The 57,334-nt window shown below is 42.0% G+C and carries 52 protein-coding genes and 1 tRNA gene (1 of these 53 running past the window's edge); 22 read left to right on the top strand and 31 right to left on the bottom strand.

Translation table 11 applies throughout. The annotated features are described in order from the left end of the window. The first annotated feature begins 780 nt into the window (after nucleotides 1-780). The gene (locus LEP1GSC050_RS17435) at nucleotides 781-2,244 is read left to right on the top strand and encodes an APC family permease (protein ID WP_040911906.1); all 1,464 of its coding nucleotides are present in this window, start codon (nucleotides 781-783) and stop codon (nucleotides 2,242-2,244) included. Nucleotides 2,245-2,250: 6 nt separating this feature from the next. Next, nucleotides 2,251-2,664: a hypothetical protein gene (locus tag LEP1GSC050_RS17430; RefSeq protein WP_010569042.1), complete on the top strand. Its 414-nt coding sequence runs from the start codon at nucleotides 2,251-2,253 to the stop codon at nucleotides 2,662-2,664. 27 nt (nucleotides 2,665-2,691) lie between these two features. Here the strand turns inward: LEP1GSC050_RS17430 and LEP1GSC050_RS17425 are convergent, their stop codons facing one another. From LEP1GSC050_RS17425 to LEP1GSC050_RS17415, 3 genes are all read right to left on the bottom strand, one after another. Continuing rightward, entirely contained in the window at nucleotides 2,692-3,939 is a 1,248-nt protein-coding gene (locus LEP1GSC050_RS17425; RefSeq protein ID WP_232225813.1) for a condensation domain-containing protein, read from the bottom strand. A 69-nt stretch (nucleotides 3,940-4,008) separates the two neighbouring features. Continuing rightward, entirely contained in the window at nucleotides 4,009-5,073 is a 1,065-nt protein-coding gene (locus LEP1GSC050_RS17420) for a fatty acid desaturase (RefSeq protein WP_020987811.1), read from the bottom strand. Between the two features lie 112 nt (nucleotides 5,074-5,185). Further along, nucleotides 5,186-6,325 carry a helix-turn-helix domain-containing protein gene (locus tag LEP1GSC050_RS17415; protein ID WP_010569038.1) on the bottom strand — a complete coding sequence of 380 codons (1,140 nt, stop codon included), beginning with the start codon at nucleotides 6,323-6,325 and terminating at the stop codon, nucleotides 5,186-5,188. Between the two features lie 283 nt (nucleotides 6,326-6,608). Between LEP1GSC050_RS17415 and LEP1GSC050_RS17405 the strand changes: the two genes are divergently transcribed. Next, nucleotides 6,609-7,787 carry an acyl-CoA dehydrogenase family protein gene (locus tag LEP1GSC050_RS17405; RefSeq protein WP_020987808.1) on the top strand — a complete coding sequence of 393 codons (1,179 nt, stop codon included), beginning with the start codon at nucleotides 6,609-6,611 and terminating at the stop codon, nucleotides 7,785-7,787. 17 nt (nucleotides 7,788-7,804) lie between these two features. On the opposite strand, the gene LEP1GSC050_RS17400 is transcribed toward LEP1GSC050_RS17405, so the two are convergent. Further along, nucleotides 7,805-9,040: a glycosyl hydrolase family 18 protein gene (locus LEP1GSC050_RS17400; RefSeq protein WP_040911904.1), complete on the bottom strand. Its 1,236-nt coding sequence runs from the start codon at nucleotides 9,038-9,040 to the stop codon at nucleotides 7,805-7,807. 366 nt (nucleotides 9,041-9,406) lie between these two features. Between LEP1GSC050_RS17400 and LEP1GSC050_RS17395 the strand changes: the two genes are divergently transcribed. Beyond that, on the top strand, nucleotides 9,407-9,844 hold the full coding sequence (locus tag LEP1GSC050_RS17395) for a hypothetical protein (protein ID WP_010569033.1): 438 nt from the start codon (nucleotides 9,407-9,409) through the stop codon (nucleotides 9,842-9,844). Between the two features lie 27 nt (nucleotides 9,845-9,871). Further along, nucleotides 9,872-11,812, top strand: coding sequence for a S8 family serine peptidase (locus tag LEP1GSC050_RS17390; protein WP_010569032.1), 1,941 nt, complete (start codon nucleotides 9,872-9,874; stop codon nucleotides 11,810-11,812). Nucleotides 11,813-12,036: 224 nt separating this feature from the next. Here LEP1GSC050_RS17390 and LEP1GSC050_RS17385 read toward each other — a convergent pair whose 3' ends face one another. Next, nucleotides 12,037-12,411 (bottom strand): hypothetical protein, encoded by a 375-nt coding sequence (locus LEP1GSC050_RS17385; RefSeq protein ID WP_040911887.1) that lies wholly within the window; start codon nucleotides 12,409-12,411, stop codon nucleotides 12,037-12,039. A 142-nt stretch (nucleotides 12,412-12,553) separates the two neighbouring features. On the opposite strand from LEP1GSC050_RS17385, the gene bcp reads away from it, so the two are divergent. After that, complete coding sequence (gene bcp, locus LEP1GSC050_RS17380; RefSeq protein WP_010569030.1) at nucleotides 12,554-13,033, top strand: thioredoxin-dependent thiol peroxidase; 480 nt, start codon at nucleotides 12,554-12,556, stop codon at nucleotides 13,031-13,033. Then, nucleotides 13,030-14,517: a leucyl aminopeptidase family protein gene (locus LEP1GSC050_RS17375; protein ID WP_020987802.1), complete on the top strand. Its 1,488-nt coding sequence runs from the start codon at nucleotides 13,030-13,032 to the stop codon at nucleotides 14,515-14,517. The genes bcp and LEP1GSC050_RS17375 overlap by 4 nt, the downstream gene beginning before the upstream one ends. 210 nt (nucleotides 14,518-14,727) lie before the next feature. Here LEP1GSC050_RS17375 and LEP1GSC050_RS17370 read toward each other — a convergent pair whose 3' ends face one another. Both LEP1GSC050_RS17370 and LEP1GSC050_RS17365 read right to left on the bottom strand, forming a co-directional pair. Beyond that, nucleotides 14,728-14,991 (bottom strand): toxin-antitoxin system HicB family antitoxin, encoded by a 264-nt coding sequence (locus tag LEP1GSC050_RS17370; RefSeq protein WP_010569029.1) that lies wholly within the window; start codon nucleotides 14,989-14,991, stop codon nucleotides 14,728-14,730. Continuing rightward, nucleotides 14,981-15,466: a putative toxin-antitoxin system toxin component, PIN family gene (locus LEP1GSC050_RS17365; protein ID WP_010569028.1), complete on the bottom strand. Its 486-nt coding sequence runs from the start codon at nucleotides 15,464-15,466 to the stop codon at nucleotides 14,981-14,983. Before LEP1GSC050_RS17365 ends, LEP1GSC050_RS17370 begins: the two co-directional genes overlap by 11 nt. Before the next feature lie 176 nt (nucleotides 15,467-15,642). Here LEP1GSC050_RS17365 and LEP1GSC050_RS17360 point away from each other — a divergent pair, with 176 nt between their 5' ends. Next, complete coding sequence (locus tag LEP1GSC050_RS17360) at nucleotides 15,643-16,263, top strand: lytic transglycosylase domain-containing protein (protein ID WP_010569027.1); 621 nt, start codon at nucleotides 15,643-15,645, stop codon at nucleotides 16,261-16,263. An 8-nt stretch (nucleotides 16,264-16,271) separates the two neighbouring features. On the opposite strand, the gene LEP1GSC050_RS17355 is transcribed toward LEP1GSC050_RS17360, so the two are convergent. The 10 genes from LEP1GSC050_RS17355 to LEP1GSC050_RS17310 all read right to left on the bottom strand — a co-directional run bounded on the left by LEP1GSC050_RS17355 (nucleotide 16,272) and on the right by LEP1GSC050_RS17310 (nucleotide 28,272). Continuing rightward, nucleotides 16,272-17,129: an MBL fold metallo-hydrolase gene (locus tag LEP1GSC050_RS17355; protein WP_010569026.1), complete on the bottom strand. Its 858-nt coding sequence runs from the start codon at nucleotides 17,127-17,129 to the stop codon at nucleotides 16,272-16,274. Between the two features lie 55 nt (nucleotides 17,130-17,184). Next, on the bottom strand, nucleotides 17,185-18,063 hold the full coding sequence (locus LEP1GSC050_RS17350) for a substrate-binding periplasmic protein (protein ID WP_010569025.1): 879 nt from the start codon (nucleotides 18,061-18,063) through the stop codon (nucleotides 17,185-17,187). A gap of 666 nt (nucleotides 18,064-18,729) precedes the next feature. After that, nucleotides 18,730-19,404 carry a TetR/AcrR family transcriptional regulator gene (locus tag LEP1GSC050_RS17345; protein WP_010569023.1) on the bottom strand — a complete coding sequence of 225 codons (675 nt, stop codon included), beginning with the start codon at nucleotides 19,402-19,404 and terminating at the stop codon, nucleotides 18,730-18,732. Nucleotides 19,405-19,556: 152 nt separating this feature from the next. Then, nucleotides 19,557-21,272 (bottom strand): ArnT family glycosyltransferase, encoded by a 1,716-nt coding sequence (locus tag LEP1GSC050_RS17340; RefSeq protein ID WP_010569022.1) that lies wholly within the window; start codon nucleotides 21,270-21,272, stop codon nucleotides 19,557-19,559. Nucleotides 21,273-21,314: 42 nt separating this feature from the next. Continuing rightward, nucleotides 21,315-21,611 carry a Cys-rich protein gene (locus tag LEP1GSC050_RS17335; RefSeq protein ID WP_010569021.1) on the bottom strand — a complete coding sequence of 99 codons (297 nt, stop codon included), beginning with the start codon at nucleotides 21,609-21,611 and terminating at the stop codon, nucleotides 21,315-21,317. 31 nt (nucleotides 21,612-21,642) lie between these two features. After that, complete coding sequence (gene rlmN, locus LEP1GSC050_RS17330) at nucleotides 21,643-22,719, bottom strand: 23S rRNA (adenine(2503)-C(2))-methyltransferase RlmN (protein WP_010569020.1); 1,077 nt, start codon at nucleotides 22,717-22,719, stop codon at nucleotides 21,643-21,645. Beyond that, nucleotides 22,719-23,594, bottom strand: a complete 876-nt coding sequence (locus LEP1GSC050_RS17325) for a tetratricopeptide repeat protein (protein ID WP_010569019.1) — start codon at nucleotides 23,592-23,594, stop codon at nucleotides 22,719-22,721. Before LEP1GSC050_RS17325 ends, rlmN begins: the two co-directional genes overlap by 1 nt. A gap of 43 nt (nucleotides 23,595-23,637) precedes the next feature. Further along, nucleotides 23,638-25,053 carry a Fe-S cluster assembly protein SufB gene (gene sufB / locus LEP1GSC050_RS17320; RefSeq protein ID WP_010569018.1) on the bottom strand — a complete coding sequence of 472 codons (1,416 nt, stop codon included), beginning with the start codon at nucleotides 25,051-25,053 and terminating at the stop codon, nucleotides 23,638-23,640. Between the two features lie 182 nt (nucleotides 25,054-25,235). Continuing rightward, nucleotides 25,236-25,817: a peroxiredoxin gene (locus LEP1GSC050_RS17315; RefSeq protein ID WP_010569017.1), complete on the bottom strand. Its 582-nt coding sequence runs from the start codon at nucleotides 25,815-25,817 to the stop codon at nucleotides 25,236-25,238. Between the two features lie 466 nt (nucleotides 25,818-26,283). Beyond that, nucleotides 26,284-28,272: a hypothetical protein gene (locus LEP1GSC050_RS17310; protein ID WP_020987800.1), complete on the bottom strand. Its 1,989-nt coding sequence runs from the start codon at nucleotides 28,270-28,272 to the stop codon at nucleotides 26,284-26,286. Between the two features lie 110 nt (nucleotides 28,273-28,382). Between LEP1GSC050_RS17310 and LEP1GSC050_RS17305 the strand changes: the two genes are divergently transcribed. Continuing rightward, nucleotides 28,383-28,787, top strand: coding sequence for a PaaI family thioesterase (locus LEP1GSC050_RS17305; protein WP_010412271.1), 405 nt, complete (start codon nucleotides 28,383-28,385; stop codon nucleotides 28,785-28,787). A gap of 22 nt (nucleotides 28,788-28,809) precedes the next feature. Next, nucleotides 28,810-28,893 (top strand) — tRNA-Leu (locus LEP1GSC050_RS17300). An 88-nt stretch (nucleotides 28,894-28,981) separates the two neighbouring features. Here the strand turns inward: LEP1GSC050_RS17300 and LEP1GSC050_RS17295 are convergent. After that, nucleotides 28,982-29,722: a hypothetical protein gene (locus LEP1GSC050_RS17295; protein WP_156896027.1), complete on the bottom strand. Its 741-nt coding sequence runs from the start codon at nucleotides 29,720-29,722 to the stop codon at nucleotides 28,982-28,984. Between the two features lie 411 nt (nucleotides 29,723-30,133). Between LEP1GSC050_RS17295 and LEP1GSC050_RS17290 the strand changes: the two genes are divergently transcribed. Beyond that, nucleotides 30,134-30,376, top strand: coding sequence for a helix-turn-helix domain-containing protein (locus LEP1GSC050_RS17290; RefSeq protein ID WP_010569013.1), 243 nt, complete (start codon nucleotides 30,134-30,136; stop codon nucleotides 30,374-30,376). Between the two features lie 611 nt (nucleotides 30,377-30,987). Here LEP1GSC050_RS17290 and LEP1GSC050_RS17285 read toward each other — a convergent pair. Then, nucleotides 30,988-31,752 carry a hypothetical protein gene (locus LEP1GSC050_RS17285; protein ID WP_010569012.1) on the bottom strand — a complete coding sequence of 255 codons (765 nt, stop codon included), beginning with the start codon at nucleotides 31,750-31,752 and terminating at the stop codon, nucleotides 30,988-30,990. Nucleotides 31,753-32,018: 266 nt separating this feature from the next. On the opposite strand from LEP1GSC050_RS17285, the gene LEP1GSC050_RS17280 reads away from it, so the two are divergent. Genes LEP1GSC050_RS17280 through LEP1GSC050_RS17270 form a run of 3 tightly spaced genes read left to right on the top strand, consistent with a single transcriptional unit; the run spans nucleotide 32,019 to nucleotide 35,098 of the window. After that, entirely contained in the window at nucleotides 32,019-32,918 is a 900-nt protein-coding gene (locus tag LEP1GSC050_RS17280; protein ID WP_010569011.1) for a sulfurtransferase, read from the top strand. Nucleotides 32,919-32,924: 6 nt separating this feature from the next. Continuing rightward, nucleotides 32,925-34,274, top strand: coding sequence for a multiheme c-type cytochrome (locus LEP1GSC050_RS17275; RefSeq protein ID WP_010569010.1), 1,350 nt, complete (start codon nucleotides 32,925-32,927; stop codon nucleotides 34,272-34,274). After that, a complete protein-coding gene (locus LEP1GSC050_RS17270) occupies nucleotides 34,271-35,098 on the top strand; it encodes a glycosyltransferase family 2 protein (RefSeq protein ID WP_010569009.1) in 828 nt (275 codons plus the stop codon). Before LEP1GSC050_RS17275 ends, LEP1GSC050_RS17270 begins: the two co-directional genes overlap by 4 nt. On the opposite strand, the gene LEP1GSC050_RS17265 is transcribed toward LEP1GSC050_RS17270, so the two are convergent. The 3 genes from LEP1GSC050_RS17265 to LEP1GSC050_RS17250 all read right to left on the bottom strand — a co-directional run bounded on the left by LEP1GSC050_RS17265 (nucleotide 35,081) and on the right by LEP1GSC050_RS17250 (nucleotide 41,489). Continuing rightward, nucleotides 35,081-36,280 carry an EAL domain-containing response regulator gene (locus tag LEP1GSC050_RS17265; protein WP_010569008.1) on the bottom strand — a complete coding sequence of 400 codons (1,200 nt, stop codon included), beginning with the start codon at nucleotides 36,278-36,280 and terminating at the stop codon, nucleotides 35,081-35,083. The two genes, LEP1GSC050_RS17270 and LEP1GSC050_RS17265, sit on opposite strands and share 18 nt — an antisense overlap. Next, nucleotides 36,277-38,709 carry a PAS domain S-box protein gene (locus tag LEP1GSC050_RS21160; RefSeq protein ID WP_020987807.1) on the bottom strand — a complete coding sequence of 811 codons (2,433 nt, stop codon included), beginning with the start codon at nucleotides 38,707-38,709 and terminating at the stop codon, nucleotides 36,277-36,279. The genes LEP1GSC050_RS17265 and LEP1GSC050_RS21160 overlap by 4 nt, the downstream gene beginning before the upstream one ends. Before the next feature lie 473 nt (nucleotides 38,710-39,182). Next, nucleotides 39,183-41,489, bottom strand: a complete 2,307-nt coding sequence (locus LEP1GSC050_RS17250) for a patatin-like phospholipase family protein (protein ID WP_010569004.1) — start codon at nucleotides 41,487-41,489, stop codon at nucleotides 39,183-39,185. Between the two features lie 779 nt (nucleotides 41,490-42,268). Between LEP1GSC050_RS17250 and LEP1GSC050_RS17245 the strand changes: the two genes are divergently transcribed. From LEP1GSC050_RS17245 to LEP1GSC050_RS17225, 4 genes are all read left to right on the top strand, one after another. Next, on the top strand, nucleotides 42,269-43,840 hold the full coding sequence (locus LEP1GSC050_RS17245; RefSeq protein ID WP_010569003.1) for a hypothetical protein: 1,572 nt from the start codon (nucleotides 42,269-42,271) through the stop codon (nucleotides 43,838-43,840). Between the two features lie 670 nt (nucleotides 43,841-44,510). Continuing rightward, nucleotides 44,511-44,873, top strand: coding sequence for an ArsR/SmtB family transcription factor (locus tag LEP1GSC050_RS17235; protein WP_040911884.1), 363 nt, complete (start codon nucleotides 44,511-44,513; stop codon nucleotides 44,871-44,873). Between the two features lie 29 nt (nucleotides 44,874-44,902). Then, complete coding sequence (locus LEP1GSC050_RS17230) at nucleotides 44,903-45,406, top strand: SRPBCC family protein (RefSeq protein WP_010569000.1); 504 nt, start codon at nucleotides 44,903-44,905, stop codon at nucleotides 45,404-45,406. Further along, entirely contained in the window at nucleotides 45,403-45,831 is a 429-nt protein-coding gene (locus tag LEP1GSC050_RS17225) for a hypothetical protein (RefSeq protein WP_010568999.1), read from the top strand. The genes LEP1GSC050_RS17230 and LEP1GSC050_RS17225 overlap by 4 nt, the downstream gene beginning before the upstream one ends. Before the next feature lie 120 nt (nucleotides 45,832-45,951). Here LEP1GSC050_RS17225 and LEP1GSC050_RS21335 read toward each other — a convergent pair whose 3' ends face one another. The 3 genes from LEP1GSC050_RS21335 to LEP1GSC050_RS17215 all read right to left on the bottom strand — a co-directional run bounded on the left by LEP1GSC050_RS21335 (nucleotide 45,952) and on the right by LEP1GSC050_RS17215 (nucleotide 47,688). Then, nucleotides 45,952-46,026 (bottom strand): hypothetical protein, encoded by a 75-nt coding sequence (locus LEP1GSC050_RS21335; protein WP_408605409.1) that lies wholly within the window; start codon nucleotides 46,024-46,026, stop codon nucleotides 45,952-45,954. Between the two features lie 41 nt (nucleotides 46,027-46,067). Next, nucleotides 46,068-46,259 carry a TIGR04452 family lipoprotein gene (locus LEP1GSC050_RS17220; RefSeq protein ID WP_010568998.1) on the bottom strand — a complete coding sequence of 64 codons (192 nt, stop codon included), beginning with the start codon at nucleotides 46,257-46,259 and terminating at the stop codon, nucleotides 46,068-46,070. A 502-nt stretch (nucleotides 46,260-46,761) separates the two neighbouring features. Beyond that, complete coding sequence (locus tag LEP1GSC050_RS17215; protein WP_010568997.1) at nucleotides 46,762-47,688, bottom strand: histidine kinase N-terminal 7TM domain-containing protein; 927 nt, start codon at nucleotides 47,686-47,688, stop codon at nucleotides 46,762-46,764. A gap of 216 nt (nucleotides 47,689-47,904) precedes the next feature. Here LEP1GSC050_RS17215 and LEP1GSC050_RS17210 point away from each other — a divergent pair, with 216 nt between their 5' ends. Beyond that, a complete protein-coding gene (locus LEP1GSC050_RS17210; protein ID WP_010568996.1) occupies nucleotides 47,905-48,288 on the top strand; it encodes a helix-turn-helix domain-containing protein in 384 nt (127 codons plus the stop codon). 37 nt (nucleotides 48,289-48,325) lie between these two features. Here LEP1GSC050_RS17210 and LEP1GSC050_RS17205 read toward each other — a convergent pair whose 3' ends face one another. Both LEP1GSC050_RS17205 and LEP1GSC050_RS17195 read right to left on the bottom strand, forming a co-directional pair. Further along, the gene (locus tag LEP1GSC050_RS17205; protein WP_020987810.1) at nucleotides 48,326-49,249 is read right to left on the bottom strand and encodes a histidine kinase N-terminal 7TM domain-containing protein; all 924 of its coding nucleotides are present in this window, start codon (nucleotides 49,247-49,249) and stop codon (nucleotides 48,326-48,328) included. Nucleotides 49,250-49,920: 671 nt separating this feature from the next. Beyond that, nucleotides 49,921-50,706 carry an acyl-CoA desaturase gene (locus tag LEP1GSC050_RS17195; protein ID WP_010568992.1) on the bottom strand — a complete coding sequence of 262 codons (786 nt, stop codon included), beginning with the start codon at nucleotides 50,704-50,706 and terminating at the stop codon, nucleotides 49,921-49,923. A 271-nt stretch (nucleotides 50,707-50,977) separates the two neighbouring features. Between LEP1GSC050_RS17195 and LEP1GSC050_RS17190 the strand changes: the two genes are divergently transcribed. The 3 genes from LEP1GSC050_RS17190 to LEP1GSC050_RS17175 all read left to right on the top strand — a co-directional run bounded on the left by LEP1GSC050_RS17190 (nucleotide 50,978) and on the right by LEP1GSC050_RS17175 (nucleotide 52,829). After that, the gene (locus LEP1GSC050_RS17190) at nucleotides 50,978-51,484 is read left to right on the top strand and encodes a DUF1993 domain-containing protein (RefSeq protein ID WP_010568991.1); all 507 of its coding nucleotides are present in this window, start codon (nucleotides 50,978-50,980) and stop codon (nucleotides 51,482-51,484) included. 270 nt (nucleotides 51,485-51,754) lie between these two features. After that, nucleotides 51,755-51,961, top strand: a complete 207-nt coding sequence (locus LEP1GSC050_RS17180; protein WP_010568990.1) for a YgaP family membrane protein — start codon at nucleotides 51,755-51,757, stop codon at nucleotides 51,959-51,961. A 307-nt stretch (nucleotides 51,962-52,268) separates the two neighbouring features. Beyond that, a complete protein-coding gene (locus LEP1GSC050_RS17175) occupies nucleotides 52,269-52,829 on the top strand; it encodes a heme-binding beta-barrel domain-containing protein (protein WP_010568989.1) in 561 nt (186 codons plus the stop codon). 99 nt (nucleotides 52,830-52,928) lie between these two features. Here the strand turns inward: LEP1GSC050_RS17175 and LEP1GSC050_RS17170 are convergent, their stop codons facing one another. From LEP1GSC050_RS17170 to LEP1GSC050_RS17155, 4 genes are all read right to left on the bottom strand, one after another. Continuing rightward, nucleotides 52,929-53,741: a fatty acid desaturase gene (locus tag LEP1GSC050_RS17170; RefSeq protein WP_010568988.1), complete on the bottom strand. Its 813-nt coding sequence runs from the start codon at nucleotides 53,739-53,741 to the stop codon at nucleotides 52,929-52,931. Between the two features lie 237 nt (nucleotides 53,742-53,978). Then, entirely contained in the window at nucleotides 53,979-54,950 is a 972-nt protein-coding gene (locus LEP1GSC050_RS17165) for a sterol desaturase family protein (protein ID WP_010568987.1), read from the bottom strand. 253 nt (nucleotides 54,951-55,203) lie between these two features. Next, nucleotides 55,204-56,241, bottom strand: coding sequence for a hypothetical protein (locus LEP1GSC050_RS17160; RefSeq protein WP_010568986.1), 1,038 nt, complete (start codon nucleotides 56,239-56,241; stop codon nucleotides 55,204-55,206). A gap of 455 nt (nucleotides 56,242-56,696) precedes the next feature. Next, nucleotides 56,697-57,334: the end of a SpoIIE family protein phosphatase gene (locus LEP1GSC050_RS17155; protein WP_010568985.1), read on the bottom strand. 2,545 nt of this gene lie beyond the right edge of the window; the window shows 638 of its 3,183 coding nt (coding positions 2,546-3,183); its start codon lies beyond the right edge, outside the window; it ends in the stop codon at nucleotides 56,697-56,699.

The raw sequence follows: 57,334 nt of genomic DNA, 5'->3' as shown, positions 1-57,334 counted from the left end.
TTACTTGACCATATTACGAAACCCGCATCCCTGCAACGAGATGCGAACTGTAATCCGCCAAGCCCTCCAACCCCCAGAAGTTTTTCCGGGTGCCAGTAAAAGGGCTGCATCTTTCGATATTATTGTAGAATGAGAGTAGCTAATCTAATTTCTTTTTCAATACTAGATATCCGAGATCATTCGACCAGGTGAACTCATTCACTGGCCTAATCTCAGCTTTATATTTCTCATTCGCAGTTATAGATGTTGTAAAAGAACTATTCTCTTCCCTATAAACTACGATGAAAAAGGAAATTTCCGTTTTCATCGCGGCCTTCGGTTTTGCCAAAGCTATATGCTATGGCCGAGAAGACCAAAATACGAAATCCACCTAACCGGTCAAATCGTTTTTATAGGATTTTTCGCTCGAATGCGTTGATTTTTACATCATCCTTTCTCTTTATGAGACATAATTTTGAGGCTATAAATCGAGGTTTATCTGTTTAAAAAAAGAATTTGAGACATAGGTTTAAATTATAATAATAATCTACTATACTCTGAAAGCGCATAATAACCGCCTCATGCATGCACGGCCTGAGATCCAACGAATTTCAATTTTACGAGAATTTTCGAGACCAGGGCGGCGAATGCTTAATAAATAAGACACCTTTTCTGGCTTGCGGGATTTCATTCTATAAAATCGATTACGTCTCCACATTCTCATTCGAATCCGAAAGTTTCACTTCTCGAAAAATTCTTGTGGATGAACCCAAAGCAAGCATTCTGACCAAAACCCATCCAATGAAACTCAGCCGCTCTCTTAACCTTTACGATTCTATATCATTGATGTTTAGCTCGATGGTCGGACCTGGCGTATTTATAACGACGGGTTATATTCTCAGCCAAACCCCGAACCCGAACCTTGTTCTACTCTGTTGGATTTTGGGAGGCCTACTCGCAGTAACCGGTGCGATGAGCTATGCAAAATCCGCCAGTATTTTCCCTTATGCAGGAGGAGATTACGTTTATCTAAAGGAAGCCTACTCGCCAATCGTAGCGTTCTCGAGCGGCTGGCTGTCTCTTTCCGTTAATTTTTCGGCGTCCATTTCTTTATCCGCAATCGCATTTTCCAAAACTTTCTTCTCTTTGATGGATCCTAGCTGGGACGTATATTTCTTCGAAGCCAAGTTTCTCGGGATCGCCTTTTCTATCGGGAACGCTCAATTACTAGGAATGTCCGCGATACTCTTCTTTACGATCGTCAATTTCTTCGGAATCGGTATGGCATCCCGCATTCAGAATTTTTTCACTACCTTTAAAATCTTAGGCTTAGTCGCTTTCGTCGTATTAGGGCTAACGGTCGGGAATTATAAGTTAGAATACTTTCAGGCCTTCCCCCTCCTTCCTACCGGACTAAACGATTGGAGCTATTTATTAGCGGGAGTAATTCCTGTAACATTTTCCTATCTAGGATGGAATATGATCACTTATGTGGCCGAGGAGGTAAAGGATCCGGACAAGAATATTTATAAATCCGTCCTAGTTTCCTGCACCCTAGTTACACTTCTTTACGTTTTGATCAACTTTCTCTACCTAAGCTCGGCGCCTAGCAGCCTCTTGGCGGGCGACGAAAAAATCGGAGTTACTGCCGCCGGATTTTTATTCGGGAAGGAAGTTACTTTAATAGTCACTGCTTTCATTTGTTGGGTCTTTATGGGTGGAATCTCAGCATACATCATCGGCGGATCTAGAATTTATTTTGCGATGGCTCGAGACGGTTATTTCTTTCCTAGCATGGCTAAATTGCATTCCAAATACAAAAGTCCGTATATGTCGCTAGCCTTCCAATGCGGATACGCTTGCTTATTTTCCTTAGTCAAGGAAATCGAATCTTTGCTCTATTTGATCACTTGCTCTACTCTTTTATTGGCAACGATCACTGCATATACGCCTATCTTATTCGAAAAAAGAAATTTCAAGACTAAATTCAAAATTCCCGGCTATCCATATTCCACCTATCTGTATATCGTCTCGAATATCGCGATCATCATTACGCTTATCTGGAGCAAACCGGCGGAAGCTCTTTGGGGTTTTGGATTTACTCTTTTATCCGTTCCGATGTACTTTTATTTTAAATCGACCAAGCATTCCGTTTCGCAACCTATGCCTGCATTCGATCCCGACCTACATTCGTCTCCGGAAATGGTTGCGAGTCTATTGCCCGAAAACGAGCCCGTCCCCATCGGAAGTGGCGATACGGTATAGAATCGCTTGCTTCGCATTAGTCCCAAACTCAAACTTAGGACTCATGCAGCCTTAGGTATCTCATCCGTTTTACTACTCGCAACGAAGGTCTTCCTGCCTTTATTCGAAAATATTGAAATTTCAATTCTAGTCCCATTGACATTAGGGAGAATCGGCGCTATCGCTGGAGTTGCAGCCTTTCTTTCAGGTGGAGGTTTGGGAAAATTCCTGACCGAAAAAAGATCGAAAGTCGCCGAGATACACATGATCTTGATGTTATCCGGCCTCTTACTACAAGTACCGTCCTTATCGGATCCTGCTCCCGATCTTTTTAAAAATGTTACGGCCGGAGTCGGGTTGTTAATCTTGGGTGTCGGATGGATATACGGTCGCAGGATTTTTCGAAGAACCCTTTTTAAATTTCCTTGGGAAACAAAATAAAAGTTCGGGCTTTAGATAAGCCTTCCCCTACGAAACCTGCTTTAATAAAACTTTTTGAAAATTCGCAACATATTGGCGGATCTCGTTCTTTTCCCACCGATTCGAGTCGAAGTTTACGTTAATCACTAACCTTCCCCTAAAAGTAGCGGCCGTCGTAAATAAAGTCTGAGTCAAGGAAGGATGTACAGTAAAGGAAATCTCGCGTATACGTAGATTCGGTATTTCGGCGTCAGGCAAAACGCCAACATTACTTAATACGCTTGTTTGCGGAGTTTTCGTCATCAAAGATGAAAATACGCGTAATCCGTCTTCTCTTTGTAAAAATTGTTCCGGAGGAGGAAGTAATTCGTAGAAGGCTCTCCCCTCCCTTCGATTCAATCGATTTCTTAAATCATCCTTGATTTGCTTGGCAAGAGACCAAAACGGCGTTCCGAATTTTAATTGCGTCGTTAAAAGCGTAATATATAAGCCTAATGAGGAATCCTCGATGGATTGACTCAGATAAGGACGCAAATCGGCTGGCGTAGAAAGATTCAATACTCCTCCGGTTCCGACTCCGAACAAATTGTAGAAGGAGGAAATTTGAGCCGCACCGAGAACTCCGTGTAGAGATACTCCCTTCTCCCGCGCTTTTCGAAGTAATTCCAGCAACTCGTCGGATTCGATCTGGAAACTAATAATTTCCGGATTCAACTCGTTGTCTTTTCTGGAGAAGCGAGGTAAAGAAAGCGGTTTCTCCTTTAATTTTTCCTCGTTTGCACGACCTTCCGCGGAATATAAATCCATCAAAGAAGGAAGTATTTGGGGGGAAGAAGAAAGTTCCTCCCTGCCAAGCGAAAGTGCATGGAATACATCCAAAAGAAAATGCATACCGGAACGTCCGTCAGCAATACTATGATGGAAGACGATCGCGAAAGCCCATTCGCTCCCATCCTTGGATCGATAAAATACGGCCCGAATCAAAGGAGCTTCTCCTAACAAAAACGGTCGAATCGAATCTTTCGCTAATTTCGTCTTCCAATCCTGAGAAAGTTCTTCTATAACAAGCGGAATTTTTGCGTTAGGATCCGTGATAAAGCATAAGTGGGGATCCGCTCCGTACTTCCTTTCGATTGCAACGCGGGCCAAACCGTGTCTGGATTGAACGGTATCCAACCCCAGGCGGAGATCCTCCGCCTTTAAGTCGCCATTGCCGCTCGCCATGACCGCGAAGTTCATGGAAGAAACATGATCATATAGCCAGAAGTTGGCCTCGGCGTGGTCCAAGGACCTCATAAATTCGGTTTTATTTTTTTTCGATTCAGGTACGCCATGCATGAGAGCATCTTACATGAACCTGAGAATTTATGCCAGCCCAAGTTCACCCGAGCTAGATTTTTCGTATCGATTCCCTCTAAGCATACTTTCAAAATCGTTGAATCGAATTCCATATTTCTTTAAAATCGGCCTGACGGACGGCGCCACCGCCTGTCTCAAATAAAACGGCTGGCTTACGACGAAGTGATGAATTCCGTGAGTCGCGCCGAAATTAAAACAAAATAAATGGAGAGGGAGAACGAGCCAAGAATCGAGTACCTGAGTTTGCTGATACAATCCTTTAACATCTCCATAATAGTGCATATTCGAAGAAACGATTTGGATAGCAGTTTGCCTTAACCAACAAGGAATCAGATAAACGACAGCAGCGGTGTTTAGAATCGTATGAGCAGTTGCAACCCAACCGTTTTCCTGAATAGGCGAACCGACAGACCAATTCAATATGGCAAACAATCCCCAGATAAGAAACGAATACCATAGCAGTAGAAAGATGGATCGAAACGGTCCTTTAATCGGGGATGATTTTATTTTTTTTAGGTAGTGAATCGCATCTTTTCGAATTTTCGGACCTTGAAGAACGACCGCCATAATCGGATCGACCATAACCAGAAAGCGTTTCCATCCAAGAGGCATTCCGTTACTTATGAATCTCTCTTCGATATCTTCGGGATTTCCGGACAGTTTATGATGCAATAGATGGATTTCTTTTCTGAACCACGGGTTTACCGTGTTTGCGCGAAAAAGCCAAACCATCCAAAATAGAAAATTTTGCATTCTAGGGCTTTCTTTAAAATAAATGCTATGTATGAGATCATGTTCCATCTCGTGTAAAAAAGAGGCGAGAACTCCGTTTCCGATGATGCAGGCCCAAAAAGGAATTAAACCGGCAATATAAAGTCCCGCTAGGAAAATCATTCCTCCCGCCGAACCGATCGTTATACCGAAGCCGATCGCATTTTGATATTTTAAAAAAGAAAATCGTTTTCTAAATTTTGAATCGGAGTAACGAATCCATTTGATAATTCGTTTCGCTTTCTCCTTATCCGTCAAAGCGTCGATCGTGCGTTTTTTTTCCATCACCGTTGAACCCATGCCAAACTCCCGAATTTCATCTGGGTTAAGTATCGCATGGGTTTTAGGGTTTGTCGTTCCATTCTATAAACCGACACCAAGGCGCCCGTTGCAAATGATAGTCTGAAACTGATTAGGTCGAATTCTTCTCGCGAAACTCCGAAGGAGGTAATCCCACTTGCTTGATAAAAGCTCTATGAAAAGAAGTTTTGCTGCGAAAACCCACTTCATAACCGATATCCAAGATGGATCGGTCCGCTTCTTCTTTTAACAATTCGCAGGCTTCCCGAATTCTATACTCGTTCACAAAGGCTGAAAAGTTCTTACCCATTTCCTGGTTGATCAATTCAGATAATTGGTGAGGAGAGAGCGCCAGTTCTTCCGCAAGAGTCGCCAAACTCAAATCTTCGTCCCGATAGAGTTTTTCCGTTTCCATCGCAAGCCGTAAATTTTCCCTTAGAGTCTCCATATTCATTCCTAGTAAAAGGGACCGGGAATATTTACTGTTGGTTTCTCTCGCGACTTTTTGCAAATTCTGAAAGTAGGCAGGATATTTTCGGCCGATCAAATAGGAAACGCAGAGACTTAATGTCATCATATCGGCGCTGATAAGTAGAAATATGGAATTCTTACCCGCCAGATATAAGGCCCCAACCGAATGATTCGCGATCGTAGCTAAAACGATATATAGGAGAACCCTCGCCGTCCATTCCTCGCGTAGGACCGCGATCTTAAACAACATTCGCGTGCCCTTAAGAAGTCCTAAAATATAACCCGCGAGTACGAGTAACGGTACGTAAAATATTAGGTCGAATAGGCCGCGAGTCGAAACGAATTTTTGAAAACCGTTTTGCAATTCCGATAGATTCAAAAAGAAAACGATTCCATACGCTGCCCAAATAAGTCCCGGCAGAACAAAATGTTTTCGACTTAATCCGAGAGCAGAATCTTCAAATTCGGAATCTTGAATAATCTTATGAATTCCATATAGAATCGGTCCTAGAGATCCCAGGACGGGAATATGTAATAAGACGACTCTTGGAATTTCGTTAAAGTATCCCATCACCATGCAAAGGCCGGTACCTTCCAATATTCCTAAGGAAAGAAACAGTAAGGCCAGTAATCTATTTAAAGCCGTCTTCCTTTCTATAACCGATTGACCGATACAAAGTAGAAGTCCTAGATACGTGCCAAATATGGCGAATGTAACTAGAACCCAAAACGACCAATGGTTGCCTAGAGGATATTCGCTCATAAAAAAATAGTTCGGCATGCAAAGGCTTTATCTATCGGCGGTAGGAACTGTCAACCATCCTACTGATCGCAAATCTAACTCCGTTTTTACTAAATTCATAGTCTGCGGTAAATATCTGCAAAAAACTCGATGGGCACCGATAAGGATTTTATTTCCTTATACTGCAATTTCTTTCAGCTTGCCGAGGCATCTTCCTTCGAATCATTCATAACAGCCTTACCGAACAATATTCGGAAATAGAGAATTCTTCTTGTAGGAAACGACGAGATCTAAAGGGTAGTTTCGATCTGAGAGGACCTGCATGGATTTCACGTTAACAAATGATGAACAAGAGTTCATTGAATCTTTTCGGACATTTTGCAAAAAGGAGATAGCTCCCTTTGCAGAGGAATTGGATAGGAAAAAGGAACTGCCTAGGACTCATTATACCAAACTAGCGGAAGCCGGCTATCTAGGCTTAATGCACGAGGAAGAATACGGAGGCCAAGGCGCCGGATTGTTCCTTAGCACGCTCGCAATGGAAGTGGTCTCGGAATATTGCGGTAGCACATTTTTCAGTGTCGGCGCTTCAGGAGGATTATTCGGCCTGCCTCTCAAACATTTTGGAACTAAAGAACAGAAAAAAAAATATCTACCTGAAATTATTTCCGCAAAGAAGATCGGATCCCTCGGTGTCACCGAACCCGATTCCGGATCGGACGTCGCATCGATCACTACGGTTGCAAAACGGTCGGGAAATGATCGATATTTACTTACGGGACAAAAAACATATATTACTAATGCACCGAATGCGGATTATTGTTTGGTTCTTGCAAGAGCCTTGGATTCGTCGGGAAAAGAAAAAGGGCTTACTCATTTTATCGTAGACCTGCATAGTAAGGGAGTCAGTCGCTCTCTTGCTATGGATAAAATGGGATTAAGAGCCTCGCCTACTGGTGCTCTTTTCTTCGAAGATGTGGAAGTTCCCGAAGAGAATATTTTAGGAAAATTAGGGAAGGGTTTCAGGCAAACGATGCAGACATTCAATACCGAACGTCTATCATTGGCGGCGTACTCGCTGGGAGTAATGCGAGCCTGTATGTCGGATTCTAAATCGTTCGCATCCTCCCGTAAAAGTTTCGGAAAGTCGATTTCGCAACATCAAGCTGTGGCATTTCTTTTGGCGGAAATCTACACTAAACTCGAAGCGTCAAAATGGCTGACGTATAACGTGGCTTGGGAAAGCGAAGCTTCGGAACGATTAGGAAAAGGCAATATGTCCTTATCCGGAAAGTGCGCCGCCTGCAAATTATTCGCTACTACTTCGGCGCGAGAAGTTACGAACCTCGCCGTCCAAGTTCATGGAGGCGCGGGCTTCATGGACGAATACCGAGTTTCGAGATTGTATAGGGATGTTCGCTTAGGTGAAATAGGCGGGGGAACGAGCGAGATTCAAAAATTAATAATCTCCGGAAGTTTAATGAAACAAGATGTTTCATAATCGAAGAAAAGACCGATTCACTTTCCTATTTTCTCCTCCAAATATTCGTTAATTTCCGGATCGTTGTCCTCTATCAGCTGCCAAAAAGAAAAGCCTCGTATTTTAAATTTTTCTAAAATATTCATCTTTGCTTCGAAAGCGGTCCTATTCATATAAAAAGCGACACGATCGCAGCCGCCTAAACGATACCATAGGGACGGATCGGTGTAAATATGCCCTTCATGCCTATAAAGGTAGGGGCGAAGAAATATCCAATCGGACGCTTTCGGTTGAGTTTGATAGACCTTCAAAACGTCGGTAGGCTGTTCTATCCTAGGATTCCAATGATCTCGAATGAATTTCGCACGGGAGTAATATACCGATTTGGAGGGAATATCGCAGTTTAACGACCAATCATATCCGTAAGTAGGAATTGCCATATATAATTTGTCCGCCGGAATTCGAGTCACTGCATATTCGAGGATGCGTTCTATCCACCAATCCGGGGCTTGAGGTCCAGGACCGGGAAATCCATTCTTTCTCGGATGCAACTCATACGCCATGATCTTTACTTTATCCGCGATCTTTCCTAAAAATTCATAGTCGTGGGAAAGCTGCCCTCGATACGCCTCAAAAAAATCGACCTGTATAGGAGCATGTAAACCTTTGCAAGGAAAAACGGATTTCTTTTCGGAAACTGTTTTCGGATGTATCGATACAGAAAGTAGTTTATTTCGTTTCCCTAATTCTCCCTTCAACGCGATCAAAAACTCTTCGAAGGATTCCTTTTTTTCGCAAGTCATTCCTTCATAATCGATATCGATTCCGTCGTAACCGTACGTTTCGATTTCATTGATTATATTTTTAATATGAAAATCCCGCACTTTGAGATTTCCGTTCAACCCGATCGCATCGGAGACTTTTTCAAAATCATTCTCCCAGCGAAAAATCGTGGGAATAATCAACGTTTTCGGAGAAACGAGACGAAACCACATGATTCTCTCAGCGATTTCATGCGGCTTCCAGACTGAGCGAAGTTTTCCCGTATTACTCCTCCCTCCCTCCAAACTGTAAAGGAAAGGGTGCAATTCGTCGTATAAATGAACGTATTTGAGCATTGCCCAAAAATCTTGGGACCAAGTAGAAGCGTAAACCCGTCTAGCTTCGATGGCCAGAGTTTCATCCGCTTGCTTTTTACTTTTCCAGAAGAGGATTCCTATAGCTGATAATAAAAGGAGTACTACGACCGAAGACGCGACGAGAATAGATCGAATGTTTTTATCTAAGGATTTCAAACGAAATACCAGTTTTCTCGGAAATATTCATAGAGACAATAAGAATCGGCCTAAGCTTTTCAATTGGCCAACTCTGGCCTAAAATTTTCATTTTTCATGTCCGTCAAGCGACCAGCAGGGATAGAATCTATATTACCCAGGATAAAAGGCAGGACGTTCAAACGAGTCAAATCGATCCGCGATTTCGGAACAGTACTTATATAGATCTGAATTGAAAATTAGACCGGTTATTTCCGTGAGCAAGCTAGAAGAAATCGCGTACTGAAACGCTTGAATACAGTAATATTGCGAAACCTTCGAGCATTCCAAAATCGATTGGAAAATTTGAATTGGTGAATTTTAAAAATGAAATTGAATATTAAAAATATATGGCAGATTGCATTATTACTGCTTCTACTTTTCTTTATAAATTGCCCGGGAAGCGGGGGTGGAAGTCTAAATCCACTAATATTCTTATTGGCAGGCAGCTCGAACACCGCTTCGACCGGCCATATTGGAACAGGTCCTTCCCGGAATGTCCTGGTTACTTGGCAAGCAAATCGGGAAAAATCCGTAAATTCAACCGGGGGCGGCTACCAAGTCTGCTACGGAATTACTCCTGCCTACCAAGCTTCCGGCTCCGTTTGCGCTAGCGTTCCTTATGTCAGCGGGGCTACGGCTCCGACCGGCACGACTCTTTCTATTCCGGGAGGAAGCGCGGTTTTCATCTATGTATTCGGGTTCTCGACTCTAAACACGTCGGGCGCTCCTGCAGCCACTCCCAAGTTAACTTTAGTGAATTAATTTTTCCGAATATATAAGGCAATATCCATGAAAATTGAAAGCAGATTCATTCTAAGAATTTTAATACTTCTCATTCTAGGAATCATATTTTCCGGCCAAAAACCGATCCGGAACCCGTTCGGGATCCTCGTCAAAAAACCTGAATACGTTCCTGGTGAAATCATCGTTAAGTTCAAAACGGGTGCCTCCGTAAGCTCCTTAGTCTTTCAGAAAGGCGGAAAACTTTTATCGAATCTAGGTCATTCTCAAATCACGCATATCAAACTCCAATCGGGAGAATCCGTTGAGACTGCAGTACAAACTTATTCGAATGACCCGAATGTGGAGTTTGCTGAACCGAATTATATTTATCGTGCACAATCTCCGAATGACTCCTCGTATGGAAGCCTTTGGGGATTAAAAAATACAGGCCAGACAGTCACTGCAGGGAGCACCGTAAATCCCGATTTTTATACCGATACGAACGGAAATCCGACTGCTAATCCGGGGACTTCGGGCAAGGATATTAGCGCAGAATCCGCATGGACCTTGCAAACCGATTGTAGCTCAGTCGTAGTTGCGGTTGTAGATTCCGGAATTAATTATAATCACCAAGATTTAACCAATGAAATGTGGAGTCCGAGCGGAAGTTGCCTGGATGAAAATGGCGGGACCATCATCGGTTCTTGCCCAAATCACGGTTGGAACTATACGGGCACTCGAGTCGCAAATGATCCGATGGATTATACCGGGCACGGAACTCATGTTGCAGGAACTATAGGTGCACAGGGAAATAACGGAATTGGCACAACCGGCATTTGCCAGACAAGTAAACTTATGGCTGTACGCGTTCTGGATGAAACGGGCTCCGGTGCCACAGCCAATATCATCAAAGGAATTAATTTTGCCGTTAATAACGGCGCAAAAGTGATCAACATGAGTCTCGGCGGTCCTTACAGCTCCAGCTATTATTTAGCAATTCAGAATGCGCTAAACCATGATGTAGTCGTTGCAGTAGCTGCCGGAAATTCCGGATTGGATCATGCAAACGGATCCAATGCAAGTTACCCATGCGATTTTAATTTATCGAATCTAGTTTGCGTAGCGGCCCTAGATCAAAATTTTAGTCTATCGAATTTTTCCGATTTTAATACGGCCGCTTCCGGATCTACCGTCGCACTCGGCGCTCCCGGAACCAATATCATGAGTACTTGGTCGGGAAATATGAGTGTCTTTTCCCAATCAACTCCGGGCCAAGACTTCTCCGCGTGGACGATCACCGGGACCGATTGGAGGGTGAAGAACTGTACAATTGGAGGGAAAACATTTACGAATTTACTAATGTTTACTTCCTCAGTCAACACGGTAGATGCATGTGATTTTTGGTCGGCAGCTGCATACTATCGACAAGCTTCTTCCGGAAATAATATTTACAGGACATTCACTCTTCCGTTCACGGTAGTAGCGGCCACCCTAGCTATCGATTATTATGAAGCACTATTGAATACTGATCATTTCAATATCTATGCGGGAACAAACAGCGGTTCGTTTCCGGCCTCCCTTGTTATATCAAAGGTCGGTATCGGTAGTTTGGACTATAAAAATCCTACCTATAATCTCTCTTCCATTTGTAATTCGACGACTTGTACGATCGGCCTAAATTTTACTTCGACAGGTAACGGCGTAATTGGTGTTGGAGCTGGAATTGGAGTCGATAATTATACTCTGACGACCTTAGGAAATGATACGACCCATTACAATATCATCAACGGAACTTCGATGGCATCTCCGCATGTGGCTGGGGTTGCCGCCCTAGTAAGAGCTTATAATCCAAACTATACTTATTCGGATACGGTGAACGCGATTTTATACGGCGGGACTTCGAACGGTTCTTTACAAGGAAAGACGAAAACGGGAAATGCAGTCAATGCATACGGAGCCTTGAAATATATCAATGCGCCGACAGGTATTACCGTTACTGTTCAATAATCCAACTTGAAAAATGAAGAAGCCGCCACCTTTCCAACATCGCGCAGCTTCTGTCATCTGTCTTCTGCTAGCGGCAACGATGTGTGGGGTGCGAAGCAGTCGTAGCGCTTACGGATAACGGTTTATAATAAGGGAAAAGAGTCGCTGGGACCGGAGCGAATGCGAAGCCCGAAGCACCCTGACCGCCAACGAAGTGAAGGGGGCCTCCGCGCGGGGATCAATCACTATAACGAAATGCCCTGCTTCTTCAAAATATCCAATGCGGTTTGCCGCAAAATCGGATGTACGGTAAAATCTTCCGGATCTGGCGTTTTTGATGCGGATTGGGAAGGCTTAAATTTATCCGGACCGATCCATTCAGACAACGCCCAAAGCATTCGTTGAAAAATCTCGTCGATTCTCTTTTGGTATCCGGCTTTTTTATAATAACCATAGGCGAGGATCGGTAACTTTCTCTCAAACATGAAGTAGTCGCCGAGACGGATCAGTCCGTCCTTGTATTCGGTCTTCAAAAAGCATTCTCGGGCCTTGCGAATATCGCCTTCGTTAAAGGCCTGATTGCCCATCCGAATGAGTTCCATCCTTTCCTTTGAATCCATACTCCTAATATCGTCCAAAAAAAAAGATTCGCAATCGATTTTTCCTCGGCATTCCTAGCTGGAAAGTAACCCTGGAAAGTAACGATTAAAGTCTATAAGGGGAATTTTGGCAAATTAGCCTCCCTGAGGAAGAATCCGCCCAATGAGTGAATTGAAAGCCGGCGCCAAAGCGCCCAGTTTTACGGGAACAAACCAGTCCGGTGAAAAAGTAGAGCTAAAGAATCTACTAGGGAAAAAAGGAACGATCCTTTATTTCTATCCCAAAGACCAAACTCCCGGCTGCACGACCGAAGCCTGCGATTTTCGGGACAATTTTGCCCGACTCAAAAAAGAAGGATTCAATGTCGTCGGAGTTTCCAAAGATTCGATTAAATCCCATCAGAAATTTATTGAAAAGCAGGAACTGAACTTTACTTTGATCTCGGACGAGGATGGAAGCATCTGCGAAAAATACGGGGTCTGGCAATTGAAGAAATTTATGGGCAGAGAGTTTATGGGTATCATAAGAACCACTTTGCTGATCGGGCCCGATCTTAAAATATTGAAAATTTACCCGAAGGTAAGCGTAAAAGGCCACGTGGATGAGATACTCGCCGATATCAAGGCTCTGGAGAAGAAATGAAATTAGAAAAATCCAAAATTCATTTTTCAATTGGAAAGAATGCATCGAAAAACATCTATAAAATCGTTCCAGTAGCGAAAGATCATCTACCGAAAGAACTCGAAGCGAAATTTTCCGAGCAAATCAAATCTTCCATCTTTACCGGAGAAACCGGTCAGTCTCTGATCGATGAATCCGATCGAATCATTTATCTCGGTCTAGGAGAGTCTGGAAAAACAAGCGTTCGAAGCGTAGCTCAATTGTTTTTTTCCTTCGGAGAGAAGCTTAGAAAATGGGACGGCGTCGGATTGGAAATTAAACTTCCTAGATTTCTTACAAAAAATTTGTCTCCCGCTTCATTGGTTTATCAAATCGCCAATTCGATCGATTTGGGAGCATTCCCATTAAACGTATTAACGAAAGACTTCAAAGAAAAAAAACTAAAATTCGGTTCGGTTACTTTTTTGCCGGAGGACCCGAATGTCGAGAAGGCCGCTTCCCAAGGTTTAGAGAAATCGAAAGCGGTTAGTAAGTACGTTAACGGAAGTCGCTTTATCGCCCACCTGCCTGCAAATCATTTTACCCCCGAAGAATTCGTAGCTCGATCTAAGGAAATTGCGAAAGAGAACGGATTAAAGATTACGATATTCGACGAGCCCCAACTAAAGAAGGAAAAGATGGGGGGAATTCTCGCGGTTTCACAAGGCTCGGATAAGAAACCGAAAATGATTATTCTGGAATATCATCCGGTAAAACCTAAAACTCGGAAAAAATTAGCTTTGATCGGAAAGGGCCTAACGTTCGATTCCGGAGGAATAAGCATCAAACCGGCTCAAGACATGCACGAAATGAAATACGACATGTGCGGTGCGGCTGCGGTGATTCATGCTATCGGAGCGATTGCGGAATTAGGGATCGGTGTGCCTGTAATCGCGGCGATCGGAGTCGCAGAGAACATGCCGGACGCAGCCGCTTTAAAACCTGGCGATGTTTACACTGCACATAATGGTCTAACGGTGGAGGTTCAGAATACCGATGCAGAAGGACGTTTGGTGTTAGGAGATGTACTCTCCTATATCGGGAAAAAATTCAAACCGGACTATATGGTAGATTTAGCGACTTTGACAGGAGCGATTATCATTTCTCTCGGACACGAAGCCGCTGGAGTTATGAGCAATTCTGAAAAACTTGCGGAACTCTTAAATGAAGCATCCGCATCCTCGGACGAGCGAACCTGGAATCTTCCTCTTTGGGACGAATACGGAGAAGATTTAAAAAGTGATATAGCAGACTTGCGGAATGTTGCGGGACGTCCCGGAGGAAGTCTTTCAGCAGGAAAATACTTGGAACGATTTGTCGATTCGGGTATTGAGTGGGCCCATATTGACATTGCAGGAACTGCCTGGAGAAAAAAATCATCCGGAACCCAAATCGGAAACGGACCAAGCGGTTACGGAGTTCGCCTTTTAGTCGATCTCGCAGAAAAATTAGAAAAAAGCAAATAATACCCCACACGCCGTGAGCGATGATAAATTTCAATCACGGCTGGTTTATTGTTTCTTGGTCGAAACTTGACGACACTATCACATTTTCTGCAACTCTTTTGCGTAGCTGGTCGGCGCGAGGCTCGCTCCCTAAGGCAGAGTGATTCGATAAACTGCATCGAAGGCTAATTGAAGCTAATGCACAGCGTCAGACTGATTGCAGAAAGAAAATTATAATTTATCCCAATCCGGAACGGACCCTTTACTCTTTATAGCGGAGAGAACTTCCCGAAAATCGGAAAATATTTGCTTCTTACTCTTTCCCTTGTAATACTTCTCGAAATATTGAGAAGTTTCAATATCTTGTATTTCCTTTGCAAAAGCATACAGAGCTAATTGATTTATTGAAACACCCTGCTCTTCTGCTACTCTTTCGATTTTATGTTTTAGCTCGGAGGGAATCCGGATCGTTAAAATACTAGCTTTAGCTTTCATTTTCTACCCTCCATATCTTCATAAATTCGGATGGTGTAATCACTTTCAAATCTTCAAATTTAAGATTATTACCGACCAGATAATCCTTAGTATTGCTTGTTATTAAGTAATCCGCATTCGACGCAATAGCCAGTTCTTCAAAGTGATTATCATCCTCATCTCGTAAGTTTGGTCGAAATGAATGATAAATCGTTTGAGCAAAACTTACGTAAGCAATAAAGCCGAGGATTTTCTTAATTTCTTTATCCTTGATACCTAAATCCTTTTTTGAACTGTCTCTTTTCAAGACTTCCTCATATTCTTTAAATACGGGAGTTGATACGCTATGCTTGATCTTTTGCTCGAAGATTAATTCTAAAATTGCCCGAGAAGCGCCTGATTCAGCCCTTAAGGCTTGGTATAAAACATTCGCATCTAAGACAATTTTCAATCTTTTAAATGAGAGCATATATACTATCAAATCGTCAATGCCCAAGTTCGACTTTCCTTACCTGACTCTTTAGGGACCGTTCGAGTATTTCCTTTTTATGTGACATAATTAGAAAACCGACTCAAGTGCGAATCAGAGGAATTCAGCTCGACCCATGGTGCACTGCAAAAAGAATGGTCAGAGATAGTGCGCTGCACAATTAAAAGGAGGTTGGGACTCTAATGAACCAGCCTAAGATTCGAAAACGACACTTCTTTATAGCGATCCTGCCCCTGCTCTACCAATCCTTGGTCGCGCCGATTGCGGGATCTCTGACTGAAAATTGGATTTTAAACAAAAGCCGGACAGAAACCCATTCGGTAAAGAAATTCATCCAGGAGCACAGACCATCCATCTCCCCTTCGGAGCTGGAAATATTAACTAAAACGATACTACTCGAAGCGGCAAAGATCGACGATCTGGCCTGCGGGACTTATTGTTCCGAAGGTGAAAAAGTAGGTCTTCTTCTTGGATTGATTCAAGTTGAATCCGAATTCTCCAGAAAAGCCAAATCCAAAAAGAATGCCCGAGGCTATATGCAGGTTCTTCCTTCTACTGGAGCCTGGATAGGTTCTCTGGAGGGCCTGAAGGTGCGTGATTTTAACCTATTCGAGACCGAAGTAAATATACATTTAGGGGTTTCCTATCTAAATCATTTATTAGAAACCCAAGACGGAGATATTCGTAAGGCGCTATTGGCGTATAATGCCGGTCCGGCCGCCGTGAAAAAATGGGGCGGAGTCCGTCAATATGCCGAAGATGTATTTTCCATACAGGAAGAATACTTAGGATTTCGGAAATAGAGAGTTTTTTACATCCATTCAATGCATTTCAAGAGCATCTCATGCATTCGTTCCTTAGAGGCCTGGAACGGATGCCCATGTCCCGGTAACACCCATTCGAATTCTATATTTGTAAGAGACTGCATTGATTTTTTCTGCTCGGGCCATGAATACCAACAAGCGTTTCTAAAGGCGATTAGACGTTCCCGCTCCGGATCGAACGCAAGATGATCCCCTGTAAAAAGAAATTGATCCGCATAGAGTAAGACGGAATGCCCTCGGGTATGACCGGGTGTGGGAATTATTAGAAGGTCCTCATCCAAACGGTAATTCTCCTTTCCTTTAAGGATTATTTCCGGCTGACCGACAGCGTCGGCGTCCTCTTCGTGAATAATTCTGTCACAATGAAATTCCTCTCTAAATTTCGCATGATCGGCTATATCGTCTCTGTGAGTGAGATAATGGTACCGAACTCCTCCCAAAGAACGTATCTTTTCCGCCAACGACGGAACGAATCGAGGAGAGTCGATCAAGACATTTCCCGAATCCCGAACGATTAAATAGGAAAAAGCGCCGAAAGAAGCTCTGGAATGATAGCCGCAATGATATACATTTTCTTGAATCAATGACGGAAAAGATTGCTTAGCTTTTTGAAGATCGGCTCGATCTTGTGTTCCGATAGATGCAGTCGGACAAGAAAGTAAAGCCCTCAACGCTTCTAAGGATTCGGTTTCGTTTGATGGTTGCTTCTGAACGTAGGACGCGCCGCCCGACTCGGAAAAAACTTCAGGGGCTAAAATTCTGCAGGTTTCACAATCTATGCAAGACGAATCCACATAGAAATTCCCGGAAACATTCTCGCTTCTTCTTTTAGAGACGGTCGCCATGTATTTTAGACTGCATTCCCTTGAGCGTTGCAGTCTGAATAGAAATTTATGGAACTTACTTAACCCAATCACTCGAATTAAAGTACTTATCCTCCAATAATTTCAACTCTCCGGTTCGAATCATTTCAGAGAGAAAAAAATCGAAATTTCGTAAATAGATAAGATCGACTTTTGGAAGCAGAGCCGAGATATGATCCTCCTGTACTGTTTCTAATAGCGGGCGATAATTAGAAGCCAAGGAAGGTTGCAACTGAAGAATTCCTTTAATATGGTACGCTTCCGCAACGAAGCAATTTGCCGTTCCCGCTTTCACCGCATTCCAAGCGCCGTCAATGCTTCCGTACGTAAAAATTCTTGAATTCGGAAAAGCATGCAAAAGATATTCATGACTTCCGGAAAATGCCCTTACGGCAAAGCTTATGCCGCTCAAATCCCCGAGGTCTTTTACGCTCCGAAAATACTGAGTCGTGATGATATTTCCTTCCGGAGCGGGAGGCAAAGCCGACTTTCGAATTAGTGCAGCCGGTGTTGAAATTAAATAAGGTTTACTGAATTTTATCTTTTTCGATCGTTCCAGTGTGGTCGTTAATCCCGAAAGAGCTAAATCAACTTCCCCTTTTTGAACCGCTTCCGCAAAGTCCTCGAATTCCGGTTTCGGAACGAAAACATATTTAACGCCTAGAAAATCCGCGTATTTTTTTCCAAGCTCCGCGTCGAACCCGGGAAACCCTTCCTTCGGATTATCGATATAAAATGGGGCAAAATTACGGTTTCCAGTTACTCTAATTTCTCCTCTCCGCTGGATATCCTGAAGTCGCGAGGAAGTGGAATCGCTTTGCGCCATTATTGAGGACCCGGAAAAGAAAAAATACAGTCCGGACAAAAAAACAAAAAATCTCAAAAAATGAATATTAGGCAGTAATGGAAAAAACATATCTCTTGCATAAAGATAATCGAATCCTCTTAGTTTCGCAACGGAAAAATTTCACCCTGAACAATTAAGGATTTCAAATATTCTCGTCAAAGTTCTTACGAATATCCGAAACGATTTCGTTTCATTTTTTTCCGGTACTTATTATACTGCTGTTTTCATTATTCCATCAATGAACTTGGAGACGATCGAGCAAGTTTGTATAAGCTACGGTATAGCTCGTTGAGAATCTTAACACTCGAAGGCAAGACGAAGAAGATGCTTACCGCAATTAATTGCGACCCTAGTTCATGCCGATGATTACCGATAAAACTGAGGTGCAGGAACTCCTACAGATTTTTGCCACCTTAAAAGTATTGCAATCCCAGAGATTTTATGAAAAGGGGTTCAGGTGGTACCGCCGCTCCGGCCCCCGCCCAGGAAGGGTGGGGACAACCTCGAAAAAGCTTTTCCAAGAGTCGCGGAAACTTCTTTCCTGAAATATCGAATGAAAGGAAAAGTGATCCCAGGGAACCCTGGGACCAAAACCAAACCAGGCTCACAAAATAGCCTACTTAAGAATTCGGCGGGGTTACCGATTTTCCCTTACTTTTTTTCTAAAGATCCGATTCCCAAATAAATTTTATTCGTTAAAAAATAAGTTTAGTCGGACTTTAAGGGTCATCGTTATCACTGATTAAGACTTAGATTTTTCCCGAAATTCGAATCTTTAGCTAAGGCCCGTTTTCCGGATAGGGTGATGGAATTCAAAATTAATTGATGCATTGCGGCCTTGGCTTCGTGAACCGCCTCTTTTTCACCCAATAATTGGAACATGAGATTCAACGCTAATTCGTATCCTTGAAATGCAAAGGCAAGCGACTTAGGAACGACGTCCGATTTTAAATGTCCCAATTTCTTCGCATCTTCAATTACTTTCGCTAACCCAAGCTGCCACTCTTTGATCATCGAACTTACTGCATCTCGAACCGCTCCGGGCCTGCAATCAAACTCTGCGGATACGGATGCAAAGAAACACCCGCCTTCCGACTGCCTTACATAATCCACCCAACTGTCAATCAATGCAAAGACACGGGGTATCCCTTCGGGCACGGATCGAATCGGATAAATTACTTTTCTGATAAACTTTTCACGGCCCGCTCGGACCGTTGCGATTTGCAAATCTTCCTTTGTACCGAAATGTCCAAGCAATCCCGCCTTACTAATTCCGGCTGCATCCGCCATTCTGCCTATCGTTAGGGCCTCTAAACCTTCGATCGTAGCTACTTTTACGGCAAGATCAAGCACCCTTTTTCGAGTCGCCTCCCCGCGCAAAATATGCTTAGCAGTTTCAACTTTTCTCATAAGTCTCCAAAAAACCGACGGAAGGAGGCTTCGGCCATCCAAAAGGAGTTATATAATGTTTTCGTAAAATTATCGATCGATCGGTAACCAATCAAGCAAAAAATCCGTAAGTTCTTACATTTAAGAACTTATGAAAGATCTAAAAATCGTATTTACTGTATTTGGTTTTTAAACCGGATTTTCGCTAAGTAAACCTTGGAAACGACCGATTCGCGCTTTGATTTTAAGAAAAATTTTCCTTCGGGTGTTGCGACTTTGTAACTTGGGAATTCGGCCAAAATGTCTATATCCACTTTGTCTTGCGTAAACTCGGAGAAAGAAGGCAGAAATTTCTCGGAAATAACGATCAATCGTTCTCCATCGTTTTTCAAAGCATCGAATAAAACATCCGGATCAAATAAGGTTCTCGCAAATCTTTTTGAGTAAAACGCATAGGATCGTTTGGAAGCCGGAACGCCGAATAATAAAAGCTTATCCTTATTGGGCTCGGCTTCTTGAATGATTTTCCCGATTTCTTTAGAAGGCTGATAGGAAATCAGAAGCGGATAAGCGTACATACTCACTAACGTAAAGAAAAAGGATGTGGAAACGACTAGGGCAGTAAGAATTCTTTCTCTATTCCCGGACAAAAACCGAAGCGCCGTTCCGGCGGCAAAGTAGAATAGCACCCATCCGATATATTCGAAGTCCACAGTCACGGACAGAATCGGCAAAAGAATTCCTGCAAGTACGAACATCGCGCAAGTTATCCAGGTTAGAATTCGTCCCGAGCGGACTAAGGCGTTATCTTCTTTGGAGATCAGATCCATTAAAAATCCCGAACCCAAGACCGCAGCCGCAGGCAAACACCAATAAATATACTGGGGTAGCTGGTATTTTGAAAAGCTGATTAAAAACAAAAAGACAAACAGCCAGAAGGCAGGAACAAAATCCGCCTCTCTCCAGAGATTACCGCGTATCGAAGAAAATAGTATGCTTCCCTTCTGACGAAGAAACGGCACGACCTTCCCCAAGATGTACGCCAAAAAAGGGAGAATGAAAACTCCGAAAGCCCAAGCGAAATTCGCATAAAAGAAACCCGGATTGAATTTTTGATCGTACATCTTGACGTAAAAACGACCGAAGGACTGCACCCACAGAAAAAAATAAGGTCCGTATGTGTTAAATTCAAGATACAGAGGAATCGACCATAGAAGCGGGGGAAGAGCCGCAATGATGACTCCGGGAAATAATTTCATTCCTAGCAAACGCTTCCAATCTCGCCGGAACAGAATATCTCCTCCGATTCCGATTCCAGGAATTACGACCGCAATCGGTCCCTTGGTGACGAAACCCAAGCCCATTGCAAGATACATCGCATAGTAGTATGCGGAATTTTTCTTAGTTCCTAAATAATAAAAGGCAAAAACCAGAATGATATATGGAGTCACATAGACGTCGATCTTCGGATCGACGACCATCGCATACAATCCCGGAGAAAGTGCGTATAAAAGAACTGCCAACCATCCCTGCTTTACACTTCCTGAATGCAATTTTGTGACGGTAAAAATTCCCCAAAGGGAAGCAAGAGTAAGCAGAATGGCAGGTAAACGGAATGCAAAATTATTTTGCCCGAACAAAACGAAAGAACTCGAAATACTCCAAAAGGTTAGAATGGGTTTATCGAGATAACGCCTTCCGTTGTCTCTGATAAAAAACCAATCTCCACTGTCCGTCATCTCTCGAGAAATCTCGGCATATTGAGAGGAATCTATATCGATAACGTCTAAAGGAAACGTAAGTAAAATAGGCAGGATCGCTAACGCCAGCAGGATCCATATTACGAATTTTCTCGAGAAAAGGGAATCGTCTTGAACGGTTGAATTCATAGTAAGTAAAGCTCCGGGAAAAAAGTATACGGGGAACGGAAATCAATCCATTAATCCCGACTCCATAATACAGCGATTAAACCCTTTGCAGGTTTTTTCGCTTTCATAGCAGGGGACCGCAAACCCCTGTTCCCTAAGACAACCCGATTCACAATCAATCGTGACGAGATTTCGATCCGCATCGGTAATGACTTGTTTTCCTTTAAATTCTTCTTCCGCGCAGGAAAGGTAAAATTTACAGATTTCCTGGCATTTTCTCTCATATGGATTCTTACAGGAGAAAAATGTAAGTATTAAAAACAAAAGTGGAAAGATTCGCAAATAGAGAAGCGGCTTCATTCTCTCCACTTTATTGATCGCACAAAGACGGTCAACTTTTTGAAGCGAGCATGCCGCAAGCGCCGTTAATATCCTTCCCGGGAGAACGACGATTTAAGATGGGAACTCCGGCCGGTTCCAGTAATCTCAGGAACTCCCCCACTTCCGCTGAACTAGGCCTTCGCCAACCGAAGAATTCAGTATTAAGCGGGATGACATTAATTTTGCAGTCCATCTTTCTCGCGATCCGAACCAATTTCTTGGCGTCTTCGCTACTCATATTGACGCCTGGAATCATCACGTATTCGAAAGTAATTCTTCTACGCAGAATTCTTGTATAATCTTGGGCAGCTTCAAGTAGTTCCGGTAACGAGAATTTTTCCTCGATATCCATAATCTCCTTTCTTCCGTCGGGATCCGGATGATTCAGTGAGATAGCTAATTTATAAGGCTCTTTGTTCTCGATATACCGACGAATTCCGTTCACCACACCTGAAGTAGAAATGGTAATCCTTCTGGATCCTAATCCGATGGCCTCAGGATCATGAAGAATTTTCGCGGCACGCATAACGTTGAAGTAATTATGCATCGGCTCGCCCATTCCCATAAATACGACGTTGGTTGCCCGGTCGCCGACGATACGTTCCACCTGCAAAATTTGATCCACAATTTCCGAAGCTTTTAAATTCCCTTGGTACGGCAGTTTTGCAGTGGCACAAAATTTACAATTAAGAGTACATCCTACCTGAGAAGAAATACAAATCGTCTTTCTTCCGCCGTCTCCGGAGGGAATCCATACGGATTCGAATTCTTTACCGCTGCCTAAAATCGATTCGAACGTAAATTTCTGCGTTCCATCTACGGATTTCAGATGCTTGACAACGTTAAGTTTTGTAAGGGACGCGACCTCCTGGAGTTTCCTCCGCAAGTCTTTTCCTAAAGTGGTAAATTCATCCCAGGACTCGTATCGATTCGTATAAAGTCCATTATAAATTTGTTTTGCTCGAAACGGTTTTTCGCCTAAAGAAGAGAAAAGAGCGGCCAGTTCCTCCAACGTTTTACCCTTTAAAGGGGTCAAGGCGCCCACGGAAACTTCGGAAGATGAGGAATATTCGGTATAAGCCTTCATCACTTGCAATATTCCTGAATCATCTCATTTGCGCCAGAATAGCCGCCTTCGAGTGAGAGTTTAAAATCATCGCAAGCGTTCTTCTTTTTGCGAACGGCTATATAACCTAGGCCTCGATTATAATACGATTGGCCTCCGTCTTGCGGATTCAAAGTAATGGCTTTTGAATAGGCATTAATAGAATCATTATATTTCTTCAGACTATAATAAGCGTAGCCGATCTGGAAATTTGCACGAGAACTTCCTGCGTCGAGTCGAACGGCTTCCTTCGCATCCTTCAATGCCGCATTTGGTTGTTCGGAAAGATTATACAAGATGGCTCGGTTTACGTACGCTTCTGCATATTTCGCCCCGAGTTTGATGGCGCGATCGATGTCCGTAAAGGCTTCATCTCTCTTTTCTAATTCACTTTTACAGTATCCCCGATACAAAAGTATATCGAAATTGTCGGGCTTAATTTTAAGAGCGGTATCGAAGTCGATTTCCGCTTCGGAAAATCGGCCGAGATTATATTTTGCCAATCCTCTATTATAAAGTGCATAAATATCGGATGGGAGCTTCTCAAGATAGCGATCATATTCCCGAATCGACTTTTCATAATCCTTCTGTTCGTATGCGTCGAGTCCGGCTTTAAAAATTTCGGTAGGTTCTTCCGACGGATTCGTTGAATTAGAATCTATAGGTTTCGGATCTTTGGAAGTTAGGTCGCCCCAGATAGTTTTAAGCAGTTCCGAGAATTGAAATTTTTCCTCAGATCCGGCAGATGAGGACGCACTTACGGGATCCTCCTGCTTTTCCTCGCTATAAGTAAAAACTGAGAAGGCTGCCAAAACTAGGCCAAGAAGAAGAAAAAACCCTAGAAAGCGATTGATCATGGAAATAAATTATGGTGAACTGGAACCGGATTTCCAGCTCTTTTTAGGTTACGACAGAGTCGCTATGCTCGGCGATTACCTTACCGTCCTCTAAAATCATGCGAATCAACCTAGTCATCTCGACCGAATATTCCACGTTCAAGTGCTTAGTGACGCCTTCGCAAAATCCGTTGATGACTAACAATTTGGCGTCGTCCTCCGACAATCCCCTAGACTGCAAATAGAACAACTGATCTTCGTCGATTCTAGAAACAGTCGCCTCGTAATTCAATGTACCATTCTGGCCGCTAACATCGTTGTAAGGATATGCATGAGATTGGGAACGATCATCCATCATTAGACCGTCGCATTTTACGTGGCTATATGCATTAGAAGAACCTGATGCGAATTTTACTAGACCACGATAAGAGTTTGTACCGCCATCCAGAGAAACTCCCTTCGCCAAAATATTACTTCGCGTATTCTTACCTACGTGAATTATACGGGCTCCGGTATCCTGAATCTGACCGGATCCGGCAAAAGCTAGAGACAGTATATCACCCGTCGAATTATCTCCTTGGAGAATGATTCCCGGATATTTAACCGTATTGGCTCCGATATTGACGTCCGTCCAACTGATATGTGCGGATTCATGACAGATCCCCCGCTTTACCGTCCAGTTATACATATTCTTTTTCCAATTCTGAATAGTGGTATAGAATATCTTCGCTTTATTGTGAGCGACCAGTTCCACGACTGCAGTATGAAAATTCGTTCCTTTGTCTTGAACTGAAGAACAACCTTCCGAATATTCCAGCTCGGCGCCTTCTTCCGCAATGAGAAGAGTACGCTCGTATTGACCGGAAGAAGCCGCAGTCACTTTAAAATACGCTTGAAGCGGCATGGGAGTCTTAACTCCTTTGGGAATATAAGCGAAAGACCCGCCCGAGAATACGCAGGAGTTTAATGCGGAAAACTTATTATCTCCGATCGAGACGACAGTTCCGATATATTTGCGTACAATTTCCGGATACTCACGAATCGCAGTATCGATATCGCAAAAAATAATTCCGAGCTCGGTAAGTTCTTTCTTAACGTTCGCATATACGGTTTCGGAATCTTCCATCGCTTCGATTCCGGCTAGGTATTTCCGTTCGTGTTCGGGAATGCCTAAACGTTCGAAACTTTTCAGGACCTCAGGATCGACTTCGTCCCAGGATTTCTTTTTCTTATGATTGGCGCCTATATAATGAACATATTCATCGATATCTACGTGAAAATTAGGGAAAAATCCCCAGGTAGGCATGGGCTTGCTTTGGTATATCCGGAAAGCTTCGAGTCTAAATTCCGTTAACCAAGCGGGTTCATTTTTTATATGAGAAATGGATTCGACGACTTTGCGCGTCAGGCCTTTTGGGAAATTATCGGCTCGATAATATTTTTCTTCATCCAGGGCAAGGGTTTCCAGCGTTTGTGCCATTACAAATCCCCCTTTACTAATTAGACCTTTCCCTATCGGGAAAAACGATTCAAATCAAAGTTAAGCCGATTTTGACGTTTTATTCGAGTCTTTTTACCAGAATTCACGGAGAACTCTCCCCGGACCAGGATAAATTCCGGGAAAACCCGGCTTGGAGAAGCCGGGCAAGAAGCGAGAAGCGATCAGTTGACCGAGGAGAAATATTCCTTGGACTTTTCCGGATCCGCTTTCATGGTTTTTTTACCTTCGTCCCAGTTTGCAGGACAAACTTCCCCATGTTTCTCTACAAATTGGAAAGCTTTTACCAAACGAATTGCTTCATCGATATTGCGTCCAACCGGAAGATCATTGATTGTGGATTGGCGAATTACGCCTTTCGGGTCGATGATGAAGGTTCCGCGGAGTGCAACTCCCCCTTCGGTTAGAACGCCGTAATCACGGGCAATGGATTTAGTGATATCCGCAACCAATGGATAGCGGATTTCGCCAAGTCCGCCTTGTTTACGTGCCGTGTTTTTCCAGGCTAGGTGAGTAAATGCACTGTCGACGGAAACGCCTAAAACTTCGGCGCCTAGCTTCTTGAACTCGTCCAATTTTGCATCGTACTCGATGATTTCGGTAGGGCAAACAAACGTGAAATCCAGCGGCCAGAAAAATAGTACGACCCATTTCCCTTTATATTCGGAAAGTTTGATTTCCTTAATCTGTTGGCCGATTACGGCCTCGGCTTTGAAGTCCGGTGCAAGTGAGGTTACTTGAGGCATTGGGATACGCTCCTTTATTTTAGAATCATTCTAAATTTAGACGAGTCTTTTGTGAAGCAGTTTTTATTTTTTTGGGGATCCGCGATTCGTACGTAAAGCAGTCAGATTGGCACTATCATAAAGCAATTAGGAGTTAGAAGAGAACAAATCTCCGGCCCCGGAGTACATGTCCGTAGTGTGGATCGGTAAATTCCCCGCCCTTTTGGGTGGGGGCCGGATCGGTGGTACCCGCGGAGGGCTCGTGATTTCGCGGATATCACGGATTCGGAAAAGTTTCAAGTATTTTTTGCAGACGCGATCTTGTTGGAGCTCCTACGCAGAAGACAGAGGACAGTACATATTGATAAGCCGAGTTTCCATGTTATAGAGAAAGATTCTTGCGTTATCTTAGATCTTTTCCTACCTCTGTAACCTTTTTAACATCGAGTAGCTTCTGTCCTCTGAAAGCGAACTCGTCTGTCTTCCGTTATCCACCTTTTGCCATCAGATATTTTTCCATAAATTCCGTTATGTCTTTGATGTTCCGATTGATCATCTTACGTAACTCCGGAGGAATATTCTGGGACTTTATCACGCGATAATAGTTTAAGGCATTCTTAAGCATCTTTCTTCTGGCGAATTCCTGAGCCTTTATCAACATAGGTTTATACTTATAATATGAGTATTCCATAATGCTATAATTCTTAGAAAGTTTGAACGAGTGCGGTATTTTATCGAAATCGTACGTCAGAGTAAGGAAAGGAGCGTCGTCTACTTCGGGCGGCTTGAGCTCCAAGATCCCGTGGATCATTTTAGGTTCTTCTTCACCGCCTCCCGAAGACTCGGGGGACTCGGGACGATCTTCGTCCAAGGGCTCCAATCCGCCTTCTAAGACCTCTATTTCCGGGGACTCGTCGCTCGACTGCGCAGTTGCAGGCGCTAACGAAGGAATTTCAGGTCGAGATTCCTCTCCTCGCCTTTCATCCACAGGATTCGGGAGATCTATTTTGAGAAGCTCTACAGGCCCGGTCTCGGCTCTTGGCTCGCCCGAAGGTGCCGGAGCGCCTTCCAACTGAACCGGCGCGTTAGGCGGAATATCACCATGAATCGTTTTATCTTCCGGGTCCGGAAGATGGATCGGAACCAACTCTACCTGCGGTAACGCAGGCATCGCATAGGAAGGGAGTTGGTCCGATAGTGGAACCTGAGGCTGAGGCCATTCCTCCGCCGACGGTTCATATTCATCTTCAGCGCGCTCGCGCTCCTGTTTCTTTTCCTCCGCTTTTTTCTTTAAATATTCGTCACGTAACGCGAATAGATCTTCCTGTCTGCGGTCGTCGCCCGCTCTCCGGTCTCGTCTAGCCGCATTATCTCCCCTGCGTTCTCCACGGGATCGTCGATCCTCTCCCGTTCTACGATCTACAAGAGGGAGGTCCTTGAACTTATCCCACTCGTCGGTAAAGAAAGTATCCTCCGGTAAATCCAATTCGTTCGGATCTATGTGATCTGATCCGGGAGGTTTGAAGGGGGCTTGAGGTTGCTGCCCTTGAGGATATGAGGGAGCGGAAGGCGGAGCGCCTGTCGACGGCATACTTGGCCCCGGAGGTCCCGGTATGCCTCCTTGAGAATAGTTTACTGGAGCTCCCGGAGGTGGCGGAGGGATAGGCCCTGAAGAAGGCGCGTAGGAAACGACCGTATAGGAAACCGGTCCGGGAGGCAGTTCGGCAGGAAGCTTGGGAGCTTCTCCTGCGGCAGGTGATTGAATTTGAATCGGTTGATTAAATCCTTGTGATAAAGTATTTCCTAATGCTTGACTGATCTCCTTGATCGCACGAACAAGATCCCCCATTGGAATCGGCTGCCCGCTATAGTTCGAATCATCAGGTGTATAAGCCTCCTCCTCTTCTGGAGCCTGGATATGATCTTCAATTGCCTGAATATTCTCTCCGATCTTACCGTTAATTTCCTGATCCGGAATCCGCGCGTTTGTCCGCTTTAAAATTTCTAAAGCGCCATGAAAATTCTCCTTATCTACAAGCGCCTCTGAGTGCAATAAAGGCCTACGATGGTGAGCATAACGGGAATTATTCCGAATGATATCGTCGGTAGCATGGGGAAGATCTAATTTTTTCTTCTTCTTACGCAAGTTAGGATGAGGAGGTTGTTCACCTTCTGCGGGGGCCGGCTGTTCCCATTCTTGCTTTCCTTGTGATGGAGTTTGTCGTTCTTGGGACGGAGTTGGAGACGGTCCTGGGGAAGTTGGCGGGGGCGTCCCCGGTTCACCGACATTGACTAACTTTCCGCGATCTGCCGAAGGAGCTCCTTGGAAACCTCCTCCTCCTGAAGCTGGAGCTCCGCCCGAACCGCCGCCAGCACCGCCCCCACCCGGCTGGGATTTATTCGGATCCCGAAATAGGGTGTATGCTCCCGCACCTGCCGAGAGCAAGCCGAGAAGTAAAAGTAAGGCAGTTGTCATAGAAAGTGTTCTTCCTATCTAGTTTCGACAACGGATTGTGTCGTTCTTAATCAAAGGTCGTATAGTTTTTACGATTGACACCATGAATGTTAAGTAATATGTTGACATTTATGAAATCAACGGTTCGGGAAAACCTGAGTTTCGGTTCGAGCCCTGACAACCCGGATGGTCTTCAACTCAAGATCACCTTTGATGAGGACACTAAAACCGCTTATGGCGATTATACTGTCCCAGAAAAGTTTCAAGGTTCCCCGGATGTCATTCATCCCGGAATCATAGCTACAATATTGGACGAAATTATGGCTAAGATTAACGAAGCCATGAATTTTAAAACGACAACCGGCGAACTTACGATCCGTTTTCTTCAGCCGGCGCAAATAAATCAACCTCTGCATCTACGCGGTTGGTTTGTAAAGAAGAACAAGAAGGTAATCGAAAACCGGGCCGAAATCGAGAATGAAATCGGCAAGATTGTTGCCCGAGGCAAGGGCAAGTATATCGAACTCGATTCCTGATCTTCTAGGACTCATACGACCCGCCGACGTGGTGGAATTGGTAGACGCACTGGATTCAAAATCCAGCGAGGGCAACCTCGTGTCGGTTCGACTCCGACCGTCGGCAGGGTTATTTTCCCCTCTTCTAAATTTCCTAAGGCTCCAATCGCAAGCTTAGTTAGCGGAAGATTTATTCTAGATCTAGTATATTATTTTTATTTAACTTGAGATAGAATCCATTTTGCCCCATCGATATACTGTTGCTCGGGAACGTTATGACCTTCTCCATTTGTTTCATAATATGAAACATTCGCCACAGGAATAATTGAATTCAAAAATTTAACTTGATCCGCAGTATTAACTCTAGTATCAGAATCATCATATTCAAAATAGATATCTAATCCGGAAAGTTTCGGAGTTAGATTAATCACATCCCATTGATTGATAGTGTTTGGATCTAACCCTTGAAATTCCGTAAGGTCTACCATCCGCACCATGGGAGCGAATCCAGCTACTGCTGCGAATTTTATTTCGCTACCAAGATGAAAAGATAAGTATGCTGCCCTATAAGTCCCGGAGATAACAAGTCTAGTTTTATCTATTTTTCCTTGGCTTTCCAATTTATTGATTATATTAGAATATTTAGCTACAGCATAACCGATCACATTTTCACCTTTGGCTATTCTGTCCGCCCAGCCTGATAATCCAGCTTGTTCTCCAGGACGTTGATCGCAGCCTTGAGCAGGAATATCGACCGCCAAAATATTCCATCCAGCATTATATACGAAATCAGTCATAACGATATCAGGATGATTCGTAGTCGTTGGGATTCGGACACTTAGGTTATATGGAAGTTCTCCTCCAATATAGAGCAATGTAGGTGCTCCTGGCTTCCCTGGATAAAACCAATATCCATTTAAACATTGTGGATTAATAGACGAAAGTCCTAAGAACATTTCTATCGATTTATAATTCGATTTTCCTGACGAACAGGATACCATACATACTATTAAAATTGAATACCCTATAATTCGGTCATCTGGACTAAAGACAGGATCTATTCTACTAGTTAAATTTTCCGAGAACCGAAAAATAACAAATGCATTATTCCGTAAGAACCGATTTCGATAAGCGAACCAAACCAACCAAATTATTATTATTACAGATAAGCTTCGAAAGAAGGCGCCTAAAAACTTATCCGTAGTTAGCCTTATCTCAGGTTCCTGCTTAATTTCCAACGAAATCCGTCCACATTAACATTTCTGTTAATTGCACACCTTAATATACACGTCATTAATGTCTACGTCTATTTATACTTGTCACTACAGGCATGGCTAAACCGACTTTCACTCTGTAAAATGGAATGAATGGATTATGTAACATTTCAAAAGAACGTTTGTAAGAAGATAAGAGAATTACGATTAGAAAAGGGATTAACGCAAGAAGAGGTTTCAGGTCTGGAAATGGGAGTTCGTGCTTATCAAAGAATTGAAACCGGCGGAAATGCGCCTAATTTACAAAGTTTATATAAAATCGCTATTGCGTTAGGAGTTCACCCGAAAGATCTTTTGAATGTTTCAATCAGCGACGAAAAAGGAAAAAAGAAATAATTAATTTCTATTAAATTATGACTCTCTGTTATTCCGACCCATTGCAAGCATGGTTCTCTATGAATAAATTTAACTACAGAATGGAGGCCGTTTATAAGAATTATGAAAATATAAATTAATACATTAATTTTATCAAATTTATTACGTAGGCGAAAATAATAAGGGCTTATCTTTAAAAAATGATTTTAAAATCCTATCAGGTAAGAGAAAGATCTGTAGAATAAGATAGAAAATTATATCGGCAAAATGGAACGATAGGATTCACCGAAGACTAACCGTATCATTGATGTCGATTCTACATTTTAAATAATAACTATTCTTCGATTATTTTCCGTCTATCGAAATGTACATTTTAATGCCGGTTGCCCAATCTATCGAACAACCGGTATTAGAATGAAATGTATTTCCTCATCTAAGTCATATTTCAGTGCTATATTTTCTAACTCTGGACGAAATTCTCCGGGTGGATTTATTCGAGAGAATAAATCGGTTGTCGTTAATTCGATATTGAATTAGCGGCAATTTTGAGATCGGTATTCTGTCTCATGTATTTAATCGAATAATTGCGTAGTTTTATAGTTTATCATTGGAAGCATCGGATAAAAATGCCTTTATTTTCGGGAAAGTTTCGTTCTATCTAAAGCTTCATAAAAGCTGTCCTTTTCAATCGTTTCGATCGCTTCCAAAATTAAATCCATTTCGCTGCGCGACATTCCTTGAAATAATTCCTCCCCCCTAGCGAGAATCCCCGCGCCTAAAAGAATGCCCGAGACTTCCTCATGAGAATAAAGTTTGGGTTTGGCCTTCATCGTTCGAACAACTGCGTCCATAAGATCTCTAATTTTTGATAACAGTTCGTGATTTGAAAGGGTGCGGAACAATTTTACGATATCGTTTCTAAAGGCATCCGCGTCGTGAGGCGAAACCGAAGCCAAAACATAGTCGAACACTTCCGACTTTTCCAAATCCGCCCCCTGATCTAATAACTCCTTTGCTTTTGCAAACATAAGGTCTTCAAACTTATGCGCCGTCACGTACGTATGAAGAGCCGCAAAACCGGCTTGGAAAGCCGACTTTAAATATCTCCCCAATTTAAACACGGCAGTTCCTAATGAACCTAGTACTCCGAAAACTTTGGATGGAGATTGAACAAAACCTGCAAGCGAGGAAAAGGCTCCGTCCAACCGAATTCTCCCCTCCAACTCAGGATACAAAAGTTCTAAAAAATACTTAACGAGCAGTTCGACTCTTGCGGAAGAAATATCGCTAAAACGGGGATATCGTTTAATATTATCTGCCGAATAACGACGGCGCAACGATGACCTATATGCTCGAATTAATTTCGGAAATTCGGGATCATTCAAAAGGGAACCCATTGGAGGTAATGGTCGACTCAGCCGTGCATTTTGAAAATCTTTTTAAGTGTTAGAAATCGTAATCCTCGGTCAAAGAGGAAGGTCAGTAATACGATGGATTTTACCTCGCCAAGATTCGCATATTTCTTCAAATCTTTCGATAGAAAGATCTTCGAATCGTTCGCTACCGGTATTCAGCCGCAAAGAAATCCCGCCTTAAATAAGTTCTAAGCAGTATCTTTGCATTAGTCCTTGACTACGCGTGATAAGCGAAAAGGCTTTTCTAGATGAAGATCAAAATCTTCCTGCTGCTATTCTTCCTACTATCTCAGCCTGCGCATGCCGCATCTACGAAAGAAAAGAAGCAAATCAGGAAAAGCTGGTTTTTGAGCGCTGTGGACGCGCTTTCTCTCGAAAAGCAGGGGGCGATCGTGGTAGATGCGCGGGAAGGTTTCAAATTTACGGCCTATTCCGGAAGCATTTATCTAGAATGGAAAGAAATTTCCAGAAAAGACGCTCCTTTACTCGGTTATTTATTATCCGAATCCGAAGCGACCGAAATCCTACGAAGAAAGGGAATTCAAAAGAAAAATCTCATCCTCGTATTCGCCGACCCGATTTCCGGTTGGGGGGAGGAAGGAAGAATAGTTTGGTCCCTTCGTACTTTAGGCTTTTCACATGCTTATATCATAGACGGAGGAATTCACGCACTTAGAAAAGCTTTCGAGTCTAAAAATTTTAGTGATTCGAAAATAGAAACTTTTACTATGAATCCCGCTCGACGGTCGAGAGATTGGGTAGTCGACGCAAACTTCGTAAATTCGCATTTATCGGATAGAAAATTCGTATTCGTAGATTCTAGGGAAGACCGAGAGTTTGAAGGCAAAACACCACACGGAGAATCGCGCGGAGGACATCTACCAGGAGCGCGTTCGTTACATTATAAAAACTTACTAAACTCGGACGGATATCTTCTCCCCGAGACCGAACTCAGAAGGAAATTCTCTTCGGCAGGGATCGAATTCGGAAAAACCGTCGTATCGTATTGCACCGGAGGAATTCGATCGGCTTGGCTCGTAGCGGTTTTAGTTTCTCTCGGATACGACGCCAAGAACTACGCCGGATCGATGTGGGAATGGTCTTCTTTAGATCCCGATAAGTTTCCCTTGGTTAAAGGACCGAATTAAGGACCGATGGAGAACTTTAAATTCAAGGGAAGCATAATATTTTTATGTTTGACGGTCTTTGTCGGACTTCTCGTATACATTATTTATTTCGGGAATCGGAAGGTATCGATAGAAGTCGCTTTGGGAAACCATCCTTGGACAAAACCGATTCCTTATCTTCCTCCTTTGGAAGGCGTCGGCGAAGTCCGGGCCGAAAATTGCGGAAAATGCCATACGGAAATATATCTGGAATGGAGGGCTTCCACCCACGCAAATGCTTTCAGCGACCTACAATTTCAATCCGAACTTTCCAAATCCTCTTCCCCGCGTTGGCTCTGCCTTAACTGCCATATTCCGGTATCGAATCAACGGGAAACTATCGTGAATTTTCTGTCGAACGGCGATTATCGTCGTCCGATAGAAGAAGCAAACCCGAATTTCGATGCAAAGATGAAATTAGAGGGTGTCACTTGTGCCACTTGCCATGTCAGATTGGATGACGAGGGGAAGTCTTACATACTAGGCGCCACCGGAGGAACAAAGCCGCCTCATCCGGTTCGCATCGAACGGGATCTCCTTAGAAATCGATGTTTAGATTGTCATAATGTATCTTATACGTTGGACGACCAACTTGTCTGCGCATTCAATACCGGAAACGAGTCCAAATATCAGGGAAATTCTCACGGGCAGAAAACTTGCGGATCTTGTCATATGCCCGAAATCTGGAGAAAATTCGTAAATTCGAATTTAGGAAGTCCAAAACGAATCTCACACAGGCACGGATTTGTCGGCGGAGGAGTTCCAAAACGATTCGAATTTTACGACTCTCAAGTCGCCAATGGATACAAATCCGGACTAAAATTTAGTCCTCTAAAATTAAGGATACATGAGAATAAGATTGAAACTACGTTAGAATTCTCTAATTTTATGTCTTCCCATTATATTCCCTCGGGAGATCCAGAACGATTTTTGAAATTAATAATCTCCGTTAAAAATAATTATGGAATCGAGATAGAACGAAAGGAGACGAAAATCGGTCAGGAATGGAAATGGTATCCGAAAGCGATGCTGATATCCGATAACCGCATCCGACCGGGAGAAACCCGAGTTTGGTCGGAGACATTACGACTGGAGAAAGAAGGAATATTGGTTCTAGAAATTTTTCATGTAAGGCTAAAGGAATCGAATGCGGAACAAATGCGAACTGCTGTGGACAAAACCCTTAAGGATTACGCTGACAAAATTCGTAATATCGAAGAATTTTATCCTTTCTCAAGCTTAGTTCATAAGGAAGAAGTAGATTTGGCGACCGGAATGAGCCGAATCTTCCCTACGAAAGAACTCTTTAAAATGTCCGGCAGGAGAAAAGGAGAGTGAGCAAGCAACAGATCCAACATCATCTTTGGAAGAAGGCGTATTTTATTATTCCTGCGTTAAACGAAGAAGAAAGCCTACCTGCAGTATTGGTCGAATTAAAAAATCTTGGGATCGAATCTTCTCGCATATTGGTAATCGATAACGGATCCGTTGATGGAACCGCTCGAGTAGCGGCAGAACAGAAAGTTTGCGTAGTTAGAGAACCGAATAAAGGCTACGGAATAGCTTGCTTATCCGGGATTTCCTTTTTAAAAAGCCTAACTGAATCTCCCGAGTTTTTGGTCTTCGTTGATGGAGATGGATCGGACGATTTGGGCGATCTTTTTTCCCTATTTCAACCTTTCGTAATGGACCCTCGAACGGATTTTGTATTGGGTACCAGAACTCAAGGCGGCGCCGAAGATGGATCATTGTCTTTTTTGCAAAAATTCGGTAATGCCCTATCCTGTTTTCTACTCAAAGTCTTTTACGGAGTGGAATTTACCGATTTAGGTCCGTTTAGAGTCTTACGTTGGAATTCGTTCCTATCATTAGGACAGAAGGATAAGACATGGGGGTGGAATCTGGAGATGCAAATCAAAGCCGTTCGAAAAGGGTTTCGAATCGTTGAGGTTCCCGTCCGCTACGAACGGAGAAAAGGAGGTAAATCGAAAATCAGCGGGACTCTGATCGGTAGCTTACGCGCCGGAGCAAAAATTCTTTGGATATTTTTTTACTTAACGTTTTTAAACGGCGGCAATCGTTCTAAGAAATCGGTGATTATTCGACTCCCTAAGACGGTCCGTAAAATTCCGACCAAGCGAGGTTCAACCAAAATTCTCTAAAAGTTCAGGAATCCGTTCCGGAGGAATCGGCCTGGAATAATAATATCCTTGTCCTATATCGCAGCCGGCGTCTTTCATCAGCTTTTCGACTTCGGGCGTTTCTATCCCTTCCGCTACTACAGTCATTCCAAGTTTATGACCAAGATCAATCGAGGCCTGGCAAATAAACAAAGACTCCCTATCTTGCGGGGAATCCATTACGAAAGACTTATCGATCTTTAACTCCGTAAACGGGAATCTATGCAATTGCTTTAATGAAGAATAGCCGGTTCCAAAGTCGTCAATGGACAGACCTATGCCCCGAATCCTGAGACGAGTTAAGATATCCTGAGTAAATCGAATGTTTTCCAAAAAACTTGTCTCGGTCACTTCCATTTGAAAATTACTTTGGGATATTCCGCTTTCTTTTACTTTTGCGTAAATTCTTTCCGGAAAATCCAACTCCGTCAACGTTACCGGAGAGACGTTAACCGCCATTCTCAATTCTTTTCCCATAGATTTCCATTTGGCGCATTCTGCCAACGCGATATCTATTATTTTGTCGGTCATTAAGTTGAGGATTTTCGCTTCCTTTTCCATGTTTGGCAGAAACGAATCGGGATACAGCAATCCGAACTCCGGATGGCTCCAACGAACGAGCGACTCGAAGCCTTCTACCTTGCCGGTCTTCAGGTCGATTTTTGGTTGATAATGCAAAACAAATTGATCGGATTGCACCGCATGGTAGAGTTCCTCCGATTTAAAGGAAAGCCTGGAATTTCCTATAATTGACTTCTTTGAACGCGGAACTCTATCAGATTTTTCGAATAAATCTTGGAGCAGAGATCTCATGTCGGCTATACGAATCGGCTTTTCCATGACCGAATAAATTCGCAATCCATATTCCCCCGCTAATGTTTGAGCGCTATGCAAAGTTCGACGGTCCGCTCCAGAAATTAAAACAACATCCGGATCCACCTCTTTTTCGGACAACGCGCGAATTACATCCACGCCGTCCATTCCAGGAATCATCAAATCTAGGATGATGCAGTCGAAAGAATCGTCGAGCTTAGTAAGAAAGTCCGGAGCATCATAAGTAAGCGCTACGTTAAAACCGCAATCTTCCGCAATTTCACCTAAAATTTTCGTAATTTCTTCTTCATCATCCAGGATCAGAAGTTTTTTAGCTCTGAGGTTATTCATGGAAGTATTGCTCCCTCATCAGCCGGGACTGAATGATCGGGGCTAAGTATGGGCAGGAAAATAAGAAAGCTTGTTCCGTGACCGGGAACTGAAATCACTTTAACAAATCCTTTTGATTGTTTTACGAAACCGTAAACCATTGACAAGCCTAATCCGGTTCCCTTTCCAGCGCCTTTAGTTGAAAAAAACGGCTCGAATATTCGGGCCTTTATCGGTTCATCCATCCCGATCCCCGAATCCGTTACCGTAACTAAACAGTAATCTGCTTGCTCCAATCCTGATATTCGAACTCCTTCCGACTCTGCATTCTTTAATAATCCCGAAGAAATCCGAATCGTTCCGCCCTCAGGCATCGCATCCCGAGCATTGATCGTTAGATTCAAAAGAGCGTTTTCCAATCCACTTTTTTCGATCTCGCAAATCAAGGACTCGTTCGATATTTCCAACTCGACGCCGACTTTATCGGTTCGTATCTTTTCGAGAATCGGCGAAAAATCGCGAAGCAGCTGATTCACATCGGCGATTTCCGGATTGATAGGTTGCTTTCTCGAAAAGGATAATAATCTTCGGTTTACTTCGACCCCACGTTGCACGGCATCTTGAGCCGAGGTCACGCGCTTCAGTAAATCCGGCGACTCTTTTAATTTAAGTTCGAGAAGATCAAGATTCGCGAGTATGACGTTTAATAAATTATTAAAATCATGAGCAAGTCCGCCTGCAAGCTGCCCGACGGCCTCCATTTTTTGCGATTGCATCAACCGCTCTTCGGTTTGTTTCCTTTCCGTCACGTCCCGATGAATGGAAATCCAATGAGTATATCGTCCGGTAGAGTCGCTTATCGGAAACATATCCAGTTCCGTCCAAAACTCCGTCCCGTCTTTTCGATGATTCAATGTTTCTTCTCGAATCTGTTTCCATTGAGACATAGACTCTTCTATCTTTGCTTGGATTTTCAGATCCGATTTCGGTCCGCGTAATATTTTGGGAGTCCTGCCGATCACCTCTTCCCTAGTATAACCGGTAAGTTTTTCAAACGCTTCGTTTACATACACGATTTTAGGTCCTGGATCGGCGATCGGTTCCGACTCGGTGATTAGAAAGATATCCGTGGATTTTTCAATAGCAATTTGTAGCAATCTTAGGTTTTCTTCGGATCGTTTTTTTTCGGTAACATCCTGAACAGTACCGATTATGAAGGTGGGCTCTCCCTTTGAATTACGTATCAATTCGGCCCTTTCCACAACGGAGCGAATTTCCCCGTCGGGTCTTACGATTCTATGATCGATTTCAGTTACGGCCCCGTATTCGAGTAATTCCTCTCCGAATCTCCGAACTCTTGCTTCATCGTCCGGATGGACGAATGAAAAGAATCCGTCGACTGATATTTGAATCTCATTCTTGGAAATTCCGAATATCGAATAGACTTCGTCAGACCAAGTGATTTTATTTTCGATTACGTTCCATTCCCAACTGCCAAGATTAGCGATTTTTAAAGCGTTTTTCAGCATATTTCTGCCGGAACGAAGTTCATGCTCTACGTTTTTTTTGTAAAGGATGGATCCCAGCATCACGGAAAGCAACTCCAAGGATCTCTCAATTCCTCTTTCAAACGAATCGTGTCTTTCCGAAAACACATTTATGATTCCGACAGGTTCGTCCGCGAAGAAAAGCGGGATTGCGACTCCGCTACCTATCTTACCGTTCAAAGAATAATCGTCGCCGACTTCGCCTGAAAGCGAACTCAATTGGCCGTGAAACAAAATTCTTTTATTGCCGATCGCTTGACCTGAAAAACCGCGTTCCGTCCGAATTCGAAGCCCTTTCGGATAAACTAACTTGCCATAAGTCCCCTTATAGACGAATTCCTGTCCTTCCTTTTTACCTACCGAAACGCCGTCACATTCCACAAAACGACCGATCTTTTCTGCGATAAAGTCCGGAAGTTCCTCCGTATCTAACTCTGTCGTAGCTATTTCTATATTCAGTCGAATGATTTCTTTAAGCTTGAGAGAATCTTCCCCAAAGATATTCCCAAACTCTTTTTTTTCCAAACAGGTTCGAATTGCTTCCTTTAAAAAGGAAGGATTGATATTAGTTTTATCAATGTAATAGGAAGCCCCTGCCTCGAAAGATCGCAACTTGGCGTCGGAATCAATCGCTTTATTAATGATAATAAACGGCGTTGCGGCATTAGATACTTTATGTTCTTCTATTAGATTAAGGTTGTTAGGAAAAATGGAACGATAGTCGACTATAAGGAGATCGTAATTTAAGGATTTTATCTGCCCGATTGCCGTTTCGGTCGTAACGGTTTGGACTGAAAAAATTTCATCCTGGTCGGATTGAGTCAGTAAATCGTGAAGTGGAGGAACCCCTGCTTCTTCGTTTTCAATTAATAGAATCAATTTACGCATCAAGCTTAGGCTCATATTTTAGACCGCACTCAAAACATAGAGTAACGCGATGGATCCAAAGATATCAATCGGATCCGACGTTTTTCGCTCAATCATTCTCGACTCTCCGCTGAACCCGAACAGGTTATCAAAATATTACGTATTGCGCATAATGAATAATTCAAAGTCGAGAAAAAATAGAGTTTCCTTAATTGCGTACGCCTACTTCTCTAAAGCGGATAATTCATATTGCCGACTTCGTTATAGGACGAAAAATTTCAAAAAAAACCGAAACTGAAGGTTTCTCCGCGTCTTTTCCGGCCTCGAACGCAACTGTTATTTTAGAATAACACTTCTAATCCGAAAGTATAGCATGAACTTTTAAAATACCCTTTCTTCTTTACGAAAGATTCATTTATTAGTTCTTTAGATTTAGCGGTTTGAATGGAAAGATATTTCCGGATAAATGATCATTTTGAATGTTATATTGGATATTGGGCAAAAAATAGCTATTTCGAATAGATCTTATCCTGAATGATTTTTGCCCATTCTTTCGCTTTCGACTGAGAAGACTCGTAACCGAGATCGTATAATCGTAGATATTCATTCCAATCGAAGGTTGAAAAATCTCGAGCAGGAATTTCAACGAAAATATCCGAAGATTCCCTGGTCTTTTTCAGGGAATTTTGGCTGGAAATCAGCATCGAACGCATAAATATCTCTCCAATATGAGGAAAATCCAATCTTTGCTCCTTAGGCAATAAATTGTTCATAATAAGTTTCCAAGGAGAAGGAGCTGCGCCCGGAAAACGTCCTTCCACTAGCGAACCGTAGGCTTGATCTTTTGCAGGTTGAGAACCCGCTCCCAAATCTACCGATATCAATATATCTGCACCTTTTTCCCTTAGTAAAAGTCCAGGAAGATTATCCCATAAACCCCCATCCACATAAAGCGATCCCTCGTCGTAAAACGGAGGAAAAATACCCGGAATAGAAGTGCTCGCTCGTATCGCCTTCCAGAGTTCGCCCTGATCGAATACTTTCGGTTCGGACTTTGTTAAATTACAAGCCACCGCTAAGAAAGGAATCCATAATGTTTCGATCTTTCTATCGCCGAAAAAGTCCTTAATGGCTTTCGAATAACGCGAACCCTTTAAAAGTGAAACGAAAGGAATCGTATAATCCCTTGTTAACTTGGAATCAATCCAAACTTTTTTTATTAAACGAAGTATTTCCGGAAAATCATAACCCATGGCAAATAGACCCGCCATAATCGAACCTGCGCTCGTTCCGCCGATAAGATCTATCGGAATCCCTTGATCGCGAATGCTATGCAAAAAACCTAAATGCGCAAAACCTTTCGCGCCACCGCCAGCTAAAGCAATCCCGACCGCTTTCCCTTCCATACGCCTTGCAACACGATCAAATTCGCCTGCCCTATTTTTCCTTACTATATGCCTTTGGCCGGGAAGTTTTTTGAATAAGTCCTCTAATACATGCCAACGGGAATAACCATCCTCAACATAAAAGACCGTTTCACGTAGAGTCTCATGGAGTCCACCTCCCTGAAGCACTTTCCAGGCATGACACTCTTCCTCTAAAGCGCTTCCAGGCTCGACCAGGATAAGAATCCTATCCGCTTGTCGAAGACAGGCTTCTACCCAAAGTGAATCTTCGTGTTCGACTTCGAAAAAGACCTTATCATATTCCCTTTCTAGTCCGTTAAACCAGGAAAGGATTTCTGAAATTCCGAAATTTTCATCGCGATTTCTTTTCGATCTTTGTTGTTGAACGAATTTTTCGAATTTATCCTTACTCACAGTGAGCGAACTCCCGAAAGGTTTTAAACTTTTGGATAGCTCCTTAGAAAATTCCTTGAGAGGAAACCCTTTGCTGAGCGGAACGAGTGCGATCGTATGGACTTTTCGCCCGACCTTGACTCCTCCTCGATTTTTCTCATTTAGACGTCGCGCAATCGTTTCGGTTATGTGAAATAAACCTTCGGGAGATCGGGATATGAATTTGCGAAAGCCGTCCCGAGATATCCTAATAACTTGTCCGGAGCGGAGAGCATAAACCGAAGCGGATCTAGGCTCTCCCGTAAGCAAAGACATCTCTCCAATAATATCTCCCTTTCCGAATTCTCCTTCGCTGATCCTCTTACCATTTCCGTCTTCCGTCACAAATCGGAAACGCCCGGAAACAATTATATATAAAGAATTTCCCGGATCACCCTGACGAATCAGTCTTTCTCCACCGGGAACATACAACCATTCCAAATAGGATTGCAATTTGGAAACCTTGTTACGATCGAAATGAAATAGTATTTCTATGCTGGAAAGAAAATCCAAAATTTCCTTTTGGTTAGGTCGAACGATCGCTAAGCGAAAGAATCGTCGGCTTTTTATCCGGCTGGCGAGTAGTCCCAACCGATGAGGAAACTTTTTTTCAAGACGATTCCACTCCTGTCTTGATATTGCCGCCAATGTAGAATCGGTTTTTGCACGTACACCTAAAACCCCCTCTTCCCAATGGAAAAAGCTCGGTTCGCCAAGATATGCGCCTGAGCCGATTTCTCTTGTCGAAGAAGCGTCGCGAAAGGAAAATTCCTCACAAACTCCTTCGATAACGAAGTATAGTTTCGATGAATTCTTACTCGGATTTACGACCGTTTTTCCGGCGGAAATTTTCAGAATCTCAAACGCAGAAGCAAAAGCCCGCAATTCCGACTCTGTCCATTCCAGAAATAATTCCGGATTGGCTTGAAGGACGGAGGCGAACCAACGTGGAGGAGTTTTAATTTTCTTTATGGGCACGGATATCTAACACTCGGAATGAGGCATTCACTTGAAATTGCTAATAGCGCCCGAACAACGCATTCCCTCGTGAAATAGAATTAAATTACCTATAGTCAATTTTAAATTAGCGAATGGGGAGATCCGAGCGAATATTAATAAGCTCACAAAATCGATCAGAAGAAAGCAAATTTACCGATTAAAACGGAATCGGATTCGAAAATATTTTTCCCACCCCTTTAGTTATAGGAACCATTTAAGACCTGCATTTCATAAAAACAGGCTGAAATTCGGGAGTCGCGAAGCTATCCGTGTGACCTCGTTTTTTTTATCGTCTCTTAACAAAGAAAGAGGGCTTCCAAGAAATAAATTATTATACGAACTTATTTTCTATTCGGACTGCGTTCCGTTAAGGCGACATTGCAACCCCGACTACAAGCCGAAAAATTGATTCGCCGTTATAGCGATTCAAAACTGAAAAACCAAACTCTTTATCGAATGTTTCGAAGCCGAAAGCGATACATAGGGTTAGGATTCAGGTCGATAAGAAGGATTTAAGACTCTTTAGAAAATCGCCGAATTCAGCCAATGCTTACAATATAACGAAAAGTATCCATAAAAGGTTCAATATTAAATTAATATTCAAGTATCATTAATTCATAAAAATTTATGCTTTTAATCAAATGAAATTTATTGAATTATGCATTTTTCATGTTTTATTTTCAATAATCTAGTAGTTCTTTATACTATAATAACTCATTTTTAAAGCATTTCTAATAAGGAATTTGGAATTTATCTACATGAGCTCAACCGCAGAACTCCTCAAAATCGTGACCGTCGGTCTTGATTTACCTTATTTAAACCTTTTTTCGAAAGACAGCTTCAAAAAAGGTGATAGACCTTATTATGATCCGGAAGCGGAGCATTTATTGATATTGGCTAGTGACTTTTCGAATCTCGAAGGATTGAAGTCGGGAAAAATTCCTTATATCGCAAATACCGAGGGTATGGACCGGAAAGTTAAGGAAAACATTTTAAATTTAGTGAAGGACCGCTTAATCGCCGTAATCCCTCGAATCAGTTTCAATACTGATTCGAGGGAACTGGGACATAGTGTTCATATAATCGCTCTCGATCGAACCAGTCGTCTCGATCCGCTTTCGATCAAAACCCTCTTTATAGAGATAATGAGACGATCCGCGTGGTCGATCCGTAACTATGAAATTCTCAGACAAACCGAAAGAGATATCAAGCTTCCGAATCTACTCCAAAGTCTCGCCGAAAATACTCCACCCGCAGAAGGTGTGAAGGCCGAGGACGCTTTGGATACTTGCTTACGGAAGATTCACGAGATGGGCCTTTGCAGTCCGCAGATGCTCAGAGATTCAAAGATCATCATCAGAAATCTAATTTACGAAGACGGATTTTTGGCTCTTACAAAAAATGCAGGTTACGTATACATTCCGGAACAAAACGTCGAGGAAACTTACCAAATAATAGCGGAACTGTATTCAAGCAAAGCTATCAATACGGTCGTTGATCTGAACCCTCAAGTCGCTTTAGATTTGGTATCTTTTCGTGAGGAAGTATTGCAGGAAGAAACTAAAATGAGCTCCGGTAATCTTTCTATCATACACAAGAAAATATACGCCGCAGAATTTCCTAAGTTAGCGGGAATTCTTCCGAAAGATACTCCTATAAATGATTTCTTCCGAGTAGGCTCATTCGTAACAAAAAAATCTCTGTCTTACGAAGAATACGAAAGTGACGCAAACGAAAAGGCGAATATTAACAAAATAAAGTCCTTAATAAAGAGCGGGAAGAAACCGCTGGATAAATTTTTAACCTTTTCTCTAGGCGCCGATATTCCATATGACTCTCCTCTCATCGCGAATGCCGAAGAGGATAACAGTATCCTTAGTTACGTTTACTATGGCGAAGAATTTCCGGAGCTATGTATATGTCGTTCGGACGATGCCAGCATCAGAGAGGTCATTATGGCATTATCGGAACGCTATTCCTTCGAAAATCCGACTAGCTACCGCTTCATCCTATTGATGAATAAATATAAGAAAAAATTACTTTCTATCTTATCCGATTCGGATGTTCAGTCGTCGTTTTGCAGTATTGCATTTTCATGCATCGCGAATCATTTTCCTTGGTACGTGAGATTTTCGTATTATATAGGCTTCAGAGGCGCGATGCTTTCAAGCATATTAAGAGAATTAGGAAATATTCAGCACAAACAATTGAATGAAAGGCTTAAATTTAAAGAGAGATTGAGCGCCATAAAAACCGATTTGAGAAAGGAATTGGTCGAGGAAGTGCGTAATATGATTTATAATAACGAGCAGTATCCCGAAGGAATTTAAACATCGTTTCAATTTTCGTGTCCTCGAATGAAATAGTATTGATTAAATTCAATATCTTTGAACTACCCTAACGCTTTGACTCCTGAAGAAAATTCGAATTGGGTTTTATTCGCAATCGAGCAATTGACTCGGTTATTCTAGATTATCAAAAGGAAAATTGTAACCGCGTTTAGGCATGGTGCTTTTTCTAATACGCCATCTATTATTTAATTATTATATTTCCTGAAACAAAGAAAGAAGGATCTATTTGGGGTCAGCGATTTTCGCATTCGATACGACCCAGGGATTCGATTTCGCCGGATTCTTATCGAAGAGCGACCGGAACGTTTAACATATTAATACTCCTTTCCTAGGATTTAATTTTAAAGTTGAAATAGATCGATCGATTATAGTCGGAATAGCTATTGTCGCAGGACTGTCGATAAAAAATGGATATTGCCTAAAATCCGGTCCGAAGATACCGATTCCATTCCATTGATTATCCTTACTTCGTTTTCGGCTTTTGGAACGACTGGTTTGCTTAGCGTAAACTTTCATATCCGAACCTAAACACCCGAAAACTGCACCATTTTCCCTCGGTACTCGTTTTGTATTTTCCAACAAAAAATATCTCGGCTCATCTTAAAAATGTTGCAAAAAAACTTTATATATCTATATGGTTATATAAAGTATGAGTAATTCAGCAAGTATATCCGACCGGCTCAATGTCACATTTGCCGCTCTCGCCGACCCTACCAGAAGAGCCATTCTTTCCCGATTAGCCTCGGGGGATACGGCAGTGATGGACCTAGCAAAGCCATTCGCAATGAGCCAGCCCGCAATTTCTAAACATTTAAAAGTACTGGAGCAGGCGGGTTTAATTTCAAGAAGCCGAGATGCCCAGAGACGACCTCGTAGGATACAGGCCAAACCGTTAGCGGAAGCCTGTCAATGGTTGGAAAATTACCGTAAGTTTTGGGAAGTTAGTTTTGATCGACTCGATACTTTATTGGAAGAGCTAAACTCTTATCGCACGGAAAAAGAGAACGAATAGGAACCTAAAATATATTCAGGAGAGAAAAAATGATGAATACGGGAAATTTGAAGATAACGGCAAAGGGTGAATTGGAAATCGTGATAACTCGCGAATTCAATGCCTCCGCACCTTTAGTTTTTGACGCGTTTACGAAGCCTGACTTGGTGAAACGTTGGCTCACTGGACCTCCGGGATGGACGCTTGAAATCTGCGAAATCGATCTGAAGGCAGGCGGTAAATATCGATACGTCTGGCAAAACGAAAACGGAACATCGATGGGAATGGGCGGAATTTATCGTGAAGTGAAATCCCCAGTCCAAATCGTTCATACCGAGAAATTCGACGAAGCCTGGTATCCAGGTGAATCGGTAATAACTACCCTTCTAACTGAGAATTCAGGAAGGACAATTGTTACCTCCACGATACTTTATATTTCAACCGAAGCGCGCGACGCGGTGATTCATTCCCCGATGGAAAAAGGTCTCGCTCCAAGTTATGACAGGCTAGATGAAATTTTGGAATCTACCAAAGGACAGGCGGCAACCCGATGACAACTCAATCAGAAAAAACGAATGCACCTTCGGGATTAATTTTGCAAAGCGCCGGGTCAATACTGTTTGGATTCATGACAGTTTTCGTCCTTTCTCTCGGTACAGATCAAATATTACATATTCTCGATGTATATCCGCCTTGGGGCCTACCGATGCACGATCCGGGTTTGAATGCGCTGGCTCTTTCGTATAGAATTGTCTACACGATTCTCGGGAGTTATATCGCCGCCGCATATGCCCCCAACAATCCGATGAAGCACGCGATCATCTTAGGAGGAATCGGACTCTTTTTTAGCTCCCTGGGTGCGATTGTCACTATTACTCAATACGATCTAGGTCCATCTTGGTATCCGATATCGCTTGTAATAACGACTTTGCCCTGTGCCTGGATAGGTGGATTGATAGAACGAAGGATTTACTCATAGAGGATATCAATGCGCATCCTCTTCGGGAAAGTTCCAGTCGACAGTCGCCTAAAAAATCGACCCATCGGCTTTTAGTTTGGAACAATCGCTGCTCGCGAACAGTAGTAGACGCATCCAACACTAACGGCCGATGGTTTGAACATCTTTAATGCATTTGTCAATGTCCGTCCTTTTGTAGTATTTACCGTCTTCGATATTCGAGAATATCTCGGTCAGAAAGGAGTCTAGAATAGCAGTCAGGCAGCATATGCCGATGTAGACTGATTCGATCCATAATAGAGAAAGTCGGAAGTAAACGAAGCATCGTGGATTTTCTTTTTAGCTTCAGAGCCTTTGTAATTTCCGCTTAGCCCAGTCATATCCGGGACGGTGCAATTCGAAAGCGCCAATGACAAACTTAAAATTAGAAATGATATTATCTTTTTCATATCCTTTCCCTTTGATATCGTGCTTAATTCAATTTATAAAAATAATATTAATATACTACGTTTTTTGTCTTTTTGTTAAATAAATTTAATCCACTTTATCTATCTTTACGCTTCAAACGCCAGATATCTCGAAACTGTAGATATTATAATACCTTAACACTCTCGGACTCTCTGCCCCTACTTAAATAGGCACGATCAATAACATTTTAAGGTTTATTAAAATATTATTGATAATGAAATTATCCATGACTGATTATCTGAAATTAAAAATTTTCCGGGCAAAAGGTCAAAACCAGCAGGCTTCAGATTAGGGCCTGAGATTGGATACTAATGCAGATAGGAAAGAATGACGGTTTCATGAGTAATTTTCGCACCCCGTAAGATAGGCCTTAAAAACATAATGATTCGATGTTAATACAGGTTAAGGATACGTCGGAAATGCGATTTAAATCTTCGAGGAGAAGATTATATCTAAATCGAAAATTTAAGACCGGTTCCGATTCTAGCTTAAAAAAAGATTACTTACTTTCTTAGCATACTTGCGAACGTGATTGGAAACACCTCCCTCCTTACCGTAAGAGACTTCCAGAAGCATTTCCGCTTGCAAAGCATAGATTTCATCTTGTCTTTTAACTTCGAATTGATCGCAAATTTCCTTGAAGGCCTTCGGATCCATCGTATTCAATAAATATCGATTAACGGATACTATCGCGGAGGATAACCGAGGGCTGCGAAAATCACACTTGAAATCGGTTAATTCGATATTAAATAATCTGTATTTAGTAATCGGAATCCAGGCAAACCAAAGGAAAGCGATTATTCCTAATACCGCCATTGACGTTAATGAAATTCCGCATAACGGAAGCACTATTACAAAAACGGCGGATACGATTCCGCCCAGCATTACGCCAGTAAATAGATAAATGGAATGCAATCTAACGAAGTAATTTCCTTTAAAAATATTGCGCGCAAGTACGGCGGCACATGCAAAGATTGAAATATAAATATACGCGCAAGCCGGATAGTAAAGGGAACCCGGGTGGAAAACTTTCAGACCTTCCTTCATTTGGTAAGGACCGACTACCCCTTTAAACGCATACCAAGAAAAGAATAAAATTGCCACCGCGTGAAATGTAATTAATAAAGCAGGAGGCCATATCAATGAATACGGTCTCGTATAATTGAAAATGATATAGGTTAACAAAATTGGAATACAATTAATCGGAACCGGAATTATATTCACTAGGAAAGTTTGAACCGGTTTCGGGAAAGGAATTTCACTCAAGGCTAAAAGTGCACACCATATGGCCAATAGGAACGTAAGTAACGAAAAAGCCAAACTTAGTAAATTTCGTTCCGACCATCTGTAAAAGCAAAGCGCCGATAATGACAGTAGGATAAAAGTAAAAATAGCTAATGTTGCCTCCATTTCAACTCGCCGAAACTATACGGGCAAACTCTAACTCATCGAAGCTTAGGAGACGATATGTTTTTAAGCTTCGAAACCGAATCAGGACATTTTCTATCGTTAATTTGCTTGAAATTGCCATATATACTTTTTCATATATGTATAAATTGTTAAATTTTGACAATCTTTTTATATAAACAATTTATATGTCGAAAACTGCCGGGGAACGAATAAAATTTGTGCGATTACGTATTAAGGAAAGAATTCAATCAAAAAGAATTTGCGGAATTCGTCGAAATAACTCAAGCGATGCTAAGTTTGATCGAATCAAATAAACAGCCCCTATCCTATTCAATCGCATTAAAGATCGAAAAAGCGACTGAATATCGAGCCGAATGGCTGATAGACGGTACCAGACCTGCAAAGTTGATTAGTCGCTCTTACGAAATCCGGAATCCGAAAGACCAGGAAGAACTTTTGCGACTAATTTCGAAGACAGATGCCTCTTACTACGTCTTACTCTTACTTTCCAAACTTTCCGACTTCGATCGAGAGGCAGTCTTTACGCTCATTGAGTCATTGGCAAAGAAAGGCGATGGCCACAAATTTAGTTTAAAATAACAAATATATCAAACCGAATTCGAACAAAATAGGGAAGCTATTTTTTCGAACCGATAAAAAGGTCGGTTATTTTCTTAGCATACTTACGAACCTGATCGGAAATGCCTCCCTTCTTACTATATGTGACTTCCAAAAGCATTTCCGCTTGTAAAGCGTAAACTTCCTCTCTCCGAATACTTTCGAATTGATCGCAGATTTCCTTATATTTAACGGGATTTAACTTGTTTAACAGATATCGGTTAATGGACAAAATCGCGGTGGAAATTCTAGGATTTCGAAAATCCTGCTTAAAATCCACAAGTTCTATATTAAAAAGTCTGAAATGAGCGATCGGAATCCAGGTTAACCACAGAAAGACGAGCAATCCGATAACCGATATCGAATTCAAAGATATCCCAAGTAAAGGCAAGACCATGGTAAGAACCGTGGAGATAAATAGTCCGATTGTAATTCCGGCAAACATATAAATCGAATGAAGTCGGACAAAATATTCATCGTCGAAAATATTCCGTATTATTAATACTAGGGCGATAAATATGGAGCCGTACAAATAACCGCAATATAGATAATAGTATAAGCTACCTCTATAAACAACTTCTTCGTTTTCCAGCCTAAAAGGGGTTACTTTGCCTTCCCAAGAAAACCAAATAAAAAAAACTAATAACGGTATATGAGCAAGCATAGCGATCAATGGAGGGGAAGAAAGATCATCGGGGCGGGTGTAATTATAGGTTATATAGGTTACTAGAATCGGAATCGGCAGGGGGAAAAAGGTGATTAAATCTATTATCGGAATTCGAATCCAGCCAGGAAAATGAATATCACAGAGGAATAGTAACAAACCCCAAAATGCAAGGCATAAAGTTAAAAGCGTAAAGGCATAAGATAGAGTATTTTTATTCGAATATTTATAAAAAATAACCGCTGAAGAAAAAAGCAGAATAAAAGTTAATAGAGCCAATGTAGCCTCCGCATAATCGAATTTTCAAATGAGATTTTTCGTGAAAAAGTATCCATAAATTTTTCGTATTCTTGTTTGAAATCTTTCCCACACAGACCGGAGGAGTTTTGCAAAACTCATAAAAATATCTTGCATAGAGTTACATTATCGAGCATTCCAGGCGCAGAATTTTGTGAGACAGGATAAAATATTCTTATTACTAATGGAACGAAGGTCCTTATTATAGCAACCAATCCGTTAATCGCCTTGCCTTCCAGTTGAATTTAGCCTTTTTAAAATATTTCGCATATTTTTTGCAATGCTATTTTGTTTGGTGGGCTTTAAATTCGAATCCAAGCATCTTCCAAATTTGCGATTGCATAAGAAAGCGAATGGAACTCATAGGACGTCAAGAATGACGATCTTGGCTTGAGTAAAGGAATATTACCCCGAAATTGCGGATAACGGCAGACTTCCTCGAATATATTACGAAAGGGATAAAATTGAATTCGATATAGGGAACGGTACTCTGCTAAGTAAAATTTCTCGGCAGAGCTATTCCCGGCCACAGACTTTTCTTCGTTAACCCACGGCATTCGAAACTACCGGAGATATTCGAATCATAATAGACCGCCTCGAAAACGAACGAAAATATTTCCGCGATCTTCGAAGCGCTCATAAGCGCTTGTAAGTTAAACTATGGAGCCGGGCAGAACCGTTCTTCCCCGTTCCGACCAAACCGCTCTCTGGATCCTTACTATTTTAAGAAAATGTAAAACTTTCAATATTTGGAAAGTGAAATCGATCTCGAACCATTTAAAGGCGAAATTGGGAGAATTAGGATGGGCGTGGTGATTGTTTTGGTAGAGCTCTCCCAAAATAATGAAATCGATAGATAGAGTGTTCCGCGAATTGTCAGGGTTTTTAGAGTGGTTACGATACCCGTAAAGGTGGCCGCACCAATTGACGATGGATCCCTGAATTTTCGCCATAAAGAAATGAATCGGCAAAAGAGCATAAAGCCAAGGTGCATCCTTCGGAACGAAATAAATATAGAAAGCCGAATAAAAGGAAACGAATATAAGTCTTACCCAAATCGACTCCGCATATTTATCTAATGTAGGCATTTCCGGATAATGCCCCTTAAATTCCTTTTCTACGTCGGTTTTATAATTTCGAATATCATCGTATCCGTTTGCCGTTTTTAAAAGCATATCAATAAAACTCTTGGAAGTAACCGGCGAATGGGGATCTTTCAAAGTGTCACTGAATGCATGGTGTTTTCTATGCAATATCGCATACGTTCTCGGATTTAAGAACGAAGACCCCTGTACGAGGAATGTTAGAACGTAAAAAAATTTTTGCCAGAAAGGACTTAGTACGAACATTTGATGTGCAGAATATCGATGCTGAAAAAAGGACTGAAGGAAGGTTGAAAGAAACCAATGTCCAATAAAGAAACTTAAGATAATCGGCATACGGAACTCCTTTCCGATTTATATTCCGAGAATAGAAGACTAAACTCACCCTATCTGAGTTCGATTTCCGAAAAGTGTTGCAGAAACAGACGATCATTTCGATCTAAAAAGATTGATTGTAATAAACGAAACCGCTTCGGATCGATAAGACCAATCGACTTAAGAAGAGCATCTACGATTTAGGAAGGCGTTAAAGTCGAGGGATGTTTGTTGAGGTAAAAGAGTTGCTGCCTTTTCATTTCATCTTTCAATGGATAGTATGGATGGATCAATGATATACGAAATCACCGTACCGCAATTTACAAAAATGCTGCAAAATCTAAGTCGAATTCTAGATAAGGCGACCCATTTTGCCGAAACCAAAAAAATCGACGTTGAAGTCCTGTTAAATTCCAGATTAGCCCCGGATCAGTTCAATCTTATTCGACAGATTCAAATTGCATGCGATACTGCAAAACTTGCAACTGCCCGTTTGACAGGGAAACAAGCTCCCGTTCATGAGGACCTAGAAAAAACTCTTCCTGAATTGAAAACTAGAATCGACGAGGTAGTCAAATATTTAGGAACTTTTTCCGCTGGAGAATTTGCCGAAGCAAATGACAGAAGAATTTCACAACCTCGCTGGGAAGGAAAATACTTAACCGGATTGGAATACGCTATTCAGCATGCTATTCCGAATGTGTATTTTCACGTTACAACCGCATACGATATTCTACGACACAACGGAGTCGATGTGGGCAAAAAGGATTATCTAGGGGAAATGCCGTTTAAGAATTAATCCTTAAAAAGGCATTTCCCCTAAGTCGCCATAGACTTTTAATCGAGGGCGATCGGCAAAATTCCCGATCCACATTCGGGACGAGGTCGATGTAACTTAGCCCTTGATCCAAGGCGTAAAAATTACGGGAAATATTACAAAAATATATTATAATATGTTCTTTCAATCCGATTGACAATAATTAGGGATTCGAATCGTTTATTGTGATCGGTAAAACTTGACAATGATTCCTTAAGTGCCATAATTAATATGCGTATTGGGAGGAAGACAATGAAAATCAACGAAGGAATGTTCGATAGATCCGTAAGAACCATCATCGGATTAGGACTAGTAGCATGGGGATTCTGGGCGCATAATTCCTTGGGAATTGTAGCGGTCATTGTTGGTCTAATTCCGCTTTTAACAGGCTTAATCGGATGGTGTCCGCTCTATCAAATCCTGGGCGTCAGTACAAACTCTAGAAAGAAAAGCGCTTAAACTTTTAGCCGCTTGATATTTTTCGAGTTTATACCGGAATTCGAAGTTTCGAATCTATTCACACTCTCTCTGTATTGCATTCCATTAACGCTTGAAAGTTAAAAGAATACGGACGAAATAGAACTCGGAATATGCACGGACCTGCGAATCGGCAGGTCCGTTCTTAACTAAGGTATATTCAAAATATTATATATTCCTTATTGATCTTCGGAGTCTTGCTAAACCCGATCCGGCTTCGAAGAGTATTATTGTTTACTGATTATGAACAGGATTGATAATCGGTAACAATTTCCAACAAGGATCAATAATGACAGAAGCCATATACGGTCCCCTATCCGCGCTGATCGGTAATTGGCAGGGAGATAAAGGATTAGACATTTCTCCACTTCCCGTAGGCCAAGAAGAAAATCCATATTTCGAATCGATTTCATTCGAACCTATCGGTTTAACAACTAACGCAGAATCCCAAATCTTAGCCGGGCTTTACTATAGACAACTTGTCAGTAGAAAATCGGACGGTAAGGTTTTCCACGACCAAACCGGTTATTGGATGTGGGAAGAAAAAACGCGGAACGTTTTTCATACATTCGTGATTCCCCGAGGCATTTGTGTGCTCGCGGGCGGGCAATTTCAAAAATCGGAACAGGAAGCAAGTGCAACCCAAATTCAGGTGTCCGCAAAAGCGGGCGATGCTGATTGGGGAATAGTACAGTCGCCATTCATGAATGCCACCGCGCAAACGATTTCGTACCAAATTACTTTGACCGTCCGAGGTGGATTTCTATCTTATTCACAGTCGACGATACTGAATATCTACGGCAAAACTTTTACACATACGGATGATAACACCTTACGTTTGCAAAAATAATAGGTTTTGAAATCAGTTTATAACCTCGGTCCTATATCATAAAACTTTTCTTGTCCATTTCATACTTTTCTAAAGTACAATATAGAGCCGTTTTTACAATCAAACTTTAGCAACATCATTCAAGGAAAAAAGAATAGTTCCCGGAATTATCTTCCGACCATGTTTAGTCCATATCGCCCTACGTATCCGTATGATCTTTAAAAAGTGCATCAGTTTGATAATCTGATAGGTAAGATCGAATTCGAACCAGCGATAAGCGAAGTTCGGCGAATTAGGATGAGCATGGTGATTGTTTTGATATAATTCACCCAAGATAAAAACGTCAATTGGCAGCGTATTTTTAGAATGGTCGCTTTGTTTCGGATGATTTTTATATCCGTATTTATGGCCGCACCAATTCACAATCGCAGTTTGTATAGGCCCCATAAAATAATGGATCGGAAGAAACACGTACATCCACATCGCGTCGGTCGGTACAAACAATAGATATAGTAAAGTGTAACAACCTCCGAAGAAAATTCGCACAGGCCAAGAGTCCGCGAATTTATCAAGCCGGATTATCTCCGGATAGTTACCTTTGAATTTTCTTTCGACTTCCGCACTCCCTTTCGCAATCCCGTTGAAAGCGATGGCAGTCCTATTTATCATATCGAAAAAACCTTTCGATATGATTGGAGAAACCGGATCTTTTTCGGAATCGCTATAGGCATGATGTATTCTATGAATTATCGCGTATGCTCGCGGATTCAAATATGAGGATCCCTGAACGATAAATGCGAAAAAGTAGAAAAATCTTTCCCAAAACTTACCCATTTCAAACATACGATGCGCGGAATATCTATGCAGAAAGAATGATTGAACAAAAACTGAAAGCATCCAATGACCCGCAAAGAAAATCAAAATGAATATCACAGTTTACCCCTCGATTCAGATTCCGCTCGAAAATCGACAGACTGATCGTTCGATTAAAATTGATTCGACTTAATGTAAATCGAATAAAAGGGGAGGTCAACGGATTTCTATTTATTCTATTCTCGAAATTATAACTATGCCGGTTTTCGGCAATAAAAGATAAAAATAAAGGAACGAAGAAAACTGATCGTAATGCAAACAAAAGGATTTCTAAAATAGATTCTCAAAAAAGTAATGCTACCTTTTAAACATATCAAAGATTCTTTTAAAAGGTAGAAAATAAATGGAGAAAAGATTCTCGAAATCCTCTTGCTTAGCATCCTGTAATCCGAAGGTTATCTCTTCCGTTTCATGCCGCTCAGGAATATATAGGCTCCCTAAGAATAAATCCCAAAAAGCAAACGTAACTCCTATGTTCTTATTTTGAAGTCGAATATCAACGCTATGATGGATCTGGTGTTGGGCGGGACTTAAAAAAATATGACTAAGCCATTTCGGAAAATGAATGGCAATATTCGAGTGTCTTAAATTTGCATAGAGATTAAAAATAAAGATCCCTGCATTTACTCCTAAAAAGGAAACCATAGTAATTTTTTCCGGAAAAGCAAACATCGCGAGTCCGGTAACAGTTCCCGAAAAAAAGGCGCCTAGAGAATTAACCAGAATCGCCTCCACAGGATGAACTCGATAAACCGTTAGAGGGTTTAAAACTTCTGCAGAATGATGAAGTCGGTGAAATTCCCAAAAAAAAGGGTTTTTATGTAGAAGCCAATGAGCAAGAAATCTTCCAAAATCATTCATCAACCAAAATAGAACGGAATACAATAAAATGACCGTAGGAGAGTCGAAGGGAATATCATAAAGAACTACCCCGAATAAACGAACTAAACCGTTATTCACGAAAGCCGAGACGCTCGCACCGGTTAGAACAAAATATCCGTAATAAAAACTGAACAAAACGGTATTAAAAAAATAATATTTATAATCTAATAAAGCCGATTTGTGAAACCAATACTCCCTAGATAAAATCTTACTCAAATAATTTCCGACATGAAAATCTTTAATCCGGATTTTTTGCCAAACTATAAAAACCGCCGTGATGATGACGGAACTTAAAAGATATAACCAATAAATTTTTACCGAAGGGAGAAAGATTATCCGAATCGGGCTAAGTAAGGCTGAGTAGATATTACTGAAATTTAAATCCATAGGATTTCTATTTCAAAAAACCATCCCATCTTTTCCCGGTCAATTGAATTTAGGTAATCAGATGGAAGCTAAATCGGCTCGAATAGTAATTTTAGAACAATTCCAGCAGAAGAAATTGCTGAACTATCTCAATCGAAGATAAATTTTTTAGAGACGTCGATGCATGGAATGTGGAGAAACTCTCGAATTCTACGACAACGCTAAAATTCGAAGCTTATTGATGGGAAAAGTCGGCAGGTACGATCTTTCTTCTTTAGGTACTTCTTTTGAGTAACCTTCTGGTCTTAAGTTTCCATTCCCATAATATAATTTCCGTCTCTATGCCGTTGCACTCCGCTTGCCCCTTTTCCAAAAGGGCCAATACCATACTAGCGATTTCCTGCGAAAATCCTTTTTCGAGCTCGGCTTCGAACTCAACTTCTCTCATTCCCAATATCAATCCGGCAAGACGAAACCCTTCGTTCAAATTTAACAGTTTATTATGCCAGTTCTTCCTTTCTTCCTTATTTTCATCGTTTCGAATCATCAGTTCAAGAAACATACGGATAAAAGCTATTTCTTCTGGGTTAAGGGAAAAATCCAAAAGAAGCTGCTTAACTTTCTCGAGCTCATTCTTTTGTAAGTGAACTTGGGCTAAGAAAACTAGATTAACGGAATGTAAATTTAAATTGTCCTTCTCGCAAAGCTCGGACTCGCGAACCGCCCTGAAATCAATAACGTTCGAGTTTCCTTCAATTTCGTTCTTTACATCTTCCGGGCTTTTATCATGGACAGCCGCCGCCAGCAGAGCGGCCTTGCTTCTGATAATCAGCATATTAAGCGAAGGGAATCGGATTTTTTGGGATATCAAATCTTCCCGAGGAAAATTTTCATCCAAAACCAAATGGTGAATTTCAATCCCTGCCGCCCTAGCTTGAAGTAAGTCTTCGCTTTTCCTATAATGAAGAATAATTACTGGAAGAATATCGCACTCGCTTCCGCTATTTAAAAAAACTGATCGAACTTCGTTTCCGGTATTGACATGCTGAAAGGGAATTATCAATTTTCCGTGATTTACATTAACAAAGCTTAATTCTCCCATCCGAAAGTGGGATAAATCGAATCCGTCCCCCAAAAATGCGATCTTCGGTACGGGTACGATAATGGAATGATTTTTCGAACCTTTCGGGATCTCCGGACCTTTCGGGGTAAAGACCACGTAGTTCATCTTGGCAAGCTTAATCTTGACTAAAAATCCTCGAGGAGTTTTTCTCTCCTCGTAAATCGAATCTAATGACGGAAAAGCGGCCACTGGAACTCCTACAACAATTTCAACGACGTATTATAGTCGGTATTTATCTACTATCCGACGAAATTGTCTTCTTCAACCGTACGATTATTTTATTGTAATATAAAATGGAGTAATCTATTTCGAAACGAAAGAATTGATTTTTTACGCATAAAATTGTAACATTTCCGGAAACATCGGCTTTCTAAATAGAGCTTAAATTCAGATCAGGCTTTAGAAAAAACTTATTACTTGATAAATATCTTTTTTGGGCAGAGGCCCAAAAGTCGTAAATTAACGTTAGTATTTGGTGGAAGAAATTTAGACTAATTTGAGGAAAGCTCCAATCCGTATCAGGAATAAAAGTATTCTTTCTGTGGCAAAAGATCTACTTCTTGGAAAAGATGGCAAACTTTCCGTCCGTTGAAAGACGGAAAGTTCTAGACAATTCGAACCAAAAGTTCACTCCATGATGGCGACTAAGAATCCTTATGCGTTCGTTCTTTTCCTAAACTTTTAAGTAGATCCAATAGTTTTGCGATTCTCTCATTCTTGGAGTCCAACTCGAAAGCTTCCATGGCAATCGCTAATGCGCTATCATATTTTTTCAGTACTAAATATATGCGGGATAGATTGAGTAAATTCTTAACGTGATTCGGTTCCCGGAGACGAAGCCTTTCACCCAAATCCGCGGCCCTTTCGATTTTCCCGCTTTTGCGTAACATAAAAGATGCGAAGTATAGCATTTCATTGTCCAAAGGATGGAGTTTCAAATATTCTTCGGCATGATAGGCGGCTTCTCCGAATAATTTCTTCCGCATAAATAGGAAGGCCAAGTATTTCTTGGTAATCGGAATTTTTCCGTTTAAAGTCTCGATTTGCCTAAATAACGAAATCGCCTCATCGAAATTTTCATCTTGCGCATTTCTCTTAGCCTTACCGATTAAGTTCAAAACGCGTTCGTCATCTTGTATTTCTTTGGTATCTTCATTTGTTTCTTTAATGGCCTTCTCTTTAAAGGAGATTCTAATAAGCGACAGATCGTCGGTCAAATGGCCTTCCGACAAAATAAGATGAAAAATACTTTCCAAATTCCCGCGGCCGGATTGCACGAACG

The sequence above is a fragment of the Leptospira broomii serovar Hurstbridge str. 5399 genome (genome assembly GCF_000243715.2).
Classification (GTDB): domain Bacteria; phylum Spirochaetota; class Leptospiria; order Leptospirales; family Leptospiraceae; genus Leptospira_B; species Leptospira_B broomii.
Note: the sequence above shows the minus strand (reverse complement) of the source record. Positions and strands in the feature narration are given on the sequence as shown.

Excerpts from the sequence above, each read along its gene's own strand:
- LEP1GSC050_RS17435 (WP_040911906.1), top strand. The coding sequence starts at position 781 with ATGAAACTCAGCCGCTCTCTTAACCTTTACGATTCTATATCATTGATG.
- LEP1GSC050_RS17425 (WP_232225813.1), bottom strand. The coding sequence starts at position 3,939 with ATGAGGTCCTTGGACCACGCCGAGGCCAACTTCTGGCTATATGATCAT.
- LEP1GSC050_RS17420 (WP_020987811.1), bottom strand. The coding sequence starts at position 5,073 with ATGGGTTCAACGGTGATGGAAAAAAAACGCACGATCGACGCTTTGACG.
- LEP1GSC050_RS17415 (WP_010569038.1), bottom strand. The coding sequence starts at position 6,325 with ATGCCGAACTATTTTTTTATGAGCGAATATCCTCTAGGCAACCATTGG.
- LEP1GSC050_RS17405 (WP_020987808.1), top strand. The coding sequence starts at position 6,609 with ATGGATTTCACGTTAACAAATGATGAACAAGAGTTCATTGAATCTTTT.
- LEP1GSC050_RS17395 (WP_010569033.1), top strand. The coding sequence starts at position 9,407 with ATGAAATTGAATATTAAAAATATATGGCAGATTGCATTATTACTGCTT.
- LEP1GSC050_RS17390 (WP_010569032.1), top strand. The coding sequence starts at position 9,872 with ATGAAAATTGAAAGCAGATTCATTCTAAGAATTTTAATACTTCTCATT.
- LEP1GSC050_RS17385 (WP_040911887.1), bottom strand. The coding sequence starts at position 12,411 with ATGGATTCAAAGGAAAGGATGGAACTCATTCGGATGGGCAATCAGGCC.
- bcp (WP_010569030.1), top strand. The coding sequence starts at position 12,554 with ATGAGTGAATTGAAAGCCGGCGCCAAAGCGCCCAGTTTTACGGGAACA.
- LEP1GSC050_RS17375 (WP_020987802.1), top strand. The coding sequence starts at position 13,030 with ATGAAATTAGAAAAATCCAAAATTCATTTTTCAATTGGAAAGAATGCA.
- LEP1GSC050_RS17370 (WP_010569029.1), bottom strand. The coding sequence starts at position 14,991 with ATGAAAGCTAAAGCTAGTATTTTAACGATCCGGATTCCCTCCGAGCTA.
- LEP1GSC050_RS17360 (WP_010569027.1), top strand. The coding sequence starts at position 15,643 with ATGAACCAGCCTAAGATTCGAAAACGACACTTCTTTATAGCGATCCTG.
- LEP1GSC050_RS17355 (WP_010569026.1), bottom strand. The coding sequence starts at position 17,129 with ATGGCGACCGTCTCTAAAAGAAGAAGCGAGAATGTTTCCGGGAATTTC.
- LEP1GSC050_RS17350 (WP_010569025.1), bottom strand. The coding sequence starts at position 18,063 with ATGTTTTTTCCATTACTGCCTAATATTCATTTTTTGAGATTTTTTGTT.
- LEP1GSC050_RS17345 (WP_010569023.1), bottom strand. The coding sequence starts at position 19,404 with ATGAGAAAAGTTGAAACTGCTAAGCATATTTTGCGCGGGGAGGCGACT.
- LEP1GSC050_RS17340 (WP_010569022.1), bottom strand. The coding sequence starts at position 21,272 with ATGAATTCAACCGTTCAAGACGATTCCCTTTTCTCGAGAAAATTCGTA.
- LEP1GSC050_RS17335 (WP_010569021.1), bottom strand. The coding sequence starts at position 21,611 with ATGAAGCCGCTTCTCTATTTGCGAATCTTTCCACTTTTGTTTTTAATA.
- rlmN (WP_010569020.1), bottom strand. The coding sequence starts at position 22,719 with ATGAAGGCTTATACCGAATATTCCTCATCTTCCGAAGTTTCCGTGGGC.
- LEP1GSC050_RS17325 (WP_010569019.1), bottom strand. The coding sequence starts at position 23,594 with ATGATCAATCGCTTTCTAGGGTTTTTTCTTCTTCTTGGCCTAGTTTTG.
- sufB (WP_010569018.1), bottom strand. The coding sequence starts at position 25,053 with ATGGCACAAACGCTGGAAACCCTTGCCCTGGATGAAGAAAAATATTAT.
- LEP1GSC050_RS17315 (WP_010569017.1), bottom strand. The coding sequence starts at position 25,817 with ATGCCTCAAGTAACCTCACTTGCACCGGACTTCAAAGCCGAGGCCGTA.
- LEP1GSC050_RS17310 (WP_020987800.1), bottom strand. The coding sequence starts at position 28,272 with ATGACAACTGCCTTACTTTTACTTCTCGGCTTGCTCTCGGCAGGTGCG.
- LEP1GSC050_RS17305 (WP_010412271.1), top strand. The coding sequence starts at position 28,383 with ATGAAATCAACGGTTCGGGAAAACCTGAGTTTCGGTTCGAGCCCTGAC.
- LEP1GSC050_RS17295 (WP_156896027.1), bottom strand. The coding sequence starts at position 29,722 with ATGTTCTTAGGACTTTCGTCTATTAATCCACAATGTTTAAATGGATAT.
- LEP1GSC050_RS17290 (WP_010569013.1), top strand. The coding sequence starts at position 30,134 with ATGGATTATGTAACATTTCAAAAGAACGTTTGTAAGAAGATAAGAGAA.
- LEP1GSC050_RS17285 (WP_010569012.1), bottom strand. The coding sequence starts at position 31,752 with ATGGGTTCCCTTTTGAATGATCCCGAATTTCCGAAATTAATTCGAGCA.
- LEP1GSC050_RS17280 (WP_010569011.1), top strand. The coding sequence starts at position 32,019 with ATGAAGATCAAAATCTTCCTGCTGCTATTCTTCCTACTATCTCAGCCT.
- LEP1GSC050_RS17275 (WP_010569010.1), top strand. The coding sequence starts at position 32,925 with ATGGAGAACTTTAAATTCAAGGGAAGCATAATATTTTTATGTTTGACG.
- LEP1GSC050_RS17265 (WP_010569008.1), bottom strand. The coding sequence starts at position 36,280 with ATGAATAACCTCAGAGCTAAAAAACTTCTGATCCTGGATGATGAAGAA.
- LEP1GSC050_RS21160 (WP_020987807.1), bottom strand. The coding sequence starts at position 38,709 with ATGAGCCTAAGCTTGATGCGTAAATTGATTCTATTAATTGAAAACGAA.
- LEP1GSC050_RS17245 (WP_010569003.1), top strand. The coding sequence starts at position 42,269 with ATGAGCTCAACCGCAGAACTCCTCAAAATCGTGACCGTCGGTCTTGAT.
- LEP1GSC050_RS17235 (WP_040911884.1), top strand. The coding sequence starts at position 44,511 with ATGAGTAATTCAGCAAGTATATCCGACCGGCTCAATGTCACATTTGCC.
- LEP1GSC050_RS17230 (WP_010569000.1), top strand. The coding sequence starts at position 44,903 with ATGATGAATACGGGAAATTTGAAGATAACGGCAAAGGGTGAATTGGAA.
- LEP1GSC050_RS17225 (WP_010568999.1), top strand. The coding sequence starts at position 45,403 with ATGACAACTCAATCAGAAAAAACGAATGCACCTTCGGGATTAATTTTG.
- LEP1GSC050_RS17220 (WP_010568998.1), bottom strand. The coding sequence starts at position 46,259 with ATGAAAAAGATAATATCATTTCTAATTTTAAGTTTGTCATTGGCGCTT.
- LEP1GSC050_RS17215 (WP_010568997.1), bottom strand. The coding sequence starts at position 47,688 with ATGGAGGCAACATTAGCTATTTTTACTTTTATCCTACTGTCATTATCG.
- LEP1GSC050_RS17195 (WP_010568992.1), bottom strand. The coding sequence starts at position 50,706 with ATGCCGATTATCTTAAGTTTCTTTATTGGACATTGGTTTCTTTCAACC.
- LEP1GSC050_RS17190 (WP_010568991.1), top strand. The coding sequence starts at position 50,978 with ATGATATACGAAATCACCGTACCGCAATTTACAAAAATGCTGCAAAAT.
- LEP1GSC050_RS17180 (WP_010568990.1), top strand. The coding sequence starts at position 51,755 with ATGAAAATCAACGAAGGAATGTTCGATAGATCCGTAAGAACCATCATC.
- LEP1GSC050_RS17175 (WP_010568989.1), top strand. The coding sequence starts at position 52,269 with ATGACAGAAGCCATATACGGTCCCCTATCCGCGCTGATCGGTAATTGG.
- LEP1GSC050_RS17165 (WP_010568987.1), bottom strand. The coding sequence starts at position 54,950 with ATGGATTTAAATTTCAGTAATATCTACTCAGCCTTACTTAGCCCGATT.